This window comes from Rhizobium sp. J15 (assembly GCF_002531825.1).
Classification (GTDB): domain Bacteria; phylum Pseudomonadota; class Alphaproteobacteria; order Rhizobiales; family Rhizobiaceae; genus Rhizobium.
Genome location: NZ_NWSX01000015.1, coordinates 1 through 51,498 on the forward strand (window position 1 = coordinate 1; position 51,498 = coordinate 51,498).

General features: G+C 60.3%; 73 protein-coding genes and 1 pseudogene (1 of these 74 only partly in view). 37 read left to right on the forward strand and 37 right to left on the reverse strand.

From position 1 onward, the window contains the following. From CO670_RS15060 to CO670_RS15080, 5 genes are all read left to right on the forward strand, one after another. Positions 1-428, forward strand: a 428-nt coding sequence (locus CO670_RS15060; protein ID WP_141502286.1) for a TOBE domain-containing protein, incomplete at its 5' end; no start/stop codon positions are given. 14 nt (positions 429-442) lie between these two features. Beyond that, positions 443-1,981: a GMC family oxidoreductase gene (locus tag CO670_RS15065; protein ID WP_097591111.1), complete on the forward strand. Its 1,539-nt coding sequence runs from the start codon at positions 443-445 to the stop codon at positions 1,979-1,981. A 9-nt stretch (positions 1,982-1,990) separates the two neighbouring features. Continuing rightward, positions 1,991-3,646, forward strand: a complete 1,656-nt coding sequence (locus CO670_RS15070; protein WP_097590968.1) for a GMC family oxidoreductase N-terminal domain-containing protein — start codon at positions 1,991-1,993, stop codon at positions 3,644-3,646. 24 nt (positions 3,647-3,670) lie between these two features. Next, positions 3,671-4,840, forward strand: a complete 1,170-nt coding sequence (locus tag CO670_RS15075; RefSeq protein ID WP_097590969.1) for a Gfo/Idh/MocA family oxidoreductase — start codon at positions 3,671-3,673, stop codon at positions 4,838-4,840. A gap of 13 nt (positions 4,841-4,853) precedes the next feature. Beyond that, a complete protein-coding gene (locus CO670_RS15080) occupies positions 4,854-6,938 on the forward strand; it encodes an FAD-binding protein (protein WP_097590970.1) in 2,085 nt (694 codons plus the stop codon). A gap of 10 nt (positions 6,939-6,948) precedes the next feature. Here CO670_RS15080 and CO670_RS15085 read toward each other — a convergent pair whose 3' ends face one another. From CO670_RS15085 to CO670_RS15105, 5 genes are all read right to left on the reverse strand, one after another. After that, positions 6,949-7,131, reverse strand: a complete 183-nt coding sequence (locus CO670_RS15085; RefSeq protein WP_097590971.1) for a hypothetical protein — start codon at positions 7,129-7,131, stop codon at positions 6,949-6,951. A gap of 5 nt (positions 7,132-7,136) precedes the next feature. Further along, positions 7,137-7,367, reverse strand: a complete 231-nt coding sequence (locus CO670_RS15090) for a hypothetical protein (protein ID WP_097590972.1) — start codon at positions 7,365-7,367, stop codon at positions 7,137-7,139. Positions 7,368-7,445: 78 nt separating this feature from the next. Continuing rightward, positions 7,446-8,237 carry an exodeoxyribonuclease III gene (xth, locus tag CO670_RS15095; RefSeq protein ID WP_097590973.1) on the reverse strand — a complete coding sequence of 264 codons (792 nt, stop codon included), beginning with the start codon at positions 8,235-8,237 and terminating at the stop codon, positions 7,446-7,448. Between the two features lie 27 nt (positions 8,238-8,264). Continuing rightward, positions 8,265-8,666, reverse strand: a complete 402-nt coding sequence (locus tag CO670_RS15100) for a GFA family protein (protein ID WP_097590974.1) — start codon at positions 8,664-8,666, stop codon at positions 8,265-8,267. A gap of 8 nt (positions 8,667-8,674) precedes the next feature. Beyond that, a complete protein-coding gene (locus CO670_RS15105; RefSeq protein ID WP_097591112.1) occupies positions 8,675-9,172 on the reverse strand; it encodes a DUF883 family protein in 498 nt (165 codons plus the stop codon). Between the two features lie 295 nt (positions 9,173-9,467). On the opposite strand from CO670_RS15105, the gene CO670_RS32525 reads away from it, so the two are divergent. Beyond that, on the forward strand, positions 9,468-9,959 hold the full coding sequence (locus CO670_RS32525; protein WP_176538940.1) for a hypothetical protein: 492 nt from the start codon (positions 9,468-9,470) through the stop codon (positions 9,957-9,959). A gap of 146 nt (positions 9,960-10,105) precedes the next feature. Here the strand turns inward: CO670_RS32525 and CO670_RS15115 are convergent, their stop codons facing one another. From CO670_RS15115 to CO670_RS32945, 3 genes are all read right to left on the reverse strand, one after another. Beyond that, positions 10,106-10,729 (reverse strand): response regulator transcription factor, encoded by a 624-nt coding sequence (locus tag CO670_RS15115; RefSeq protein ID WP_097590976.1) that lies wholly within the window; start codon positions 10,727-10,729, stop codon positions 10,106-10,108. Positions 10,730-10,731: 2 nt separating this feature from the next. Beyond that, entirely contained in the window at positions 10,732-12,120 is a 1,389-nt protein-coding gene (locus tag CO670_RS15120) for a sensor histidine kinase (RefSeq protein ID WP_097590977.1), read from the reverse strand. 61 nt (positions 12,121-12,181) lie between these two features. Then, a complete protein-coding gene (locus CO670_RS32945) occupies positions 12,182-12,358 on the reverse strand; it encodes a hypothetical protein (protein WP_176538941.1) in 177 nt (58 codons plus the stop codon). A gap of 161 nt (positions 12,359-12,519) precedes the next feature. Between CO670_RS32945 and CO670_RS15130 the strand changes: the two genes are divergently transcribed. The 3 genes from CO670_RS15130 (at position 12,520) to CO670_RS15140 (ending at position 17,189) form a co-directional block, all read left to right on the forward strand. After that, complete coding sequence (locus CO670_RS15130; protein ID WP_097590979.1) at positions 12,520-13,368, forward strand: methyltransferase domain-containing protein; 849 nt, start codon at positions 12,520-12,522, stop codon at positions 13,366-13,368. Positions 13,369-13,476: 108 nt separating this feature from the next. Beyond that, complete coding sequence (locus CO670_RS15135; protein ID WP_097590980.1) at positions 13,477-14,418, forward strand: hypothetical protein; 942 nt, start codon at positions 13,477-13,479, stop codon at positions 14,416-14,418. A 5-nt stretch (positions 14,419-14,423) separates the two neighbouring features. Further along, positions 14,424-17,189, forward strand: coding sequence for an EAL domain-containing protein (locus CO670_RS15140; RefSeq protein WP_245425831.1), 2,766 nt, complete (start codon positions 14,424-14,426; stop codon positions 17,187-17,189). Positions 17,190-17,209: 20 nt separating this feature from the next. Here the strand turns inward: CO670_RS15140 and CO670_RS15145 are convergent, their stop codons facing one another. After that, on the reverse strand, positions 17,210-17,467 hold the full coding sequence (locus tag CO670_RS15145; protein ID WP_097590982.1) for a hypothetical protein: 258 nt from the start codon (positions 17,465-17,467) through the stop codon (positions 17,210-17,212). A 199-nt stretch (positions 17,468-17,666) separates the two neighbouring features. Here CO670_RS15145 and CO670_RS15150 point away from each other — a divergent pair, with 199 nt between their 5' ends. The 8 genes from CO670_RS15150 to CO670_RS15180 all read left to right on the forward strand — a co-directional run bounded on the left by CO670_RS15150 (position 17,667) and on the right by CO670_RS15180 (position 22,044). Then, the gene (locus CO670_RS15150) at positions 17,667-18,065 is read left to right on the forward strand and encodes a DUF1236 domain-containing protein (protein ID WP_097590983.1); all 399 of its coding nucleotides are present in this window, start codon (positions 17,667-17,669) and stop codon (positions 18,063-18,065) included. 116 nt (positions 18,066-18,181) lie between these two features. Further along, positions 18,182-19,048: a DUF1236 domain-containing protein gene (locus CO670_RS15155; protein WP_097590984.1), complete on the forward strand. Its 867-nt coding sequence runs from the start codon at positions 18,182-18,184 to the stop codon at positions 19,046-19,048. 54 nt (positions 19,049-19,102) lie between these two features. Next, positions 19,103-19,267, forward strand: coding sequence for a hypothetical protein (locus CO670_RS32950; protein ID WP_176538942.1), 165 nt, complete (start codon positions 19,103-19,105; stop codon positions 19,265-19,267). Then, positions 19,264-19,857 (forward strand): BA14K family protein, encoded by a 594-nt coding sequence (locus tag CO670_RS15160; protein WP_097590985.1) that lies wholly within the window; start codon positions 19,264-19,266, stop codon positions 19,855-19,857. Before CO670_RS32950 ends, CO670_RS15160 begins: the two co-directional genes overlap by 4 nt. 117 nt (positions 19,858-19,974) lie before the next feature. Next, entirely contained in the window at positions 19,975-20,289 is a 315-nt protein-coding gene (locus CO670_RS15165; RefSeq protein ID WP_097590986.1) for a hypothetical protein, read from the forward strand. 330 nt (positions 20,290-20,619) lie between these two features. After that, on the forward strand, positions 20,620-21,186 hold the full coding sequence (locus CO670_RS15170) for a hypothetical protein (protein ID WP_097590987.1): 567 nt from the start codon (positions 20,620-20,622) through the stop codon (positions 21,184-21,186). A 51-nt stretch (positions 21,187-21,237) separates the two neighbouring features. Further along, positions 21,238-21,591 carry a hypothetical protein gene (locus CO670_RS15175; RefSeq protein WP_097590988.1) on the forward strand — a complete coding sequence of 118 codons (354 nt, stop codon included), beginning with the start codon at positions 21,238-21,240 and terminating at the stop codon, positions 21,589-21,591. A 9-nt stretch (positions 21,592-21,600) separates the two neighbouring features. After that, the gene (locus CO670_RS15180; RefSeq protein ID WP_097590989.1) at positions 21,601-22,044 is read left to right on the forward strand and encodes a hypothetical protein; all 444 of its coding nucleotides are present in this window, start codon (positions 21,601-21,603) and stop codon (positions 22,042-22,044) included. A 90-nt stretch (positions 22,045-22,134) separates the two neighbouring features. On the opposite strand, the gene CO670_RS15185 is transcribed toward CO670_RS15180, so the two are convergent. After that, a complete protein-coding gene (locus CO670_RS15185) occupies positions 22,135-22,926 on the reverse strand; it encodes a phenylalanine 4-monooxygenase (RefSeq protein ID WP_097590990.1) in 792 nt (263 codons plus the stop codon). A 123-nt stretch (positions 22,927-23,049) separates the two neighbouring features. Here CO670_RS15185 and CO670_RS15190 point away from each other — a divergent pair, with 123 nt between their 5' ends. Then, positions 23,050-23,511: an Lrp/AsnC family transcriptional regulator gene (locus tag CO670_RS15190; protein ID WP_097591113.1), complete on the forward strand. Its 462-nt coding sequence runs from the start codon at positions 23,050-23,052 to the stop codon at positions 23,509-23,511. A 21-nt stretch (positions 23,512-23,532) separates the two neighbouring features. On the opposite strand, the gene CO670_RS15195 is transcribed toward CO670_RS15190, so the two are convergent. Next, entirely contained in the window at positions 23,533-24,030 is a 498-nt protein-coding gene (locus CO670_RS15195; protein ID WP_097590991.1) for an Lrp/AsnC family transcriptional regulator, read from the reverse strand. A 129-nt stretch (positions 24,031-24,159) separates the two neighbouring features. On the opposite strand from CO670_RS15195, the gene hppD reads away from it, so the two are divergent. From hppD to maiA, 4 genes are all read left to right on the forward strand, one after another. Continuing rightward, a complete protein-coding gene (gene hppD, locus CO670_RS15200) occupies positions 24,160-25,269 on the forward strand; it encodes a 4-hydroxyphenylpyruvate dioxygenase (RefSeq protein ID WP_097590992.1) in 1,110 nt (369 codons plus the stop codon). A 68-nt stretch (positions 25,270-25,337) separates the two neighbouring features. After that, positions 25,338-26,699, forward strand: coding sequence for a homogentisate 1,2-dioxygenase (hmgA, locus tag CO670_RS15205; RefSeq protein ID WP_097590993.1), 1,362 nt, complete (start codon positions 25,338-25,340; stop codon positions 26,697-26,699). A 16-nt stretch (positions 26,700-26,715) separates the two neighbouring features. After that, the gene (locus tag CO670_RS15210; protein ID WP_097590994.1) at positions 26,716-27,741 is read left to right on the forward strand and encodes a fumarylacetoacetate hydrolase family protein; all 1,026 of its coding nucleotides are present in this window, start codon (positions 26,716-26,718) and stop codon (positions 27,739-27,741) included. After that, entirely contained in the window at positions 27,738-28,400 is a 663-nt protein-coding gene (gene maiA / locus CO670_RS15215; protein ID WP_097590995.1) for a maleylacetoacetate isomerase, read from the forward strand. The genes CO670_RS15210 and maiA overlap by 4 nt, the downstream gene beginning before the upstream one ends. 21 nt (positions 28,401-28,421) lie before the next feature. On the opposite strand, the gene CO670_RS15220 is transcribed toward maiA, so the two are convergent. The 6 genes from CO670_RS15220 to CO670_RS15250 form a co-directional block, all read right to left on the reverse strand. After that, positions 28,422-28,892 (reverse strand): MEKHLA domain-containing protein, encoded by a 471-nt coding sequence (locus tag CO670_RS15220; RefSeq protein WP_097590996.1) that lies wholly within the window; start codon positions 28,890-28,892, stop codon positions 28,422-28,424. Between the two features lie 392 nt (positions 28,893-29,284). Continuing rightward, positions 29,285-33,097, reverse strand: coding sequence for a vitamin B12-dependent ribonucleotide reductase (locus CO670_RS15225; protein WP_097590997.1), 3,813 nt, complete (start codon positions 33,095-33,097; stop codon positions 29,285-29,287). Between the two features lie 590 nt (positions 33,098-33,687). After that, the gene (locus tag CO670_RS15235; RefSeq protein WP_097590999.1) at positions 33,688-34,278 is read right to left on the reverse strand and encodes a hypothetical protein; all 591 of its coding nucleotides are present in this window, start codon (positions 34,276-34,278) and stop codon (positions 33,688-33,690) included. A 191-nt stretch (positions 34,279-34,469) separates the two neighbouring features. Then, positions 34,470-34,964 (reverse strand): xanthine phosphoribosyltransferase, encoded by a 495-nt coding sequence (gene gpt, locus CO670_RS15240; RefSeq protein WP_097591000.1) that lies wholly within the window; start codon positions 34,962-34,964, stop codon positions 34,470-34,472. Between the two features lie 206 nt (positions 34,965-35,170). Then, positions 35,171-35,986, reverse strand: a complete 816-nt coding sequence (locus tag CO670_RS15245; RefSeq protein ID WP_097591114.1) for a universal stress protein — start codon at positions 35,984-35,986, stop codon at positions 35,171-35,173. A gap of 96 nt (positions 35,987-36,082) precedes the next feature. Beyond that, entirely contained in the window at positions 36,083-36,859 is a 777-nt protein-coding gene (locus tag CO670_RS15250; RefSeq protein WP_097591001.1) for a competence/damage-inducible protein A, read from the reverse strand. 89 nt (positions 36,860-36,948) lie between these two features. Here CO670_RS15250 and CO670_RS15255 point away from each other — a divergent pair. Next, positions 36,949-37,134: pseudogene (locus CO670_RS15255) on the forward strand (NAD(P)H:quinone oxidoreductase); the annotation flags it as partial. Positions 37,135-37,215: 81 nt separating this feature from the next. Here the strand turns inward: CO670_RS15255 and CO670_RS32535 are convergent. The 19 genes from CO670_RS32535 to CO670_RS15360 form a co-directional block, all read right to left on the reverse strand. Continuing rightward, the gene (locus CO670_RS32535) at positions 37,216-37,473 is read right to left on the reverse strand and encodes a hypothetical protein (protein ID WP_141502292.1); all 258 of its coding nucleotides are present in this window, start codon (positions 37,471-37,473) and stop codon (positions 37,216-37,218) included. Then, entirely contained in the window at positions 37,463-38,608 is a 1,146-nt protein-coding gene (locus tag CO670_RS15260) for a site-specific integrase (protein ID WP_097591002.1), read from the reverse strand. Before CO670_RS15260 ends, CO670_RS32535 begins: the two co-directional genes overlap by 11 nt. Next, positions 38,577-38,840, reverse strand: coding sequence for a hypothetical protein (locus CO670_RS15265; protein ID WP_245425834.1), 264 nt, complete (start codon positions 38,838-38,840; stop codon positions 38,577-38,579). The genes CO670_RS15260 and CO670_RS15265 overlap by 32 nt, the downstream gene beginning before the upstream one ends. Beyond that, complete coding sequence (locus CO670_RS15270; RefSeq protein WP_097591004.1) at positions 38,837-39,109, reverse strand: hypothetical protein; 273 nt, start codon at positions 39,107-39,109, stop codon at positions 38,837-38,839. The genes CO670_RS15265 and CO670_RS15270 overlap by 4 nt, the downstream gene beginning before the upstream one ends. Beyond that, entirely contained in the window at positions 39,106-39,519 is a 414-nt protein-coding gene (locus tag CO670_RS15275; RefSeq protein WP_097591005.1) for a DUF968 domain-containing protein, read from the reverse strand. The genes CO670_RS15270 and CO670_RS15275 overlap by 4 nt, the downstream gene beginning before the upstream one ends. After that, the gene (locus CO670_RS15280; protein ID WP_097591006.1) at positions 39,516-39,881 is read right to left on the reverse strand and encodes a hypothetical protein; all 366 of its coding nucleotides are present in this window, start codon (positions 39,879-39,881) and stop codon (positions 39,516-39,518) included. Before CO670_RS15280 ends, CO670_RS15275 begins: the two co-directional genes overlap by 4 nt. Positions 39,882-39,974: 93 nt before the next feature. Beyond that, on the reverse strand, positions 39,975-40,463 hold the full coding sequence (locus CO670_RS15285; RefSeq protein WP_097591007.1) for a hypothetical protein: 489 nt from the start codon (positions 40,461-40,463) through the stop codon (positions 39,975-39,977). Continuing rightward, on the reverse strand, positions 40,460-40,855 hold the full coding sequence (locus CO670_RS15290) for a DUF968 domain-containing protein (protein ID WP_097591008.1): 396 nt from the start codon (positions 40,853-40,855) through the stop codon (positions 40,460-40,462). The genes CO670_RS15285 and CO670_RS15290 overlap by 4 nt, the downstream gene beginning before the upstream one ends. After that, on the reverse strand, positions 40,852-41,073 hold the full coding sequence (locus CO670_RS15295; protein WP_097591009.1) for a hypothetical protein: 222 nt from the start codon (positions 41,071-41,073) through the stop codon (positions 40,852-40,854). The genes CO670_RS15290 and CO670_RS15295 overlap by 4 nt, the downstream gene beginning before the upstream one ends. Before the next feature lie 183 nt (positions 41,074-41,256). Beyond that, on the reverse strand, positions 41,257-41,469 hold the full coding sequence (locus tag CO670_RS15305) for a hypothetical protein (RefSeq protein WP_097591011.1): 213 nt from the start codon (positions 41,467-41,469) through the stop codon (positions 41,257-41,259). Next, positions 41,466-41,885: a hypothetical protein gene (locus tag CO670_RS15310; protein ID WP_097591012.1), complete on the reverse strand. Its 420-nt coding sequence runs from the start codon at positions 41,883-41,885 to the stop codon at positions 41,466-41,468. The genes CO670_RS15305 and CO670_RS15310 overlap by 4 nt, the downstream gene beginning before the upstream one ends. Before the next feature lie 5 nt (positions 41,886-41,890). Next, positions 41,891-42,679, reverse strand: a complete 789-nt coding sequence (locus CO670_RS15315; RefSeq protein WP_097591013.1) for a hypothetical protein — start codon at positions 42,677-42,679, stop codon at positions 41,891-41,893. Next, positions 42,669-42,893 (reverse strand): hypothetical protein, encoded by a 225-nt coding sequence (locus CO670_RS15320; RefSeq protein WP_097591014.1) that lies wholly within the window; start codon positions 42,891-42,893, stop codon positions 42,669-42,671. Before CO670_RS15320 ends, CO670_RS15315 begins: the two co-directional genes overlap by 11 nt. Positions 42,894-43,345: 452 nt before the next feature. Continuing rightward, a complete protein-coding gene (locus CO670_RS15335) occupies positions 43,346-43,879 on the reverse strand; it encodes a hypothetical protein (protein ID WP_097591017.1) in 534 nt (177 codons plus the stop codon). An 11-nt stretch (positions 43,880-43,890) separates the two neighbouring features. Continuing rightward, positions 43,891-44,208: a hypothetical protein gene (locus tag CO670_RS15340; protein ID WP_097591018.1), complete on the reverse strand. Its 318-nt coding sequence runs from the start codon at positions 44,206-44,208 to the stop codon at positions 43,891-43,893. Further along, positions 44,205-44,393, reverse strand: coding sequence for a hypothetical protein (locus tag CO670_RS15345; protein WP_141502295.1), 189 nt, complete (start codon positions 44,391-44,393; stop codon positions 44,205-44,207). The genes CO670_RS15340 and CO670_RS15345 overlap by 4 nt, the downstream gene beginning before the upstream one ends. A 66-nt stretch (positions 44,394-44,459) precedes the next feature. Further along, positions 44,460-44,684, reverse strand: a complete 225-nt coding sequence (locus tag CO670_RS15350; RefSeq protein ID WP_097591020.1) for a hypothetical protein — start codon at positions 44,682-44,684, stop codon at positions 44,460-44,462. Then, on the reverse strand, positions 44,684-44,851 hold the full coding sequence (locus CO670_RS32955) for a hypothetical protein (protein WP_176538943.1): 168 nt from the start codon (positions 44,849-44,851) through the stop codon (positions 44,684-44,686). Before CO670_RS32955 ends, CO670_RS15350 begins: the two co-directional genes overlap by 1 nt. Positions 44,852-45,844: 993 nt before the next feature. Further along, positions 45,845-46,180, reverse strand: a complete 336-nt coding sequence (locus CO670_RS15360) for a helix-turn-helix transcriptional regulator (RefSeq protein ID WP_097591022.1) — start codon at positions 46,178-46,180, stop codon at positions 45,845-45,847. Between the two features lie 93 nt (positions 46,181-46,273). On the opposite strand from CO670_RS15360, the gene CO670_RS15365 reads away from it, so the two are divergent. From CO670_RS15365 to CO670_RS32540, 8 genes are read left to right on the forward strand one after another with little or no spacing between them, the layout of a single operon-like run. Further along, on the forward strand, positions 46,274-46,522 hold the full coding sequence (locus tag CO670_RS15365; RefSeq protein WP_097591023.1) for a hypothetical protein: 249 nt from the start codon (positions 46,274-46,276) through the stop codon (positions 46,520-46,522). Further along, positions 46,519-46,896, forward strand: coding sequence for a hypothetical protein (locus tag CO670_RS15370; protein WP_097591024.1), 378 nt, complete (start codon positions 46,519-46,521; stop codon positions 46,894-46,896). Before CO670_RS15365 ends, CO670_RS15370 begins: the two co-directional genes overlap by 4 nt. Continuing rightward, positions 46,893-47,168, forward strand: coding sequence for a hypothetical protein (locus tag CO670_RS15375; RefSeq protein WP_097591025.1), 276 nt, complete (start codon positions 46,893-46,895; stop codon positions 47,166-47,168). Before CO670_RS15370 ends, CO670_RS15375 begins: the two co-directional genes overlap by 4 nt. Then, a complete protein-coding gene (locus CO670_RS15380; RefSeq protein WP_097591026.1) occupies positions 47,165-47,494 on the forward strand; it encodes a hypothetical protein in 330 nt (109 codons plus the stop codon). The genes CO670_RS15375 and CO670_RS15380 overlap by 4 nt, the downstream gene beginning before the upstream one ends. Beyond that, positions 47,491-47,757 (forward strand): hypothetical protein, encoded by a 267-nt coding sequence (locus tag CO670_RS15385; RefSeq protein ID WP_097591027.1) that lies wholly within the window; start codon positions 47,491-47,493, stop codon positions 47,755-47,757. The genes CO670_RS15380 and CO670_RS15385 overlap by 4 nt, the downstream gene beginning before the upstream one ends. Next, a complete protein-coding gene (locus CO670_RS15390; protein WP_097591028.1) occupies positions 47,751-47,942 on the forward strand; it encodes a hypothetical protein in 192 nt (63 codons plus the stop codon). Before CO670_RS15385 ends, CO670_RS15390 begins: the two co-directional genes overlap by 7 nt. Next, entirely contained in the window at positions 47,942-48,103 is a 162-nt protein-coding gene (locus CO670_RS32960; RefSeq protein ID WP_176538944.1) for a hypothetical protein, read from the forward strand. Before CO670_RS15390 ends, CO670_RS32960 begins: the two co-directional genes overlap by 1 nt. After that, entirely contained in the window at positions 48,100-48,345 is a 246-nt protein-coding gene (locus CO670_RS32540; RefSeq protein WP_141502297.1) for a hypothetical protein, read from the forward strand. Before CO670_RS32960 ends, CO670_RS32540 begins: the two co-directional genes overlap by 4 nt. Positions 48,346-48,370: 25 nt before the next feature. Here the strand turns inward: CO670_RS32540 and CO670_RS15395 are convergent, their stop codons facing one another. Further along, on the reverse strand, positions 48,371-48,652 hold the full coding sequence (locus CO670_RS15395; RefSeq protein ID WP_097591029.1) for a hypothetical protein: 282 nt from the start codon (positions 48,650-48,652) through the stop codon (positions 48,371-48,373). An 82-nt stretch (positions 48,653-48,734) separates the two neighbouring features. Here CO670_RS15395 and CO670_RS15400 point away from each other — a divergent pair, with 82 nt between their 5' ends. The 6 genes in view from CO670_RS15400 to CO670_RS15425 are tightly spaced (at most 34 nt apart) and all read left to right on the forward strand, a layout consistent with a single transcriptional unit that may run on beyond the window. Further along, the gene (locus CO670_RS15400) at positions 48,735-49,079 is read left to right on the forward strand and encodes a hypothetical protein (protein WP_245425837.1); all 345 of its coding nucleotides are present in this window, start codon (positions 48,735-48,737) and stop codon (positions 49,077-49,079) included. Positions 49,080-49,084: 5 nt separating this feature from the next. Then, the gene (locus CO670_RS15405; protein WP_097591031.1) at positions 49,085-49,690 is read left to right on the forward strand and encodes a vWA domain-containing protein; all 606 of its coding nucleotides are present in this window, start codon (positions 49,085-49,087) and stop codon (positions 49,688-49,690) included. Positions 49,691-49,724: 34 nt separating this feature from the next. Beyond that, positions 49,725-49,997: an RNA polymerase subunit sigma-70 gene (locus CO670_RS15410; protein WP_097591032.1), complete on the forward strand. Its 273-nt coding sequence runs from the start codon at positions 49,725-49,727 to the stop codon at positions 49,995-49,997. Further along, a complete protein-coding gene (locus CO670_RS15415) occupies positions 49,994-50,398 on the forward strand; it encodes a DUF1064 domain-containing protein (protein ID WP_210202685.1) in 405 nt (134 codons plus the stop codon). Before CO670_RS15410 ends, CO670_RS15415 begins: the two co-directional genes overlap by 4 nt. After that, the gene (locus CO670_RS15420; RefSeq protein ID WP_097591033.1) at positions 50,395-51,216 is read left to right on the forward strand and encodes an HNH endonuclease; all 822 of its coding nucleotides are present in this window, start codon (positions 50,395-50,397) and stop codon (positions 51,214-51,216) included. The genes CO670_RS15415 and CO670_RS15420 overlap by 4 nt, the downstream gene beginning before the upstream one ends. Next, on the forward strand, positions 51,213-51,498 hold the 5' portion of the coding sequence (locus tag CO670_RS15425) for an MT-A70 family methyltransferase (protein ID WP_097591034.1). Its footprint extends 281 nt past the window's final position; only the first 286 of its 567 coding nucleotides appear in the window; its start codon is at positions 51,213-51,215; the stop codon falls past the right edge of the window. Before CO670_RS15420 ends, CO670_RS15425 begins: the two co-directional genes overlap by 4 nt.

A 51,498-nucleotide genomic window follows, 5' to 3' on the forward strand; every position in this document is an offset into this window, starting at 1 on the left:
TCGCAGACTTCATGGGATCGCCCGCGATGAACTTGCTTTCAGGCACGGTCGAGAAAGATTCCAATGGTCTCGCCGTATCGCTGACCCGAGCCGGCGGCGATGCCATCAGGCTGCCTGTGGCGCCGGGGAGGGATGCGCTTGCCTCCCATGCCGGCAAGCAGATCGTCTTCGGCATCCGGCCGGAAGCGCTGACCGATCCGGAGGGCGCCGATCGGAACGCCCGGACCCTCGCGGAAAGCGATTGCCTGATCGAAGTGGTGGAACCTGCCGGTTCCGACACCTTCGCGGTGACGAAGCTCGGTGGCAAGGAGGTCGTGGCGCGTCTGCGGGCTGACGCGCGCATCAGCGCCGGCCAGACGGCGCGGCTCGCTTTCAATCTCGACAAGGCCGTGTTCTTCGATCCTGAGACACAGGCCCGGATCGCGTGACGATCGGTACGAACATGAGCAGTGCACCAGACATCGTCATCATCGGCTCGGGCGTCGGCGGCTCCACGGTCGCCGCTGGCCTTGCCGCCACCGGCGCCCGGATATTGATCCTCGAAGCCGGCGACCACATCGCTGACCTTCCCGTCAATCGCGACCAGCGCGCCATCTTTCAGCGTGGCCATTTCCGGCCGAGGGAGACCTGGTACGAAGCTGACGGCAAGGGCTTCAACCCCGGCAACTACTACAATGTCGGCGGCAATTCGAAGTTCTACGGCGCTGTCCTGTCGCGCTACCGCAAAGAGGATTTCGACGTCATCGAGCACCGGGAAGGCGTCTCGCCGGCCTGGCCCTTTCCCTATGAAGAATTGGAGCCCTGGTACTCGAAGGCCGAACGCCTCTACCATGTCCGCGGCAGCCTCGGCGAAGACCTGACCGAGCCGCATCACTCGGCTCCTTACGAATACCCGCCTGTTCCGGATGAGGCGCCGATCGCCTATGTCAGAGCCCGCCTCAAGGCGAAAGGCCTGCATCCTTCTTCCCTGCCGCTCGGACTGGATCTCGACGCCTGGCTTTCGAAGGCGCGGACACCATGGGACGCGCATCCGAATTCCCGGGATGGGAAGATGGATGCCGAGACCGCAGCACTGGCGGCGGCGCTGGAGCACGAAAACGTGCGGCTCGAAACCAATGCGCGCGTGACGAAGCTCGAGACGGGAGGGGCGAGCCGGATCGACCGCGTGACCTACGTCAGGAACGGCCAGACGCTAACCGTCTCACCTGACATCGTGATCCTCTCGGCCGGCGCGGTCCAGTCGTCCGTGCTTCTCCTGCGCTCGAAAAACGACCGCTTTCCGAGGGGGCTGGCGAACTCCTCCGATCAGGTAGGCCGCAACTTCATGAACCACAATGCATCCGCAGTCATCGCGGTCTCGCCGAAGTTCAGGAACACCGCCGTCTACCAGAAGACCTTTGCCTTCAACGACTTCTATCTCTCCGACGGGGAGGGAGGGCCGCCGCTCGGCAATGTGCAGCTCCTGGGCCGCATCTCCGAAAAGGTTCTCAAGGGATCTCTGCCGCAAGCGCCGGAATGGTTTTTACGCTTCATCACGAACCATGCCATCGACTTCTATGCGATGAGCGAGGACGTGCCCAATCCCGAAAGCCGCGTCATGGTGGACGGAGACCGGATCGTCCTGCAGTGGCAGAGGACCAACTGGGACGCCCATCTCGCCCTTGTTGCCAAGCTGAAGGCGATCCTGAAATCGATCGGATTTCCGATCGTGCTGTCGAGGCCCTTCGACAAGCGCACGCCTTCCCATCAATGCGGAACGATCCGCATCGGCAACGATCCGGCGACCGCGCCGCTCGATCCCTACTGCCGTTCCTACGACCACGAGAACCTCTTCGTCGTCGACGCGGGGTTCCTGCCGACGTCGGCCGCGGTCAATCCTGCGCTCACCGTTGCCAGCCAGGCGCTGAGAGTGGCCGACCATATTGCATCGAAAGACTTGCAGGCGCGAGCCGATCCACTGGCGCGTGCCGGCCTCAAATAGGACAGTAAAATGGCATTCGACTACATCATCACGGGCGCCGGTCCTGCGGGATGCGTGCTTGCGAACCGTCTGAGCGAAGACCCTGATATCAGCGTTCTCCTGCTCGAAGCGGGCGGCGGCGATTGGAACCCCCTTTTTCACATGCCGGCCGGCTTCGCCAAGATGACCAAGGGCGTGGCCAGCTGGGGATGGGAAACCGTTCCCCAGAAGCATATGAAGGGCAGGGTGCTTCGCTATACGCAGGCGAAGGTCATCGGCGGCGGCTCGTCGATCAACGCGCAGCTCTATACCCGCGGAAACGCGGCGGATTACGATCTTTGGGCCCGCGAAGACGGCTGCGAGGGCTGGGATTACCGTTCGATCCTGCCCTATTTCAAACGCGCCGAAGACAACCAGCGTTTCGCCGACGACTACCATGCCTATGGCGGCCCTCTCGGCGTCTCCATGCCTGCCGCGCCGCTGCCGATCTGCGACGCCTATATTCGCGCGGGGCAGGAACTCGGCATTCCCTATAATCACGACTTCAACGGTCGACAGCAGGCCGGCGTCGGATTTTACCAGCTGACGCAGCGCAACCGCCGCCGCTCGTCGGCATCGCTCGCCTATCTCTCGCCGATCAAGGACCGGAAGAACTTGACGGTGCGCACGGGCGCGCGGGTCGCGCGGATCATCGTGGAGGGAAACCGTGCGAGTGGCGTCGAGATCGTAACGTCAAGCGGCTCGGAGATGGTGCGCGCCGAACGCGAGGTCCTGGTCTCCTCGGGCGCGATCGGATCGCCGAAGCTTCTCCTGCAATCCGGCATAGGGCCGGCCGATCATCTGACGTCGGCGGGAGTCAAGGTGCTGCACGATCTGCCTGGTGTCGGCGGCAACCTGCAGGATCACCTGGATCTTTTCGTCATTGCCGAATGCACCGGCGACCACACCTATGACGGCGTCGCAAAGCTTCACCGCACGCTTTGGGCCGGGATTCAATATGTCCTGTTCCGCACCGGTCCGGTCGCCTCGTCGCTCTTCGAGACCGGCGGCTTCTGGTACGCCGATCCGGATGCACGGTCTCCCGACATCCAGTTCCATCTCGGTCTCGGCTCCGGCATCGAAGCGGGCGTCGAGCGGCTGAAGAATGCCGGCGTGACGCTCAACTCCGCCTATCTGCATCCGCGCTCGCGCGGCACGGTGCGCCTGTCGTCGCCCGATCCGAGCGCTGCTCCATTGATCGATCCGAATTACTGGTCCGATCCCCACGACGTGAAGATGTCCCTGGAAGGGCTCAAGGTTGCGCGCGAGATCATGCAGCAGGCGGCCTTGAAACCCTTTGTCCTGGCCGAAAGGCTTCCCGGGCCGAAGGTCATCACCGACGAGCAGCTTTTTGATTACGGCTGCGCCAACGCCAAGACCGACCACCATCCGGTCGGCACCTGCAAGATGGGAACAGGGCCGGACGCGGTCGTCGGGCTCGATCTCAGGGTCCATGGCCTGGAAGGTCTCAGGGTCTGCGACTCCTCGGTCATGCCCCGCGTGCCCTCATGCAACACCAATGCGCCGACGATCATGGTCGGCGAAAAGGGTTCCGATCTCATTCGGGGCCTGCCGCCGCTGCCGTCCGCCATCTTCGCCTACGAACGCAACGATACGAGGCCGCGCGCCCGTGCCGAAATCCAGTAAACCCTTTCGAGAGGAGGTATGACAATGTCTGAAGTGAGGGTTGCAGTGCTTGGCGCCTCGGGCTGGATGGGCAAGGTCCACACCATGGCCTACCAGACCTTTCCACATTTCTTCGGCGTGTCGGATGGAACGGCGCGGATCGTGACGCTTGTCGATGGCAATCCGAGCGTCGCCGAGGATCTTGCCAACAGGGCGCCGGGCGCAAGGATTCTGCAGGATTGGCGTCCGGCCGTCGCCGATCCCGAAGTCGACCTGATCGACATATGCCTGCCGGACCACCTTCACTATCCGGTGGCCAAGGCGGCCTTGCTGGCCGGCAAGCATGTCTATTGCGAGAAGCCCTTGGCAAATACCGCCGACGAGGCGCGGGAGCTTGCGGATATTGCAAGAGAGAAGGGTGTCATCACGCGTGTGGGACATGCCTTTCCTCGCAACCCCGTTCATGATCTGGCGAAAGACATCATTGATTCAGGCGAAATCGGCGAGATCAAGCTGTTTCGCGGCTGCCAGCACGTCGACATGTATGGTGATCCCATGGCACCCTTCATGTGGCGTGCCGATGGAAAGCTTGCGCCGACGGGGATCGTTGGTGATACCGGCTCGCATATCTTCAGCTTCATGGATTTCCTGGTCGGCCGCGTCAGCTCCCTGATTGCCGACAATCTGATCGTCACCCCGCAGAGACCCGTTGTCGAAGGACTTGCCTATGGCGAGCAGGTGAAGCTTACGGGAAGCGAATCCTGGGCCGATATCACCAACCCTGACGCAACGAACCTGCTGTGCCGGTTCGAAAACGGCGCCGGCGGCATCGTCGATTTCAGCCGCGTCGCGACAGGCCGCAAGTTCATGCAGACCTATGAAGTTTACGGTACGAAAGGCAGCATCGCCTATACCTATGACGAGATAAACCGGCTGCGCTTCTATTCGAATGACGATCGGACGGGACGGCGTGGTTTCCGTGAGATCGACGTCGGTCCTGAGAATCCGACGTTCCGCGCTTTCCTTCCTCTGCCGAATTTCGGCATCGGCTATAACGAAAGCAAGATCATCGAGATCGCCGAAGTCATCCGCTCGATCGTCGCCATGAAACCGATGTGGCCGACATTCGAGACGGGCCATCACATCTGCCAGATCGTCGACGCCTGCATGGAATCCTCCCGGCAGAGGCGCTGGGTCGATATTCCGCTCAACTGATCGAGACGAGCCGATGACCATAGACGTTCCGCAGGAAATTCTTGATGCGCTGACCGACGTCGACATGCCGCGGCTTCCCCCCGAGGCTGCGCCTTCGGAGGTAAGCCGGCTCGCCGGCATCGAGGTGCCGGTCTATCGAGCCGGCTGCGTCGTCGTCGGATCGGGCGCGGCGGGCCTGCGCGCGGCAGTGGAAATGAAGCGGCGAGGCGATGATGTCGTCATCGTCAGTCAGAGCGCATGGGGCGGAACCTCCGCCTGTTCGGGATCGGACAAGCAGACCCTCCACACCGCAAACACGGCCGATCAGGGCGACAATTACAAGGCGATGGCCCGCGCCATCCGCAGCGGCGGCGCCATGGACGAGGATACGGCCTATGTCGAGGCGGTGGGCTCGTCCCGCATGATGGCATCGCTGCAATTCCTGGGGCTGCCGCTGCCGCAGGATCCGCTTGGCGGCACGCTGAGATATCAGACCGATCACGACGAGGTCGGCCGCGCCACCAGCTGCGGGCCGCGCACCTCGCGGTTGATGGTCAAGGTGCTGGCCGAGGAAGCGATCCGGCTCGGCGTGCCGTTCTACAATCAGACCACAGCAGTCAAGATCCTCACCGAGGGCGCTGGAGCGGGCTGTCATGTCGTTGGCATGCTCGCCATGCGCGCCGGCGACCGTACCGAGGAAAACCCGCTGGGCATCGCGCTCTTCGTCAGTGATGTGATCGTGCTTGCGGCCGGCGGGCCGGGTGAACTCTATCGTGACAGCGTCTATCCAAACGGCTGTTTCGGCTCGCTGGGGCTCGCCCTGGAGGCGGGCGTCGAGCTCGTGAACCTGACCGAAAGCCAGTTCGGCATCGGAACCCGGAGGGAAGGGTTCCCATGGAATCTCTCCGGCACCTATGTCCAGGCGATGCCGCATATCTATTCGGTCGATGCCGAAGGCGGAGAACACCATTTTCTGGCCGAATACTATCGCAGCACGCAGGAACTGGCGTCGAACGTCTTCCGCAAAGGCTACCAATGGCCTTTTCACGCGACGCGCATGCTCGATTTCGGTTCGAGCCTGGTCGACCTCGCCATTTACCGCGAGAGCGCCGCAGGCCGGCGTGTCTTCATGGACTTCAACCGGAATCCGCTGGCGGTGCCGGGCGACCTGCCGTTCAGCCTGGAAAGACTGGACGAGGATGTCCGAGCCTATCTCGGCAATGCCGGCGCGGACCAGGCCATGCCGATCGACCGGCTGAAGCACATGAACCCGCTCTCGATCGAACTTTATCGCCGTTACAAGATCGATATTGCCGAGGAGCCGCTGGAATTTGCGGTCAACAACCAGCACATGAACGGCGGCATCATGGTCGATACCTGGGGCCGCAGCAATGTCAGGGGCTGTTACGCGATCGGGGAAGCGGCAGGCACGCATGGCGTGACGAGGCCCGGTGGGGCGGCGCTGAATGCCGGGCAGGTGTTCGGCACGCGGGCGGCCGAGCACATCAGCGCGAGCGGCAGGGCGAAGCGGGTCGCTGCGGAGGATATCACCGCGATCGCGCAGGCAGGCATCGGCAGCCTTCTAGCCGCTCTTCGCGCCGAGAGCCCGCTGACCGCCAAATCGCTCCGCACGGAAATCCAGGCGCGCATGAGCGAGAAAGCCGGCATCCTCTGCGATCAGGAAAGCGTCGGCGGCGCCTTGATCGATGCGCGCAAGCTGAATGCTGAAATCCGCGAGAAAGGCGTCGCCTACAGCCGCGGAGCGGAAGCGGTTCGAGGGGTGCAATGGCGGCAGATGGCGCTGGCATCGGAAGCTGTTCTCAGCGCGCTCGACTTCTTCATCCGCAATGGCGGCGGCAGCCGCGGCGCGCGGGCGATATGCGACGGGCAGGGCGAATCCCTCCCGCTGGCACGCTCTGGTCCGCTGCAGGACTACCGCTTCCGGAAGGAACGCCCGGCGCATCGGGAGGAGCAGATCGTCGTTCGGCTGGATGGGGATCAGATCAGGCTTTCAACCCGTGCCAACCGCACCTTCGATGAAAAAGCCAGATCCTTCTTCGAGCGGGACTGGCCGGCCTGGCTGACAGGCCGCATCTATGATCTTGCAAGGGATGAATGAGGTCTGCCGATCAATCGGGATTGGAAACCGGCGGCGGAACCCGGATGCGTTCGGTGTCGTCGGAACCTTCGGCGACGGCTTCCTCGCTTTTACGCACACGCCTCGGCGGATCTTTCCCCTCAACCGGCTTCGGCGACCGCTGGTCGTCGGCCTGGATCTCGTCGGTGTTCAGGTAATTCTTGCTCTCAGCCATGGCAGTCACTTCCGATTGGAGAATTGCGGGGCAGGGATGCGGTCCTTCTGATCGGCACGGCCGGTGCGAGGATCGGTCTCGGTGGGACCGTCGCCCGCCTGGCGGCTGCTGCCCATATTGATCGGCGGCTTGCGTCGGTCATCGATATTGGTTTCAGGCAGCTCGTCGTCCTGGGTGTCCTCATTCAGTGACTTCGGCGGGAGCTTCGCGGAATCTGGGGTGGAATTGATTGGCATCGTGCAATCTCCTTTCATGCGTAACTCCAGCCGCCATCGTGGGTTCCCTGTCTCCCTTGTTGTCGGCGGCAGCGCAGCTCACATGCCTTCAGCTCCGGAAACGTCGAGCTCGATCATGACGGGCGCGTGATCGCTCGTATGGTCCCAACCCCGCGGTTTTCTCCGGACGCTTGCCGACCGGAGCCAGGGTGCGACTGTCGGGCTGAGCAGGAAGTGGTCGATCCGGAGCCCGGCGTCGCGCTCGAAGCTGTTGCGCCAATATTTCCAGAACGTGTAGATGCGCTCGCCCGGATGCAGGTGCCTGACGGCGTCGGTCCAGCCCTGGGCAACGAGATGAGCATAGGCCTTGCGGACTTCCGGCCTGAAAAGGGCATCGTCGAGCCAGCGCTCCGGCTTGTAGACGTCGATCTCCGTCGGCATGACGTTGAAGTCGCCGGCGAGGATCGCGGGCACGCCCAGATCGAGGAGTTCGGCGGCATAGAGGTCGAGGCGGCGGAACCAGCGGAGCTTGTAGTCGAATTTCGCGCTCGGGAACGGGTTGCCGTTGGGAAGATACAGGCAGCCGATCACGACGCCGTCGATGACGGCTTCGATATAGCGGCTGTGGGTGTCGTCGGGATCTCCGGGAAGCCCGCGCCGTGTCAGGATCGGTGCCTGGCCTCTCGAAAGGATGGCGACGCCGTTCCAGGATCGCTGTCCGTGCCAGACGGCGCCGTAGCCGGCCCGCTCGATCTCCTTTCGCGGAAATCTTGCGTCATCGGTCTTCAATTCCTGGAGGCAGACGACGTCGGGCGTATCCTCCTTGAGCCAGCGCAGCAGGATGTTCAGGCGGCCATTGATCCCGTTGACATTGTATGTCGCGATTTTCATGAGGCTCCCGAAAGTCGAGGCGTTGCCCTAGAAACGCTCCTGAGTTTCTTCCTCCGGAAGCCCGCGCCCGCAATCGGCCCAATCCAGGCGGCTTTCCACGCCGTAGTGTCCGGCCGGCCGGATCTTCTCCGGCGTGTCGAGAGAACCGACCGTCACCCGGATCAGTTCGTCGCCATCATACTGGAGATAGAGCGGCGTTCCGCAATTGCCGCAGAAACCGCGGGTGGCGATCGGCGACGATCGATAGGAGGCCGGTATGCCGTGCGTCCAGACAAGATCAGCGATTCTGGCCTGGACGAGCACCGCGAAAGGACCGCCGGTCGCCTTCTTGCACATGTCGCAATGGCAGTATCCCGAGTGCGGCGGCTCGCCTGCGAATTCGTATCGGCAGGCGCCGCACAGACAGCCGCCGGTCCATTGCATCGCCATGGCCGAGATTACCGTGTCGCGCCGAAGACGAAGGCGACGCCGGCGACGATCGCGACCGCCGTCAGCGGCTGCTCGCGGATCCTGTCTTCGATGTCGCGCACGACGCTGCGCGCTTCAGCCTTTGCCACGCGGGCAGTCCCCGAAGCCAGCTCCGAAGCCGACTCGGCTATCCGCCCCGCCTCCTTCCGAAGCGCGCGCATTTCCCGATGGTCTGCGTTGAAGCCATGGGAGGAGCCATCGGTCTCGCCGGTGGAGCGCAGGGCTTGATCCACGAGCGGGAATTCCTCGTCGAGTTTTGTGGGGTCCGGCTCGCGCGCCACGCGGTCAACGGCCTCGGTATCCGTGCGGCCGGCGGGTATGGACGTGTGGGTGGCCGACACCGGGTCGGACGCCGGAAAAGTGGCCTCGATTCCTCTGTCGAGCTCGCCTTTTCGGGCTCGGCTCCGCTGCTCCGCCTGTTCCTTGCGCAGGGATTGGACTGCCGGAGATTCGTTGGGATTTGCCATCGGGGATTCCTCCATTGTTCTTCGACAATGAAAGCGACGACGAGGAAAGAAGTTCCGGAAGAATGCATTCTCGCCTTCGACGACAACTATTATCGGAGGGAGAAGGCGAAGTGCGCGCACGCTGCCATCGTCGCCGGCATAACGGCGATTTTCCCGGCTTAGGGGCTCTCCATCAGGCAAACCGGACCAAAGTCTTGCAAGATTTGGCACTTAGGTCCGGTTGCATTCGATGCTGAAACAGCGAAAATATAGTGGGTTTCAATAGGACCGAAGTACGCATGAGTGAGGCTGTGTGGTGAGTATCTCGAAACGCGATTTTCTGAGATTGAGCGGCGGCGCTGCCGTCGCCCTCGTAGCTGCCGCATCTCCAGCGACATTGAAGTTCAGTGGCTCTCTTCCTGTCGTAGCAATGAAACGCGCCGAGGCCAAAGACGGCAATGGCGGCGGTAACGGCAACGGTGGTGGTGGCGGCAACGGCGGAGGAAACGGCGGCGGTGGCGGCAACAGCGGGGGGAATGGAAACGGGGGAGGGAGCGGAGGCGGCAGTTCCGGCAGCGGCAGCAGCGGAAACTCCGGATCTTCGTCCTCTTCGAAAGGATCGTCAGCAGCCTCGGGAGCGAAAGCAACCGAGGATTCCGATGGCTCGATCGATGTCCGTCATGCGAACGGTATCACCGAAACCCTCCAGAGCGGCCGCTACACCATGAAGGACTCGAAGGGCAGGACGATCATCAGCCGGCAGGCGACCGCCAATGACGCCCGGCGACTCAGCCGCTTCCTGCGCTAAAGAAATTCCCGCTTAAGCTAGAGCATGTCGCGCAAAACTGTGCAGCGGTTTTCCCGGGCAAAGCGCGAAGCGCTTTTGCCGCAACGACATGCGTAAAAACAAAGAGCTAAAGCGCAAGGAGCGAATGTGAAAGATCGCGACGCGCTTTAGCGCCGTTCGCGCCATTGCAGCGCCGCCTCGGTCCTGTTGGTGGCGCCGAGCTTGCTCAGAATTTGCGTCATATGGTGTTTCACCGTCTTTTCCTGCAGGCTGAGACGCAAGCCGATATGCTTGTTCGACAGGCCTTGCGCGACAAGATCCATCACTTCGCGCTCTCTGGGTGTGAGGCTGTTTTTATCGGAGGCTCCGCCCTGCAGGGAATTTTCCATGACTTTGGCAGACATCGTCGGCGAAATATAGCGCGCGCCGCCCATGATGGTCTGGATCGCCTCGGCGAGACCGCGGGAGCCGACGCCCTTGAGAACATAGCCCATCGCGCCGCGCTGCAGAGCTCCAAGCAGCGTGTCCACTTCTTCCGACACCGTCAGCATGAGCACTTTCGTCGAGGGGCTGCGCGTCAGGACGTGGCCGATCGCAGACAGTCCGCCGCCGGGCATCGAGACGTCGAGAAGCATGACATCGGGGCGGTTATTCGCCGCGATCATCGCCGCATCATCGCTGCTGGCGCCTTCACCCACGACGACGAAGTCGCTGATCTCGGACAAGCTGCGCGTTACGCCCTCGCGAAAAAGCGGGTGGTCGTCCACGACGCCGATAGTGATTGATGCCATCTTTAGTCTCCTGCTTCCATCGGCTCGAAGATCATGGTCACGGTCGTCCCTCCTTCGCCTGTATTTACCTCGAAGGAGCCCCCCAGACTGTCGATCCGCTCCCGAAGGCCTACCAGGCCAAGGCTTGACGGCCTTACCTCGTTCGGGTCGAAGCCGTCGCCGCGATCGCTGACCTCGACACGAACGTGACCATTGTGCGAGACCGCTTTGACAGCCTGCTGAATGCCGCCACCGTGACGATAGGCATTGTTCAAGGCTTCCTGGACGAAGCGATAGATACAGATCTTCACGGCGGTAGCAAGTTCGGGTCCATCCTCATCGACATCAGTCTGGACACGGGTTTCCGTCTTGTGCTGATGCGCTTCGACGACCCGGGTGACGATTTCGGTGATCGAGGATTTTTCGATCTGCGGCAGCACCAGCCCGCTGCAGATATTGCGGATCTCCGTCATCGCCTCGGCAAGGCTGGAGCGGATCCAGGCAAGCTCTTTTTCCCGTGCCTCCGGCTGCGTGGAGGCGTTGACCAGCAAGTCGCTGTCCAGGCGCAGCGAGGCATAGGCGATATGCTGGGCCGGACCGTCGTGCAGATCGGCGCCGATGCTGCGCAGATAGGTTTCGTTGAGCGCCGCCGCCCGCTGGGAAGCGCGCTGCAGCCGCCGCTGAAGCCCGCGATTCTCCGCCAGCAGTGCCGACAGTTCATGGACCCGTCCTCTCAAATCCCTGCGCTGCGCCTCGATCGTGCGGCTGCTGCGAAACACCAGAACGGAGAGAACGAGGAAAAAGACTGCCGTGAGCGTGGCGACGGCGGCCCAACTCCGCAGTCTGGCGCGCGCCAGGCTGTCGCCCAGCCCTTCCGCCGTCTCGTAGAATTCGAGTACGGCGACAGCCTGCCCGGACCATGGCTGCAGCACTGGGTTATAGATTTCCATGAGCGGTTTGCCGAGGGCGCGCTCCTTGCTGCTTTCCGGATCGTCGGCGATCTCGTAGCGCGCGACGAGGGATCCCGCGAACGCCCTCTGGAGCTTGTCGTTGACCGGAAACTTCTTGCCCATCAACTCCTTTTCGTTCGAATAGAGGATGGTCCCGTCGCTTCTCCAAAGCTTGAACGAAACGAGGCGCTTGCCGAGCGCGCCTTGGCCGAGCGTCTCGTCGAGCGCCTGAGCGCTGACTTCGTCCAGCATGGATTCCTTCTGCATGTCGGGAAGCAACGGCGCAACCACGCTATCCACGTAGAGCGCCGTCGCCGCGCCGGAATTATGGATGACGGCCTCCTCGATGAGATGAGTCACGAAAATGCCGACCAGCACCATGGCGGCAATCGAGATCAGTCCACCCGTGATGAAGAACTGGGAGGCGAGGGAGCGGGCATTCCAGCGGCGAAGCCAATTCATTTTGATACCGGCAAGGATTTCCCGCTAACCTATAGCGTCTTTAGAGTTTTTCCAAACAGTGTCACGGGATATTTCTGGTGTCGAAGATATCGGCGCCCTTGACGCTCTCGGTCAACCGATCGGTATCGCCCGACATGGCTGCGCCGAAGACGTAAAGAAGGGCGGCAAGCACGATGACGAGGGCGATGACGGACACGCTCCAGGCGTTGTTCACTCTGGATCTGCTGCTCTGAGCCATATCAGGGTCTCCTTCGGTCTCTTCCGAAACGGAGCCGATCGTTGCGCGTTCCACGCGATGGACTTCGGTCGGGCAGCGGTAGGACCATGGTCTGAGCCCCGTGGACATCAGCGGATCTAGGCATATTTCAAGTCGAATGAGCTGAGTTTGGAGGCTTCTGAGTGACGATCTCCGCAGATACCGAATATGACAGCGGCACAGCGGCCGCCACGTCTTCCGCGCCGTTCGTAGAAGGCGTTGCCGACTTCTACGAGAGCCTCCTCGTGCCGATACTTTTCGAGCCCTATGCATTGGAGCTGGCGACGATCGCCGAAAGGTTGAAACCGACCAGCGTTCTTGAGGTCGCCGCCGGGACCGGCGCTCTGACGCGGGCTCTGCGGGCAAGGCTCGATCCGGCAGCGGAGATCGTGGCGACCGACCTCAGCCAGGCCATGATCGACGTCGGCGCGCCGACGCTGACGATGTCGAGAACGCACTGGATGCACGCGGATGCCCAGGATCTGCCCTTCGCACCCCAGATGTTCGATCTCGTCGTCTGCCAGTTCGGCGTGATGTTCTTTCCGGACAAGCCGAAGGCCTATGGCGAGGCCGCAAGAGTGCTGCGCAGCGGAGGCCATTTTCTGTTTGCGACGTGGGATTCAATCGCAGCCAACGATTTCGCAAGATGCGTGGACGAATGTCTCGCAAATCTCTTTCCGTTCGATCCGCCGGATTTTCTAAGGCGCCTGCCATATTCCTATTTCGAACCCCGTTCGATCAAGGCGCAGGTGTCTTCGGCAGGGTTCGACGCGGTGTCCTGCGATCGGGTCGAGCTCACCTCCATTGCAGCCGCCCATGACGTCGCCGCTGCCTTTTGCCTGGGCTCTCCGCTCAGGGCGGAAATCGAAAGACTGGCGCCGGGGCGCATCGGCGAGATCGTCGATACGGTCGCCGAGCAAGTGGAATCGCGCCATGGGGTTCGTCCGTGCGGCGGCATGAGCGCCTTGGTTGTCGCCGGCCGTATTTCATAAGCTTCGTCGGTACGCTCGCGTACCAAATTACCGAAAATCTGCGTCCGTTCTTATAATCATTCTTAATTGGAACATGCTTCACTCAGTCGAAATCTGGGGCGGGCATTCATGTCGACATTATTCCGAATTCTGATCGCAGCATTGATCTTGCTGACGACGGCCGCGTTCGCTGCTGCCGACGACTGGCGGGTCATCAAGGCGACCACACAAGCGAAGTTTACTGTCGACAGAACGAATTGGCTGGATCTGCACGCCGGCGAGGTGGTTCCGAACCGCGCATGGATTTCGACCGGCCCGCGTGGACGGGTTCAGCTTGCCAGAGGCGTCGAGAGCATCACGTTTCAACCGAACACGCTTGCATCCATCACCGGCTACGGAGGATTTCTTTCACCGCAGACGCAGATCGTCCAGCAGATCGGTTCTCTGGATCTTGAGATCGAAAAGCGCGGTCAGCCTCATACGACGGTGCAGACGCCCTACCTCGCGGCCGTCGTAAAAGGAACGGTCTTCCACGTGACGGTCGGCAAGGCGAAGGCGTCCGTATCCGTGGATCGCGGCCTGGTCCAGGTCACGTCCTTCGCAAGCGGCCAGTTATCGAATGTTGGGCCGGGCCAGAGCGCGGCCGTCGACAGCAAGGCCGGCATGACGGTGAAGGGTGAGCTGTCCAAGCCCGAAATCACGTCGGTTGCCCCGTCGGTCGCGAGAGTTCCGGCCGTCGGCGCCACAAAACTTGCCGGTGCAGTCGAAGCGTCCGCGGTCAAGGACAAGTCTTCGGCCGTCGGCAAGGACGCCAGTTCCAGCGCAGGCAAGGCCGACAAAAGCGGGAACGGCAAAGGCGGTGGAAGCAGCAGCAATGACGGCAGTAGCGGAAACGGCCATGGCGGAGGCAATGGTAACGGCGACGGCAATGGTAACAGCGGGAAGGGCGACAATAACAGCGGCGGAAACGGCAACGGCAATTCCGGCGGCAACGGCAACAGCGGGAAGGGCGACAACAATCGCGGTGGCAACGATAACGGCAATTCCGGCGGCAAGGGCAAGGACAAGTGAAAGGCATGGCTAAGGCGGCTGGAGACTATCTCTCCGGTAGCATCAGCACCGTCACGCTTCGTATTCTGCTAATCGCCGCAATGCTGGCGCTGCCCCTGGCTGGGGCCGGCGTCATCCAAGGATTAAACAACAGCCTCTTTGCCAAGCGTTTCGAATGGGCGCCCCGCCAGGCCACCGGCAACATCGTCTTCATTGCCATCGACAAGCACTCCCTCGACGCTGTCGGAACGTGGCCCTGGCCGCGGAGCACTTATGCGAAACTGCTCGACAAGCTGATCGCGTCGGGCGCCCGGGATATCTTCCTCGACATCGATTTCAGTGCGTCTTCCAGTGCGCAGGAGGACGCCCTCCTGGCCGCGGCGTTGGAAAGGTCGGGAGGCGGCGTTCTCTTGCCGGTGTTCCGGCAGCAGGAGGCGGCATCATCGACCGTGACGGCGGTGACAAAGCCGATCCCACAGTTTTTGCAGAATGCCTGGCCGGTATTTGCCAATGTCGCGATGGATGCGGACGGGTTTATTCGTCGTTTCGACCTGGGAGGTCAGTTTGATGGCAATCCCATCCAGTCCGCGGCAGCCGCGCTCGGCAGGGTCGACGGCAGCGCCGGTTCCTTGCTGATCGACTATTCGATCAGGGCCGACAGCGTTCCGACCTTCTCCCTGTCCGCCGTGCTTGATGGAACCGTACCGGCCGACGCGATCAAGGACCGCTCGGTCGTGGTGGGAGCCTCTGCGGCCGAGCTGAAGGACATCTTCGCCGTGCCCGTGCATGGAGCGATTGCCGGTCCGCTCATTCACGTGCTCGCTGCCGAGACGCTGCTCCAGAACCGCTTTCTCAGGACATTTGATCAGGCGCCGCTGGAGCTTCTGTTTGCCGCCCTGCTCATTCTCGGGGTGATCTGCAGCCGTTCGGCCGGAATGATCACGCTCATCGCGGCCGGACTGACCATTGCCGTGATCGGCGAAGTCGGCGCATTCCAGCTCCAATGGCGATACGGGATCCTTGTCGGAACCGGGGTTCCGGGGGCGATGCTGCTGCTTGCCTGGATGCTTGCCCTTAACGAGCGTATCGACCTTGGCCGGATGCTTGTGGCCATGGCCAATACGGAGGCGCGCAATACAAGGCGTCTCATGAAACGAATTATCGCCGACAGTTCGGACGGCGTCGTCGCCTTCGACGGTGATCTGAGGATCGTCGAGGCGAGCCAATCCGCCAAGGCGCTGCTACGCGCCGATATCGGAATGTCTCTTCTCGGTGATACTGGCGCCGCCATCACCGACACCGTGCGCAGGCTGGTTTCCGAATACGATGCCGAGCCGGACAAGGTGCACACGGCCCGGGTGGAGTTCTCCAGCAGCGGAAGCTCGGAGCCCGCTCATTACGAAGCGTCGATCACGGTCTCGCCGCTCGAACAGCCGAATGCGCATCGGACGGCGGCGCGGTCGCGATTTGCCGGTTGGCTGATCATAAGGGATGTCACTGCACGGCATGAATATGAAGAACGGTTGCAGAGACTGTCCGAGCTGGACGAACTCACCGGACTGCTCAATCGTCGGGAATTCGCCTCCCGGCTGGCCGCTCTTCAGGGGGAGATCCTCGTCTGCGTGCTGGACATCGAGCGTTTCTCCTCGCTGTGCGCCACGCTTGGGCGCGATGCCGGGGACGAGCTTATCGAGGCCGTAGCGGCCAGACTGGAAAACGCCTTCGCCGGCCATCTGCTGGCGCGGCTCGATGGCGATCATTTTGGCATTGCCATCCCCGCGACCGGCGCACGTCCGATCGAAGACTTTGCCGATGTTCTTTTGGCGCTGTTCGGGGAGCCCATCCTGATCCGAGACGTCGCCGTACCGATCTCTGTCCACCTCGGAATAGCGCGCTCGGGGGATGCTCCTCCAGGCGCTCTTCCGAGCGCCGCTCAATCGGCGCTGGATGCTGCCAAGGCGACGCCTGGCCGGCGATGGTCGTCCTTCGATCCCTCCACCGCAGTTCGCCAGGCGCGCTCGCGCCGGCTGGAGCGGGACATGCGTGATGCTCTCCAGAACCGGCAATTCTTTCTGCTGTTCCAGCCGCAGGTCGAACTTGCCGACGGCCGCCTTATCGGCGCGGAAGCCTTGATCCGGTGGAACCATCCGGAGTTTGGGCTGATATCTCCGGCGGAATTCATACCGATCGCCGAATCCTCCGGCCTGATCTGCGACATCGGCCGCTGGACGCTGATCGAAGCCTGCACCGAGGCGGCGGTCTGGCCTGACGAACTCAGCGTCTCCGTCAATGTCTCGGCGCTTCAATTCGAGCGCTCCGACCTGGAGGCCGATGTGAGCGCCGCGCTATCCTCCAGCGGGCTTCCTCCTTCGCGGCTGTGCCTCGAGCTGACGGAATCCGCCTTCATCGACCAAGGCGGATCGTCGATTGCAAAAATGCGTGCCCTTCGCGAGCGAGGGGTCGTCATTGCCTTGGACGACTTCGGTACCGGTTACTCCTCGATGAGTTACCTGGCCGATCTTCCCCTCGACAAGCTCAAGATCGATCAGTCCTTCGTAAGGCGGATGAGCGGCAATACCGGCGCCTTCGAGATCGTGCGGGCGATCATTTCCCTGGCACACGGGCTGAACCTGCAGGTTGTCGCCGAAGGCATCGAAAGCGAGCCGGAGGCCGAAGCGCTGCGTCGGCTCGGATGCGGGACAGGGCAGGGCTATTTCTTCGGGAGGCCCGGTGAACCTGTTGCCATGCTTTCGGGATGGGGTGCCCAAAGGCTTTTGTCGGCGAAGGGATGACGGCTCGTGGAGTCTGCATCCTATCCCTTTGAAATTTTAGCATAAGAAAGTTCGCTCAGCGCGCGGACGAGGTGCTGTTCGATCTCGCAGCAGATCTCGTCGTACTCCCGGATCAGCTCCGCATCGGACGATCGTCCTCGAGCTTCCACCGCCTTCTGGTAAGCTTCGAAAAGCTCGAGCTGCCATGGGTCGCGGGCTTCCATGATCAGTTTGCGCATCTGTGGCAGACGCATCGCCAGGCGCCTGCGTCCGGCCTCCCGACGGTTGGATCGCACCATCTCCTTTGGTCTCCTATCGATTTCCCGGACCACAGTCCTTTCAATTCTCAAGTAGCGCCGGCGCCCGGCATTCAAATGGGTTTTAGGACCAAGGGCCGGGTTCGATCAGACTGAGGTCTAAGTCTGGGAACGACCACGCGTCCAGCTAGTTGGGTTGGCAGCGGTCCCCCAGACCGTGTCGAAACAGAAGGAGGAAAATATGCTCTTCAAGCTTATCGTCGGCGCGGCAACAGCCGCGACCTTCATGTCGGGCGTGGCACTTGCCCAGTCCTCGACCGTCAATGGCGCGGCGGGCGGTGCGGTCACCGGTGCGATCGTCGGCGGTCCTGTCGGCGCTGCCGTCGGCGGTGTTGCCGGTGCGGTCGTCGGTACGGCGATCGATCCGCCGCCGGAAAAGGTGGTCACCTATGTCCGCGAGGCTCCGGCGCCTTCGGCCCGCGTGGTCGTGAAGGAAAAGATCGTGGTCGGCCAGCCGCTGCCGGAAACGGTTGTCGTCACGCCTATTCCGGATGATCCGACTTATGCTTATGCGGTGGTCAATGATGAACGTGTCATCGTTGAACCCTCGTCACGCAAGGTGATCCAGGTCATCAAGTGACCTGATCCCGACGCGGCCCTGCCGCGTTTCCCCTCCGGAAACCACCATTCAGAACCTGAGAACAGCCGCATGATGGACGGCAACGTCGTCGTGCGGCCAAAAACAGCGAGATTGTTATGAAGACCAAGACACTCGCCGTCATGATGACGGCAATGTCCATCGGTGTTTCGCCGATCGGTATCATATCCGCCTCGGCGCAGGATGCGCCGATCCTTCCAAAGAAAGGCGCCGCACAAAGCGGCCAGCCCAGCGATGGTACGACCCAGCAGCCCGATGCGGGCGGTGCTTCCTCCTCGGGTGGCGCAGCCACATCGGGCGGCCAGGAAACACAACAGCCTTCCGGCTCAGGCGCAAGCTCGCCGAACACGTCGACCGGAACCTCTACGGACGGTTCCAAAGGCCAGACGGAAGCCCAGCCCGATGCCAAGACACAGTCCGGAACCACCACCGAACCCGGCTCCGGTAACGCGGGCACAGATACGTCGGGCGGAAGTTCGGACAGCTCGAAGTCGTCCGAACCGGCGCAGTCCTCGACGGAAGGCCAGAAGCCTGCCGCCAGCCAGGACACCGGCACATCGACCGGTTCCGGCGAGACCCAGAAGTCCGGGGACACCAAGTCTTCCAGCGGCTCGACCGAGACCCAGACGAACAGCAAGACCAATGTCGAGAACAACAACACGTCGGTCGACAGCAACACGAAGACCGAAACCAGCAATACGACCAATGTGAACATTTCGGTCGAGCAGCAGACGGAAATCCGTCAGGTGGTGAAGGAAGTTCAGATCAAGCCGGTCCGGGAGGTGGACTTCACGGTCTCTGTCGGCACGGCCATCCCGAAGAAGATCCGGCTGGAGCCGTTGCCGCCGCGGATCGTGGAGATCGTACCGCAGTACAAGGCCTACCGCTTCTTCATCCTGGCGGATGGCCGGATCGTCATCGTCGATCCCTCTGCATTCACGATCGTCTACATCATCTCGGCATAACAGCCGGCGCCCCGGCGGCGGCCTCCGCCGCCGGGGCGAGGAGAGGAGAGGACCATGATCTATTCCGAAGAGAAATCCACCGGGCTGGCCATGCCGCTGATCGCGATCCTGCTCGCGATCGCCGGCATTCTCGCCGCGCTCGTCGCCACCGGCGGTCAAAGCAGCACGACCGGCCGGGTATGGGTTCCCCAGGTTCAACAGCAGGGGCCGGGAAAATGAAAGCCATCGCATCCGTCGCCTTCGGCATTGTCAGTTCGGTCGGAGCTTGCATCGCGGCCGCATCCGTCGCCTCCCATGTCGTAGCCGATTCCGAACCTCACACCTTCAATGATCTGGCATCGCCGGATCTGTGGACGACGAAGCCGGTGAAGATCGATCCTCGACGACAGCAATACGAACGTATTGCGCCGCTCTACTCCAGCTATGTCACGGAAGCTCCGGCCGTCGTGGCGTCGAGGAAGGCACCGCAATACGCTCGCCCTCCAGCCGAAGCTCGGACATCGCAGCCGAAGCTTCCGGTCCAGCACCTTGCCTGGTGTCGCGAACGCTACCGCTCCTTCGATCCCGGGACCAACAGTTACCGATCCTACAGCGGTGAGACGCGGGAATGTTTGTCGCCGTTTCAGCAGACCGTCGCCGCGGCTGATGGACGCATAGGCGTCACGGTGGATCCGCAGGCGGCGGCTTGGTGCGCCGCCCGCTACAGGTCGTATCGGCCGGAAGACAATACCTATCAGCCATGGGATGGGCCGCGGCGTGTTTGCACGGCTCCAAATATCGCCGCCGAAATCGTCGCTATCAGGAACTGATTGCCGGTGGATGCGGCAGACGTACCATTGCGAACGAAGCAGGACAGTCAGACTAAGGTCCATGTTGCAAACGTTGCGGTTGTGCTACCGGTTGCATGTGGGGTTGGGAGATCGGGCATGGCCACGACGCTGCTAACGGAAATCCAGCAGGCGCAGGCAAGGCTTCGGTCCCTGAGCAGGGCGGAGCGGGGAGCCCTGATCGTGCGCATCCTTCACGAGCTGAAAACGCATCGGAAGGAGGTTCTCGGAAACGTGCCGGCCGACCGCTGCGTCTGGATCGACACGCTGATTGCGTCCGTTTCCTCGACCATATCCGAAATCGCCGGAATGCAGGATGCCGAGTTCAATCGTGTCCTGAACGAGTTCGAAAAGCTCATGGCGACGCTCCAGGGCATTTCGCATGCGAGGAACGTGCCGAAGACCTTCCATTAGAGGACTACCCCGATCCTGTCGGTGCTTCGGTCGAGCAGTCCTGGCTGAATTCCCTTCAGCGCAGACGGGCCTGTCTCTCATCATCGCCAGCGCGTTTCTGACCGCGACAAACGCCGGCGAAAGAGCAGGAATGCTGCCGTTTGCAACAGCCGCCGGCGATGCGCCGTCCAGACGTCCTTTCCCGACAGATGAGACAGATTCGACCTAAGTCCGGGGCCCCTCCGACTGAGTGCCTATGACAGGAACAGTCAGCAAAAAGCGAAGTTTGCCAAAGAGCTATCCATCCGAAAGGGATGCGACGGCACTCATGACAAACGGAGGAAATACACGATGATGAAGTTAACGCATGTAGCACTTGCAGCAGCACTTCTAGCAGGTACGGCGGTGTCGGGATTCGCACAGTCGTCGAGCACAGTCGGCACCGGCGGTTCGACGGCGGGCGGCGGAACTGCGAGCAGCACGATCGGTACTGGTGGCAGCTCCGCCGGCGGCGACTGCCCGGCAGGCTCCACCAATTGCCCGTCCGGCTCCTCCTCGACGGTCGGCACAGGTGGCTCATCGGCCGGCGGTGGCACTTCAAGCAGCACTGTCGGCACCGGCGGCTCCGCGGCCGGCTCCGGTTCGGGCTCGGCTTCGACGCTTGGAACGGGCGGTTCGTCGGCAGGCGGAGGCACCTCCAGCAGCTCGGTTGGCACGGGCGGCTCCGCAGCCGGCTCCGGTGACGCCAATTCGGCCTCCAGCGTCGGGACCGGCGCCTCGTCTGCGGACGGTGACAAGACCGGCAGCACGGTCGGCACCGGCGCCAGCTCGGCCGGCTCGTCCCATGACAACAAGGGCAAGAAGGGCTGTGCCCCCGGTCAGCTCAAGAAGGACGGCGCAGACACCAAGTCCTGCTGAACCGTCCCGGCCGGCGCCTCGACAGGCGTCGGCCAACCCAGGAGATGAACAATGACACGTTTTTCTAAAGCCGCATGGGCCGCCGCCATACTGGCCGCCGGACAGGCGATGTCCGAAGAGATAAAACTCGATGACGGCACCAGCTGCACGGTCGTTCAGGGCGAGGCTTCCGCAAGCGGCGGCACTTCCACGACGGTGACGGCCGGCAACGGTCACGTCTCGTCCTCGACGACGACAGGCGGAGCAACGACGAGCTCCGGTTCGTCATCGACATCTTCGGCAGGCGCTTCGGCGGGATCGGGAACCGTCGACAGTTTCTCGACGGCCAGCATCACCCGCCCTGACGGCACGGTCATTACCAAGCGTTCCGACGGAACCTGCTCGGTGATGAAACCGAACAAATAGGAGATCGCCATGAAACTCTCGAATATGATCGGTGCCATCTCGATAGCGCTGCTGGCCTCGACGGCAGCGGTGTCCGCGCAAGAGTGCGACGCCGCGGGAACGGTCGGTACCGGTGGGACGGCCGCGGCCGGCGGCACCTCGGCAAGTTCGGTGGGTACGGCTGGAGCATGCCGGACGGACGATGGAACGACTTCGTCGATCGGATCCGGCGGAAGTGCTGCGACTGTCGATGGGAAGGCCAAGAGCCAGACCCATATCAACGATGGCGGCGACAAGCTGAAGGCGCAGACGAAAGCGCAGGCGGTCGATCAGGGCACGTTCAGCAAATCACGCACCAAGACCAGCGTGGACGGCGACACGCTGCAAAGCACGACCCGGACGATGTCCCACGTCCCCGGTGAAAAACCGGTCAAGAACACGACCAATCAGAAGATCATCCTGCCGGAGGAATAGCGCCGAATGGCGCAAGCGCCTGCGCTCACGCCTTGAGGCCGGCATCCATATGCGGTTGCCGGCCTTGTCTCGCCGCCTATCGTCAGCGGCTCACGAAGCCTTGGCTTCGAAAGCCGGCGCGAAGTCACCAAGCGATTTCGCCTTGAGGATCATGCCTTCGATATCCTGCTCCACGATCGCTTCCAGATCGGCGAAGCTGTCGATGACGTAGTAGATCGGCTGCAGAATATCGATCCGATAGGGTGTTCTCAGCACGCTCATGAGATCGAAAGGCCGGAATTCGCATGCCGTGCCTTCCATCGCCGCTTTTGCTTCGCTGGGCGACGAGACGATGCCGGCGCCGAAGCAGCGGCGGCCCTGCGGCGTGTTGATCAGGCCGAATTCGACGGTGAACCAGAAGATGCGGAACAGGTGCCACGAATAGCCCTTGCCAAGGCGCAGGGCGGTTTCGCCGAAATGTCGGACGAAATTGGCGTAGCTCTGGTTGGTCAGCATCGGGCAATGGCCGAAGACCTCGTGGAACAGATCCGGCTCCTCGATATAGTCGATATGTTCGCGACGGCGCAGGAAGGTAGCGAGCGGGAATTTGCCTTGCGACAGAAGCTCATAAAAGCGCGAGGGCGGTATGAGCGCCGGCACGCCTTCGACGCCGAAGCCGGTGGTCTCGTTCAGGCGCCTGTTCACATCGAGAAGCTGGGGAACCTTGTCCGGGCGGAGGCCCAGCATTTTCACGCCGTCCAGATATTCGCGGCAGGCCGTATCGGCGAGGATCTTCATCTGGCGCCGGTAGAGTTCGCCCCAGATCGCATCTTCTTCAGGAGTATAGTCGTAGAGACCGTCCGGTCCGGGCAGTTTGGCGGTGTAGCTGCTTTCCTTGGTCATAGGCTGATCCTTCGAGGCGCGGCACTATTGCTCTCATTATGATCCGGCTTTGGAGGATTTTCTTTTCTTTCGTGCTGGCTATTGCCATAGTGCTGGAAAATCTTCCCCGATATGGCGCAAGAAATGAAAGAACCTGGGAATTTCCGCCGTAAGCTTCTGCAGCTCATCCAGGCCGACGGCAGCCTCTCGCTGGCCGACCTAGCGGAAAAGGCCGGGATGTCGCAGAGTTCGGCCTGGCGGAAGATCCAGGAACTGGAAGCCGACGGCGTCATCCGCAAGCGCGTGACGCTGCTCGATCCAGGCAAACTCGATCTCAAGCTCTGCGTGATCGCCCATGTGACGCTGGAGGATCACCATGAAGAGGCGGTCGCCTCCTTTGCGTCCGTAGTGCTGGAGCGTCCGGAGATCATGGAGTGCTACGCCCTGTCGGGCGCTTTCGACTACATGCTGAAGATCCGGGCCAGCGACGTCGAAAGCTATGAAGCCTTCATGACGCGCTATCTCATGCGCAACCCGCATGTGCGCACCGTCGTCTCGAGCTTCGTGCTGCGCGAGCTGAAATTCTCGACCGAACTGCCGATCTGACGCTTGAAACGAGGCTGGGCGTTACCGCGCATCGCCATGCGCGCTGCCCGGCATATGGATCGGAAAGCCTTCGAATGTCTTCAGTGTATCGAGCACGATCGATGTCTTCACGTGCTGTACGGATTCATGCGGCAGCAAAACATCGTTGACGAATTTGGAGAGGTCGGCGAGCCCGCGGGTCGCGACCTTGAGATGGTAATCCATTTCGCCGGTCAGCGCATAGGCTTCGAGAACCTCCGGCAGACCGTTGATAAGCTGGGAAAAGCGGCGGGCATTGTCTCTGTTGTGGGTCGCAAGCGTCACGGAGATGACCACCAGCATATCCAGGCCCAGTTTCTGCCGGTCGAGGTAAGCGCGATAGCTGCGGATGTAACCTTCAGCCTCCAATCGCGTGCGCCGGCGCGAGCATTGTGAGGGCGAAAGCGCGATCCGTTCGCCCAGCTCGTTGTTCGTCAGCCTTCCGTCTTTTTGGAGTTCCTGAAGCAGGCGAAAATCCAATCTGTCGAGCTGCTCATCCATTGCGCGAAATCTCCGATATGCTCACAAAACGTGCATAATATCTTCCTCACGCATAAAGAATGCAAGAACTTTGCATGCGTTTTGGGCCACACTTTGCACAGTCAAAATTCAGTCCTTGAGGAGGAGAAAATGGGCCCTTTTCCGCATGATGCGCCGCCGTCGGAAATCACCGCCGACAACCCGGCTGGTACCGACGGCTTCGAATTCGTCGAATTCGCCCACCCGGAGCCCGAGAAGCTCAGCGAGCTTTTCACGCGCATGGGCTACGTCGCCGTCGCCAGGCACAAGACGAAAGACATCACCGTCTGGCGCCAGGGTGACATCAATTATGTCCTGAACGCCGAAGCCGGCAGCCATGGCGCCCGCTTCGTCGCACAACATGGCCCCTGTGCCCCTTCGATGGCATGGCGTGTGGTCGATGCCAGGCACGCATTCGACCATGCGGTGTCGAAAGGTGCGGTTCCTTACGAAGGCGATGACAAGGTGCTCGACGTTCCCGCCATCGTCGGCATCGGCGGCTCGCTGCTCTATTTCGTCGAGACCTATGGCGCGAAGGGATCGGCTTACGATGCCGAGTTCGATTGGCTCGGCGAGCCCAACCCGCGCCCCGAAGGGATCGGCTTCTATTATCTCGACCATCTCACCCACAACGTCTTCCGCGGCAACATGGACAAGTGGTGGGATTTCTACCGTAACCTGTTCAATTTCAAGCAGATCCACTTCTTCGATATTGATGGACGCATCACCGGCCTGGTCAGCCGCGCCATCACCTCGCCCTGCGGCAAGATCCGCATTCCCTTGAACGAATCGAAGGACGATACGAGCCAGATCGAGGAATATCTGAAGAAGTACAAGGGCGAGGGCATTCAGCACATCGCCGTTGGAACGGAGGATATTTATCAAGCGACCGACCGGCTGGCCGATAACGGCCTGCGCTTCATGCCGGGTCCGCCGGAGACCTATTACGACATGTCCTATGAGCGTGTGAACGGCCATAGCGAGCCGGTCGACCGCATGAAGAAGCATGGCATCCTCATCGACGGCGAAGGTGTCGTGAATGGCGGCATGACGAAGATCCTGCTCCAGATCTTCTCGAAAACCGTCATCGGCCCGATCTTCTTCGAATTCATCCAGCGCAAGGGCGACGAGGGCTTCGGCGAAGGCAATTTCCGCGCGCTTTTCGAGTCGATCGAGGCCGATCAGATCAAGCGTGGTGTCATCGGCACTGCAGCGGAGTAAACTCCAGGCGATCCCGCGCACCTGAAAAAGGCGCGCGGCGTTCTGGGAATGTCGGGGAGGAGTGAGGAATGGACCAGACATCGATCCAGCCTGCCGAGGCTGAGGCCGCGACGGCAAACAGGCCGAAATACATGCCGGGCTTTGGCAACGACTTCGAAACGGAATCGCTGCCGGGCGCCTTGCCGCAAGGCCAGAACAGCCCGCAGAAATGCAATTACGGCCTTTATGCCGAGCAGCTTTCCGGCTCGCCCTTCACCGCGCCACGCGGGACGAATGAACGGTCCTGGCTTTACCGTATCCGCCCGAGCGTGCGCCACACGGGCCGCTTCTCCAACGCCTCCTATCCGCACTGGAAAACCGCTCCCTGCCTTGACGAGCATTCGCTTCCCCTGGGTCAGCTTCGCTGGAATCCCGTGCCCGCGCCCGCGGAGAAGCTGACGTTCCTTCAGGGCGTGCGGACCATGACGACGGCGGGCGATGTCACCACCCAGGTGGGCATGTCGGCCCATGCCTATGTCTTCAACGAAGACATGGTCGACGACTACTTCTTCAACGCCGACGGCGAACTGCTGATCGTGCCGCAGCTTGGCGCCATCCGGGTGTTCACCGAAATGGGCATCATGGATGTCGAGCCGCTGGAAATATGCCTCATCCCCCGCGGCATGATGATCAAGATCCTGCGCATCGGCGAGCAGCCGGTCTGGCGCGGCTATATATGCGAGAACTATGGCGCGAAATTCACGCTGCCGGATCGTGGCCCCATCGGCGCCAACTGCCTGGCGAATCCGCGCGATTTCAAGACGCCTGTCGCCGCCTTCGAGGACAAGGAGAAGCCCTGCCGCGTCCATGTGAAGTGGTGCGGGAAATTCTATGTCACCGATATCGGCCACTCGCCCCTTGATGTGGTCGCCTGGCACGGCAACTATGCCCCGTACAAATACGACCTCAGGACATTTTCTCCTGTCGGCGCGATCAGCTTCGATCATCCCGATCCGTCGATCTTCTCGGTGCTGACCGCCCCGACCGAAGATGCCGGTACGGCGAATGTCGATTTCGTGATCTTTCCGCCGCGCTGGCTGGTGGCCGAGCACACGTTCCGCCCGCCCTGGTACCACCGCAACATCATGAGCGAATTCATGGGCCTGATCCATGGGCAGTATGACGCCAAAGAGGAGGGCTTCGTGCCCGGCGGCATGAGCCTGCATAACATGATGCTTGCCCACGGGCCGGACGCGCTCGCCTTCGAAAAGGCATCCAATAGCGAGCTCAAGCCGGTGAAGCTGGACAACACCATGGCCTTCATGTTCGAGACCCGATACCCGCAGCAACTGACGAAATATGCCGCCGAGCTCGAAACGCTGCAGGATGATTATCTCAAATGCTGGGACGGCCTGGAACGCAAGTTCGACGGAACCCCCGGTATCAAGTGAAGGTCGGGGACCGGATATGAAGCTCGCAACGCTGAAGGACTCCACCAGGGACGGCCGGCTCGTCGTCGTCTCCCGCGATCTCACCCGCTGCTCCGAGGTCGGTCATATCGCCCGCACCCTGCAGGCGGCGCTCGATGACTGGAAGCATGTGGCGCCACGGCTTGCGGAGGTTGCCGAGGGCATCGAGACCGGCGCCCAGCCGACGATCCGCTTTCACGAACACGACGCCGCATCGCCTTTGCCGCGCGCCTATCAATGGGCCGACGGTTCGGCCTACGTCAATCACGTCGAACTGGTGCGCAAGGCGAGGGGTGCCGAGATGCCGGCGACCTTCTGGACCGATCCGCTGATGTATCAGGGCGGTTCGGACGGTTTCCTCGCGCCGCGCGATCCGATCCCTGCTGCCGACGAGGCCTATGGGATCGACATGGAAGGCGAGGTCGCCGTCATCACCGGCGATGTTGCGATGGGGGCCGGCCCGCAAGCCGCCCGTAGCTCGATCCGCCTGGTGATGCTCGTCAACGACGTCTCGCTGCGCGGCCTGATACCGGATGAACTGGCCAAGGGTTTCGGCTTCTTCCAGTCCAAGCCTGCCTCGGCCTTTTCTCCCGTCGCGGTGACGCCGGACGAGCTGGGAGACGCCTGGGATGGCGCCAAGCTGCATCTGCCGCTGCTTGTCAGCCTGAACGGCAAGCCGTTCGGCAAGGCGAACGCCGGCATCGACATGACCTTCGATTTCGGCCGGCTGATCGCCCATGCCGCCAAAACCCGCAACCTCGTGGCCGGAACGATCATCGGCTCGGGGACGGTGTCCAACAAGCGCGACGGCGGGGCGGGCAGGCCGGTCGAAGACGGCGGCGACGGCTATTCCTGCATCGCCGAGATGCGCATGATCGAGACCATCGAAACCGGTTCGCCGAAGACACCGTTCATGCGGTTCGGCGATCAGGTCCGCATCGAGATGAAGGATCACGCCGGCCATTCGATCTTCGGCGCGATCGAGCAGACCGTGGAACGATATGGAGGAGCCGAGCCGCAATGAGCGAGGTCGTTCTCTACGACTACTGGCGATCGTCGGCGAGCTATCGCGTCCGCATCGCCCTCAACATTCTCGGCATCGAGCATAGAACCGTGCCGGTCAATCTGCTGGAGGGGGCACACAGGAAGCCGGACTATCTGGCCCTCAACCCGCAGGGCCTCGTGCCGACTTTAGTGATCGACGGGCAGGTTCTGACGCAGTCGCTGGCAATCATCGAATATCTCGCCGAGCTTTGGCCGGAATCCGGATTGCTGCCGGCGGATATCGCCGGTCGCCAGAAAGCCCGCGCCCTCGCATATGCCGTCGCCATGGACATCCATCCGATCTGCAACATGCATGTCGTCGCCCATCTCACGACCATGACCGGGAAGGCCGACGCCCGCGAGGAATGGATGAAACACTTCATCGGGGCCGGGCTCGGGAAACTGGAGACCATGATCGGCGAAGACGGCGGAGAATTCAGCTATGGCGACCGGCCGACGATGGCGGACCTCTGCCTGATCCCGCAAGTCTACAACGCCCGCCGCTGGGGCGTCGATCTCACGGATTTCAAGCGCATCGTCGAGATCGACGCCCGATGCGCCGAACTGCCGGCCTTCCAGGCCGCCCATCCCGACCGCGTCGCCGAAGCTTCATCGCCGGCGCGCACCATACCAGGCTGAGGTCGCGGGCCGGCTGCAAGACTAGGCATCCCGCCATGAAGAGAATATCGCAGCCTGACCCAACCGCTGCCCGCTTTCATCGATCAACTGCCAGACGGTCACGTCCTCAATCCAGAAACGCCGCCCCGATTTCGCAATCCTGATACCGCGCCCATTCTCGACAAACCCATCGCGCGTGACGGCATCCAGCAGCCGCTGCCGCTCGGCGCGATCAGGCTGCTCGGCCGAAAACCGCGAAGGCAGCGCGATGAACTCATCCCAACTATATTCGAAGCAGGCCTGCGCGGTCCGGTTTGCATAGATGAAGCGCGGGTCGGGCTCGGTGTTGTGGGCGAGGACCACGAAGGGAGCGTCGTTGTAAAGCCAGTCTGGGCCTTGGCCGTCGCCGACGAGAGGGCGGCGGACGAGGCGGGCGTAGCTTCCGGCGAGGAGGGAGAAGAAATCGGGATCGAGTTTCAGATCGAGGGAGGGAGTGTCATAGGCAAAAGTCACGAAGTGCCTCGTCAGTCAAATGCATCGATGCACGCGACATAGCCGATATCATTGCACAGAATTAGATGGCCGCCGCCGCTGGTGCGTCTCTCGAACGGGCAACAGCGATCGAGCTCCCATTTCCGGAATGGGCCGAAACTGGTCATCGATGGTACTGCTAGATAATCCCAGAATTCCTGATAGTCGGAAGGGGCGTGTGCGACGGACCAAGCAACGCCGCCATCTCTTCCCCATGTTTGAACCGACTGCGCCCTGAATGGTCTACTGACCTCGGCGCTTGTTATTTCCCGGGCACTGGAAAGTGTCCGGGACCGTGACTACATGGCGTTGGCCAGTTTTAGAGGTGTTTGGCCAGAATTAGCTTCGATTTCTCAGTTACCTGCAGGGTCGGCTCAGCTGCACCCGCTCGTAGCACCACACGTGTCGCACTTCTCGCAAGTGCCGTTCCGCACCATCGTGAAGTTCTGGCACTCCGAGCACATGTTGCCCGTATACCCCTGCATGATCGAGCGCTGGCGGCGTTCGGCTTCCATCTTCTTGGCTTCCGTCTTGGCGGAGGCGGCGTCGGCTGCGGCCTTGTCGGAGAAGAGGGCGGTCGCGTCGCTGGTGATTTCTTCGGTCACCTCTTCGGCGATCTCTTCCGCCAATTCCTTGGCGCGCTCCTCGTAATCGCGCTTGAAGGCGACGATTTCGGAGGTGGAGATGGCAACTGTCGGCTCCAGCTTGCGGGCAGCGCTTCCGGCAAAGGCGGTCACGGTGCCGGTGGAGGCGGCGCGGGCAGGGGCCGCGGTGGCCGCACCCTTGGGTTCGCCCGCCTGGCGCTCGCTGCCTGTGCCGGAAACCAGCGTCGGCTTGTAGCCGCGGGTCCAGCCGGTGGAGAGCAGGTTGGTCTTGCCTTCCTGAATGCCCTTGCCGAGTGCCGTGTTCGAGAAATCCGACGTATCGACATGCGCGAGGTCGTGACGGCCAAGATAGGAGACGGCGAGTTCGCGGAAGACATAGTCGAGGATCGAGGTGGCGTTCTTGATGGCATCGTTGCCGATGACCATGCCGGCCGGCTCGAACTTGGTGAAGGTGAAGGCCTCGACATATTCTTCGAGCGGCACGCCATATTGCAGGCCGAGCGAGATGGCGATGGCGAAATTGTTCATCATCGCGCGGAAGGCAGCGCCTTCCTTGTGCATATCGATGAAGATCTCGCCGAGGCGGCCGTCGCCGAATTCGCCGGTGCGGAGATACACCTTGTGCCCGCCGACGGCGGCCTTCTGGGTATAGCCCTGGCGGCGGTTCGGCAGCTTTTCGCGTTCGCGCGAAACGCGTTCGATCACCCGTTCGATGATCTTCTCGGTGATGGTGACGGCCTGGGCGGCGACGGGGGCCTGCAGCAGTTCCTCCAGCGCATCCTCGTCGCTCTCATCCTCGATCAGCGAGGCGTTGAGCGGCTGCGACAGCTTCGAGCCGTCGCGGTAGAGAGCATTGGCCTTCAGGCCGAGCTTCCAGGAGAGCATGTAGGCGTTCTTGCAATCCTCGACGGTCGCCTCGTTCGGCATGTTGATCGTCTTGGAAATCGCGCCCGAGATGAAGGGCTGGGCAGCCGCCATCATGCGGATATGGCTTTCGACCGAGAGGTAGCGCTTGCCGATCTTGCCGCACGGGTTGGCGCAATCGAAGACCGGCAGATGCTCGGCCTTCAGGAAGGGGGCGCCTTCCAGCGTCATCGCACCGCAGACATGGATGTTGGCGGCTTCGATGTCCTTCTTCGAGAAGCCGATATGGTCGAGCAGGCTGAAGCTCATGTCGGAGAGCTGTTCGTCGGAAACCTTCAGCGTCTCCTTCAGGAAGTCGGCGCCGAGCGTCCACTGGTTGAAGACGAACTTGATATCGAAGGCGCTCTTCAGCGCGGCGTTGACGGCTTCCACCTTTTCGTCGGTGAAGCCCTTGGCCTTCAGCGTCGACGGGTTGATCGCCGGCGCCTGGTTCAGGTTGCCATGACCGACGGCATAGGCTTCGATCTCGGCGATCTGGCTTTCCGAATAACCGAGGGTGCGCAGCGCTTCCGGCACGGCGCGGTTGATGATCTTGAAGTAGCCACCGCCGGCGAGCTTCTTGAACTTGACGAGGGCGAAGTCCGGCTCGATGCCGGTCGTATCGCAATCCATGACGAGACCGATCGTGCCGGTCGGCGCGATGACCGAGACCTGAGCATTGCGGTAGCCGTGCTTTTCGCCGAGTTCCAACGCCTTGTCCCAGGCCGACTTGGCATGGGCGGCGAGATCCTGGTCCGGGTTTTCCGAATGGATCAGCGCGACTGGGTCGATCGACAGCGCCTCATAGCCGGAGGTTTCGCCGTAAGCGGCGCGGCGATGGTTGCGGATGACCCGCAGCATGCTTTCGCGGTTCGGCGCGAAGTTCGGGAAGGGGCCGAGTTCGCCGGCGATTTCGGCCGAGGTCGCATAGCAGATGCCGGTCATGATTGCCGTCAGCGAACCGGCAATGGCGCGGGCCTCTGCCGAGTCATAGGGAATGCCCGACGACATCAGCAGGCCGCCGATATTGGCGTAGCCGAGGCCGAGCGTGCGGTATTCGTAGGAGAGTTCGGCAATGCGCTTCGACGGGAACTGCGCCATCATGACCGAGATTTCGAGCACGACGGTCCACAGGCGAACGGCATGTTCGTAGTCGCCGATGTTGATGCGCTTGGTGGCCTTGTCCTTGAACTGCAGGAGGTTCAGCGAGGCAAGGTTGCAGGCCGTGTCGTCGAGGAACATGTATTCCGAGCACGGGTTCGAGCCGCGGATCGGGCCGCCGGCCGGCGACGTGTGCCAGTCGTTCATCGTCGTGTTGAAGTGGATGCCCGGATCGGCCGAGGCCCAGGCGGCATAGGAAATCGTTTCCCAGAGGTCGCGCGCCTTCAGCGTCTTCATGACCTTGCCGTCCTTGCGGGCGGTCAGCTTCCATTCGCCGTCATTTTCGACGGCGCGCAGGAAGTCGTCCTTGATCGAGACGGAGTTGTTGGAGTTCTGGCCGGAGACCGTGAGGTAGGCTTCCGAATCCCAATCCGTATCGTAGGTCTTGAATTCGAGATCCTTGTAGCCCTGGCGGGCGAACTGGATGACGCGCTGGACGTAATTTTCCGGAACCTGGTCCTTCTTGGCAGCGCGGATTTCGCGCTTCAGGGCAGGGTTCTTGGCCGGGTCGAAGCAATCGCCGTTATCGCCTTCGCAATTGAAGCAGGCCTTCATGATTGCCTTCAGGTGCCGGGCGACGATCTTCGAGCCGGTGACGAGGGCGGCAACCTTCTGCTCTTCCTTGACCTTCCAGTTGATGTATTCCTCGATATCGGGATGGTCGATGTCGACGACCACCATCTTGGCGGCGCGGCGCGTCGTGCCGCCGGATTTGATGGCGCCGGCGGCGCGGTCGCCGATCTTCAGGAAGCTCATCAGGCCGGAGGAGCGACCGCCGCCGGAAAGCTTTTCGCCTTCGCCGCGCAGCATGGAGAAGTTGGAGCCGGTGCCGGAGCCGTATTTGAAGAGGCGCGCTTCACGCACCCAGAGATCCATGATGCCGCCTTCGTTGACGAGGTCGTCTTCGACGGACTGGATGAAGCAGGCATGCGGCTGCGGATGTTCGTAGGCCGACTTGGACTTGGTCAGCTTGCCGGTGAAGGGATCGACGTAGAAATGGCCTTGGCCGGGGCCGTCGATGCCATAGGCCCAGTGCAGGCCGGTGTTGAACCACTGCGGCGAGTTCGGGGCGACGCGCTGGGTGGCGAGCATATAGGCAAGCTCGTCCTTGAAGGCGGCAGCATCTTCCTCGGAAGAGAAATAGCCGCCCTTCCAGCCCCAATAGGTCCAGGTGCCGGCGAGACGGTCGAAAACCTGGCGCGCATCGATCTCGGAGCCGGTCTGCTCCTCCTTCGGCAGGTTCTTCAGCGCTGCATCGTCGGGAACGGAGCGCCACAGGAAGGAAGGAACGTCGTTTTCCTCGACCTTCTTCAGCCGGGTGGGAACGCCGGCCTTGCGGAAATACTTCTGCGCCAGAACGTCGGTGGCGACCTGGGAGAACTGCGCGGGAACATCGATATTCTCGAGGCGGAAAACGATCGACCCGTCAGGGTTCTTGATCTCGCTCGTCGCCTTGCGGAATTCTATATCCGCATAGGCGCCTTGGCCGGCCTTCGTGAAACGACGTTCGATGCGCATAGTCTTGACCTCGCGTTGGCGCCCGGTCCCCGCGACCTCAAGCGCAAATTTCCTATCCGGCGGCACATTGTCGTCGTGCAGCCAGCCTCGTTTCCGTATTGTGACAGGGGTGTCATCCGGAGAGATGTCTTCCTGTATCTTGTGGTGATGGTGGCTGCAAACGCTAAATATAGTATTAACAGCTTATTATCGCCAGTCCCGACGCCGCTTTTTTTGGAGGCCGAAAACCGCGCAAAAATCCTGGCGGGTCTGAACCGTTCCCGGTGCACAACCCTGGTTCTGCGTCTTGTTTTTCAAAGGGAACCGGGCTCGTTACCTCCGGTCCTGTCGCCGCCGCAACATCAGTAACAATAAAGTTTGAAACAGGTGATTCCGTCAAGGGCTGGCTCTTAACTGAATGCTAACCACAACATATTGTGGATGCGCCTGTGGAGATTGGGGAAAGCCGGGGAGTGCTGAAATTACAAGGGCTTGCAGGTGTTGCCGGCTAAGAAAAACGGCGCAAGGGCAAAAAAGCGTCTTGCGGCAAATCTTGTGATGGCATTTTCGGTGCAAATGCGCATGGCGATTCGCCCGGCATCAAACCCCGTTCAGAGCGCATCGATGGCGATGGTGACGGTCGCCACGCCGATCGGCCGGTCCTTGTCGTCGAGGACGACGAAGCTCGCCTGAGTTTCGAGCATCTGGGTGCTCTCGTTGCGTTCCGCCCGGTCGATGAAGATCTCGCGGGAGCCCTTGGCGAAGGTTTTTAGATATTTTTCCTCATCGCCCTGCCAATAATCGGCGGTGATGGTGCTCTGCCCGACATTCAGCCCATGATTGTCGGTGACGAAAAATTCGACGATCGCCCCCTGCGAGGCGTCCTGCTTGGATTTCAGATAATGCGAGACCGATTTGTCGAGCAGCAGCTTGACCATATGCAGGTGGGGTTTTCCGATCTCGGACCGGTAAGCCTCGTCGAGCACCCGCATATCCATTTCGCTGACATTGCCGAATTCCGCGTTCTGCTCGGCAATGGCATTCAGCACCAGCGGCGTTTCGACGATCGGCCTTACCCTTCGTTCGACATAGTCGCGCACGAGGGGCACATAGGCAGGCTCGGCGCGAACAGGGGTCAGCGGAAAAAGATATGCCGCCAGCCCGACGACCAAACCCGCTCTCAGATGCCCCCACCGCGCCATCTTGCTTCCTCGTACCATATTTCCGACTGCACCTTTTAGGCGCAACCTGACACGATTCTCACCTCGCCCAAGTCTATGAGCATAAAATAAAATAGATGGGCAAAAGCCGATAGCGGAATCGGGAGATCCCGCTGACAAAATCTGGAACAATTTCAAGTGGTAAATGCAAGGGGCACGCGCCGGCGTGGCGGTCAGCGTGCGCCCTTGGCGATCGGCTCCTGATAGGTAAAGCCCATATCCCAGGGGAAGTAGATCCAGGTATCCTGGCTCACCTCGGTCACGAAGGTGTCGACGGTCGGCACGCCTTTCGGCTTGGCGTAGACGCAGGCGAAATGCGCCTTCGGCAGCATGCCGCGCACCTGTGCCGCGGTCTTGCCGGTATCCGTCAGGTCGTCGATGACGAGCACGCCTTCGCCGTCATTTTCCGTCAGTTCGGGCGCGATGCCCTTGAGCAGCACCATGTCGCCCTGGTTCACATAGTCATGATAGGAGGCGACGCAGACGGTCTCGATCAGCCGGATGTTCAGTTCGCGTGAAATGATCGCCGCCGGAACGAGGCCGCCGCGGGTGATGCAGACGATCGCCTTGAAGGTCTGCCCGAGGCCGGCAAGGCGCCAGGCAAGCGCACGAGCATCGCGGTGGAACTGATCCCAGGAAACGGGAAAGGCTTTATCGGGAAGGGACATCGGGCTGCTCCGCGGCATGATAGAGACGACACGCCGTTTGCCGGCGACCGGACGGGCTTGACGCGGCGATCGGCAGAACGAGAAACGCGCGAACTGCAACTGCGCGAGATCGCGAGCTGCTACTGCGCGAGACGTGGCCGAGGCTCGAAGCCGTCATCGGTCGCTGCAATTAGCGGAATTTGCCGGCAAAAGGCAAGAGCGACAGGCTACCGCGACAACAGGGTCAGCGCCGTCATCGAATGCAGCACGGTCTTCGTCGTGCCGCCGAAGATCGTCTGCCAGAGCCAGGAATGCGTATAGGCGCCCATGACGAGAAGATCGATGCTATCGTCCGAAAGCCGGTTCTCGATAATGTCGGATGTGTGCGTCGCCTTCACGCCGTGGCGGGCAAGCGTGGCGGCGATCTCGGCGCCCGCGGTCAAAGGCGATTGCAGCGCCGTGTCGGCAGGATCGACCGAGAGGATTTCCACTTCGTCCGCCGCCTTGAGGATCGGCAGCGCGTCGAAGGTCGCGCGCGCCGCCTCCTTCGAGCCGTTCCAGGCGATCAGCACGCGCCTGATCGGCTTGGGCTGGCGGATGATATAGGGGATCATCAGCACCGGCCGGCCGGTCTCGAAGAGGAAGCTGTTGACATCGACATGGCTGTCGGAGGGTTTGGCGGGGTCGGCCTGCGACGCGATCAGCAGATCGGCGCTGCGGGCGCTGTCGATCAGCGGCGAGGCGCCATAGCCGATCGATGTGGCGAAGCTGCGCCACTCGGAAGAGCCGCCTGCCGCCGCCGCCTTCTCTCGAAAGATGCGCTCGACCGCGACCGTTTCACTGTGCGCCATGTCCTGCAGCGCCTGCACCGCCACGGGGTCGGGAATTTCCATCGGCGCCACCAGCGGCACGGCGGAGATGGTCTCGGCATGCAGGCCGATCACATGGGCGCCGTTTTCGGCGGCGAGGGCAAAGGCGAAATCGGCAACGGCGCTGCTATTGTCTGTCGTATCGAGAATGGCGAGAATGGTTTTGTAAGACATATCAATTCTCCTTGCGCTGAAATGGCTGGCGCGAGGAAAGGAATGCGCCGGACCCTTCTCCTGTTCCTTGACCGACATCAAGGACGGCCGGCTTTCCTAAGCCTCGGCGGAATGGTTTTCGGCGATGTCCTTTCTCCGGCGGATGGCGTCGATCATTGTATGCACCTCGGCGCCGGCCGCATCGATCATCGCCTGCGAGCGGCCGCGGACGACGATCTCGGTGAAGAATTTCTGACCGACATATCGGGGGTAGGAACCGATGCTGGTTTCCGGATGCGCCTTCTGGATCGCCGTCAGCGGCGTGCCGATCTCACCCTCGCCGTAAGGGCAGGGGATGGCCAGCGAAAGCACCGGCGTGCCGGTCCGCAGCGTCGGCAGCACATTGTCGACCATCGCCTGGAAGACCTGCGGCACGCCGGCCATGACATAGACATTGCCGATGATGAAGCCCGGCGCCGTCGAAACGGGATTGGCGATATGGGCAGCGCCCCGCGGCATGCGCGCCATGCGCTGGCGTGCCTCGGTGAATTCCATCTCGCGGCGCCTGTACATATCGGCAAGCAGGGCCATCGCCGCCTCGTCATATTCGCAGGGCAGGCCGAATGCCTTGGAAATGGCATCGGCCGTGATGTCGTCATGCGTGGGCCCGATGCCGCCCGAGGTGAAAACATAGTCGTATTTGCCGCGAAGCGCGTTCAGCGCCTCGACGATCGCCTCCTCGTCGTCGGCAACGATGCGCACCTCTTTCAGGTCTATGCCGGAGAGCGTGAGCATCTCGGCGAGGTGGCCGATATTCTTGTCCTTGGTGCGGCCGGAGAGAAGTTCGTCGCCGATGGCGAGCATGGCGGCGGTGACGACGTTGTCATGGCTCATGGGATGTTCCGTGATGTGAAGCTTGCAAATAGGTAGCGCCCTTGCGCCGCTTTGCAAACTGCCGCCGGTGCGTTGCTTCGTCTCAGAAGGTCGTCGCCGGCCTTCCCTACGCCTTCCAGGGCCAGATGAGCACCGAAGAAGTCAAGGGCGGCTCGCCCTACGGCGCCTCCACCATCACCAATAGCGACGGCTCCCGCCAGCCTTCCGAAGTCGAGCTGGAAGGCGCGAAATACCAGGGCGCCCATGTCGCAAAGCTTGCCGCCAAGCTCGCCTGATCTTTGATGCGGAATGCTAAAGGCGCGGCGGGTGCGAGCTCGCCGCGCCTTTAGCATGGCCCCGCGCAGAATGCGGGCCGATCATCCGCCGACCCGCGAGCAATCGAAGCGTGATTTTTTCCGACGGCTCTTCCCATCGCCAATAACGCAAGATATTGAAAACGCAGCAAGCGGGCGTGGCGAAACTGGTAGACGCAAGGGACTTAAAATCTGTTGCAGTTTTTGCCAAGTATTTGATTTGTATTGAATTTCATTCGTTGTGTTTTGCAAGCCAAAGGTCGTTTCAACGATGGAAAACGACGGAACAAAATGAGATTTTGCAAAACATTCAGGGGTCATTTTTCTTCACCCGGCTGAACGCCCTGGCGATATTCGCTTCCGTCTCCACATGCCGGGTGTAGTGCGCGCCCATCGCCTCCGACTCGTCCCCGAGAAGGTCGGCGATCTCCCTGTTGTTGGCGCCCGTTGTCCTCTTCCACCATGCCGCATATGTCACCCGCAGGCCATGCAATGTCGTGCCGCTCCCGATGTGGTTTTCGCGCTCCTGATCTCGAAGCCAATGGCTGACGCGCGTCTGCATTTCCTTCTCCGAAGGCCATGCGCTTCCATCATCACGGACGCATATAAGGCCGTCAGCTCGTTGCAGCTTGAGCGAGACGAGGAAATCTTGAAGCTCCTGAAGGACAGGCAGCGTAACGAGCTTGTTGTTCTTGCGGGCCTTATAGCGAACCGCCTGGCCGGTGAGGTGGTGCGACCGAAACTGCTTGCGGTTCACATCGACGAGAGTTTGCCCCCGTAGGCCAGCGTATCGAGCGAGCATGACCGGAATCAGAACTTCCATCGGGGCATTGTCGCGCACATATTGCAACTCGTCCGCTTCCCACTCGCGGTTTGCGTTCGGATCTGCCTTGTGCGTCTTGTCCATCCCCAAGCATGGATTGAACGGCATCTTCCCGCGCCGGACAGCTTGGCGGAATAAAGAGGAGAGGGCCGATATCATCTGGTCTGCGAAGCGCGGCCATTTGACGTTGGCGCATCGGTCGCGAACCTCGTAAAGGTCTGGCTGAGTGATATCTTTTAGATCGGAATCGAACTCGGGGCGGAGATATTCGAAAGCCTCAAGATAATCCTTGCGGGTGGAGGCGGCGAGCTTCTGCCATTTCGGATATCCCTTTTCAAGCGCGCCCGGGCTTTGGAGGCAAGCCTTGAGGTCCTTGTCGATATCGCCGTTGGTGTACCAGTAGACGAAGCCGCCGAGGCATTCGATCGGGAAATTCTTGGCCGCGCGTTTTGCGAGCCGGGGCCGGTTGTATGCGTGGGTGAACTCTGCCGATTTTTCGAGGTGCTTGATCAGCTCCTCTCGCGTGCCCTCGAAGCCCTTGACGTAGGCTTCGCCACCCGATCTCGGGTAGACGTACCACTTGCCGCGGGCCTTGACGATGTTAAGCCCTTCTAGCTTCACCGTAACCACCATAAAGCCGCTCCCCGAACTTCCGCTTCGGAGCGGCATCTTGCTTGTTTGGATCGAGAGACGCCAGCCATTCGTCAAGGCGCTGGCGAAGATATCTTTCTCCCCTTGTGGATTCCGTGAACTGAACCGGCTTGACCGGGCATACCTTCTTGAATGTATCGACGCAGATATCGCAATATGCGGCTGCGGATTTCAGGTTCATGGCGGCGGGCCAGTATGGAATGTGTTCTGTCACCACAAATCCTCCGAAAACAGTTCTGGCAATTTCTTGTCTCGATGCGAAGACTGGCCGGCGGCGTCGGCAATGTTACGGGCTTCCTCGCGGCCAACAAACCTGAAGCCGTCCGTCACGAACCCTTGGATACATTTGTGCGCAGCGTTAGGATCGTCCGGGTAGGCAGCGATGACGAGTCGCAGGATTTGGCCATGTCTGGCTGGAGCGAGAAGGGAATATACGCCGCCATCGGGGTGTTTCGCTGCAACTCCGATAATTCGTTCGGTCATGCCTCACCTCTCGTCTTGGCGTCGAGCCGCCACTGGTTGATGATGGCGGTAGCGAATGGAACGGCGTCGTTGCCCATGTCGCTCCAGAGGCCGAAAATGGTCAGCGCCAGAACATGAGGGTTGATGCCGGCGCACACCCAAAATGCCTCCTCACCGATACGGTGCTGCCTGGCATGCTCGAGTTGACTGAGGGGAAGCGCCCAACGGTCTGGGGCCTTACGGCTTTTACCACGGCCGTAATGCCCATGCCTGGGAGACGCCATGGACAGATGCGCAGCCTCAACACCATAGGCGCCGGTAATCACACACGGCAATTCATGAAGAAACGTGAGATAGTCTCGGCTCTTCGCCGGCTTGCGCTTCGGTACGGGGTCGGGGGAGACGTGCGGGGCGATACGGAAGGCGCTCATCGGGATTTCTCCCTTTCAAGCCATTTCGGAGACACCCAGCAGCCGTCGGTTTCATCCTCATATGCTTCTTGCATTTCGTGAGTATTATCGTATGCAAGGATACTGGGCTCGAATCCGTTCGGTACCCTTGCGCCAGACTCGTTGATCTGAAGAGTTAGAAAGCCTGCGCAGATGAGTGATTTTTCTCCAATGCAGGTTTCTCCTTCCTCGTCGTCATGATCAAGCGTTTTATGGCAAAAGAACTCATTGTATTTGTTCTGCGCCAGGAACGCTAACTCGTACCCCCGCTCAATGCGCAGGAAAGGCCGGACATCCCGGCGATATGGGCAATGAGCGCATGGCTCCTTCATGAAGGGCGTCATTCCTGCTCCTCCATCTCAACCCGCTCAATCTCTCTCTTGAGCTTTTCCACCCATATTGCGAGAGTGAAGAAATCGTTGCGGCGGGATACGGGGCTATGCATCGGCATTCCCCTTCCGCTCTGAAGGAATGAGGGCGGCGCGGGTGCGTAAAACCAAAACCGGCACCTCGCGGTTCGGACCTCGCGATGCAATCCGGGCAGCGGTTAACGTGGCTTCTTCGACGGTCTTTGCCTTTTCAACCGTGACGCCTTCTGCCATCAGTCGGCCGTTGATGTATCGATCGAATTCATAGACGCTCATGACGATGTCCCCTCCCTTGTCTTCCAAACCCGGTGCATTCTGAGACTCAACTGGGGTTGAGGTGCATGGGTGGGAGGCAAGGGCGGAGATCAGCGCTTCGGTGTTGTCGAAGATCCACTTGAGGCAATTCGCGGTTTCGCCGTAGATGGTCATCTCCTCGGCGCCCTGCCAGTTGCGGAGTTGCCAATTGATGCCGCGATCGAACTTCGGCATCTTCGCCAGACGCTCGCGCAATTCATGAAGGATTGCAGCCTCTACGCCGCGTTCGTGTTCGTTGCTCATGGCTTCCCGTCCCTAACGTGCTGGTTGATGATGGCGGTAGCAAATGGCGCGGCGTCGTCGCCCATGTCAGAGAAGAGGCCCCAGATCACCAAGCATAGGGTGTGCGGGTCGCGACCTTTCCAGAAGCGCTCTTCACCGATATCATGCTGTCGAGCATGGAGTTCAGGGCTCAAAGGCAGCGCCCACCGATCCGGGGCTTTCCTGCCTTTGCCGCGGCCGTAATGACCATGTCGTGGCGATGCCATCGATAGATGCGCCGCCTGGATGCCGTAAGCTCCGGTGATTACGCAAGGAAGTTCGTGCAGAAAAGCGAGGTAATCCTTGCTCTTCGCCGGCTTCCTCTTCGGGAACTGATCTGGCGCGACATGCGAGGCGATACGGAAAGCGGTCACTGCTGCACCTCACCACGAATGGCGCGGGTCAATTTCTCGGTCAGAACTACCCAAAAGAGATCGCGGCCCTCATATTCTCGCTGCATGTCCATACCGCACTGAGAAGCTTGTTCAGGCTCTTGAACGAAACACTCATCGTCTGGCTTGATACCCTTCTCAGCGTATGGGCCTGCCGGGGCGGCATAAACCCTAAAATAATGTCTCTTGAGGACAGACATCTTAGGCTCCTCCCCCGCCACGAATGGCGGAAAGCACGCGCCTCCACCAAGGCAAAGGCGTCCGGCGCAGTTGCTCTTGAAGGATTCCCTGGCGCAATAGCTCCGTCATCTCGTCTTTCTTCTGGAGGTAGACGACGGTGGAGGTTCTGGCGTGGGGGAAACGGGCCAAATGATCGCGGGCGTTCATGCTAACATCCCTTCGATTTCATCGAAAAGAGCGCCTCTGCTTTTGAAGAGCAGTTCTCTGCCGATGCTCAGCGGGACACGAGCAAGCATTTCGGTATTCGGGTCTTCCATCCATTCGCGGAAAACATCGAAGCTGCCCTCAACGGCAAGGCCTTCGACGCATCCGTTTCTGACGCATACGACAACAGTGATATCTTGATCTTCGCTCATGCTGCTCTCTCCACATCCTCGGGGGTCACGCCATAGCTCTCGGCGATGAATCGCTCGGCGCGCTGCAGGAAGCCAACGAACTCCTCTTCGGTCATGGAGGAGAACGAAATGCTGCGAGGCACGACAAACGGCATACCGCGGACCATCATCGGAGTGACGTACCCGGTATTCAGCTTGACGAGTGAATGAAGGCTCTCGGCATCGGGAACAGCATCCGTGGCATTGACGACCGCATGGAGGAACTGCCAATACCAGCGTAGCCTTGAGGGGCTGCGGCCGGTGCTCAATTCCACCTTGATGCGCTCGCCGGCCGGCATGGCGGCAATGCGGTCACGGTCGTACTGCAACTCGCCGATCAGAGCATCGCCACGCCTGACGCAATAGATAGGTGCGTTTTCGGAAGACTTCTTGCCCATGTTGGTCACCCTGCGGCCAGATTGGATTGACGGGCGAGGAAGGCGTTCTTCATCTCGTCCTTCTTCTTGGTGAAGTCGGCGACGGCTTTGGAACCAATGGCCTTGATGCTGGGCAAATTCTCTTCCCAGAAGCTTTGCAGGCCGCCGAGCGTCGTGATGTTGGTCATCTCTTCCCAGAGATTGTTGCGGCGGATATCGGCCTCGCAGCCCTCTAGGCGGTCAACGAGGGCCGCGCGCCATGCCTGGGTCCAGCCGTCGCGTTCAGCCTGATCGAGATATTGTTTGCGAAGGTGGTCAAGTCCCGCCATGGACTGGACATCGACCAGATCGCTTTCGAGTCCGGCCATGATCTTTTCCCACTCGCCATTGCGCTTGAGCTGGGCGGAAGACTTGGGGGCTGACTGGTCGTGCCGATGCTCCTTGAAATCCTCGGATTCGTCTTCCGAATAAACGAGGCCGTGAATGCCGACGAGTTTGAGAACAAGCCTATCTTTGGCCCTTTTCTCGGCCATTGCCCACGGATAGCCATTTTTGCAGTTCTTGGGGCTGGCCTCGCCGGTTGCCCAATCGCTGCGGTTGCCCATAGTCCCCGACACTGACAAGACGGCGATGCCGTTGGCTGTGTCGGCTTCGATGATCGTCGGGGACGCAAAGACGACGTTTGCCTTTGTGGCGACAACCTCAAGAGCCGCATGCTTCGCAACCCATTGCTTATTCTGCGGGATCTGCCAGAAGTCGTCCTTATCCAGACCATATTCCTTGCGGATGGCCTCAATGCGAGGGTCAAGCGACATGACGATTATCCTCTTGTTTTCGTGGGTGTCTTCTGACAAAATCTTCATCGATCTCCGCGCGGCCCAAATAGAACCATGCGTGCTCTTCGCGCTGATCGGCCCATTGCAGCAGCCGCGCCGCGCGTTCTGGGCTCGATGTTTTGGCGTCGGCCCGGTATTCGTCGGCCATCTCGAAAGCCCTAACAGCGAGAGCGCGATATTCAGCGGGCGACATAGCAAGCCTCCTGGCAATCGGCCTTCGCCACCCGCAACTGCTCATTCCATGCAGACATTGCGAAGAAGACGCAGGCGTAGACGGCAAGACCAGTAGCAACGAGGATCAACTGGTCCCGAGCTGTAAACCGGTGCTGCGGAGGCTCCTTGGCATCGACCGGCAGCACGCCGCATTGTGTGGCGCAGGGAACAGGGCACTCGCCAAGGGATTTGAGATCACAGCGCATCAGTAATCCGCCCCCTCTACCCACCATTGCCGATCGCAACCATTGCAGCGGTAATGGAGGTCGTCGTGGGCGCCATCAGAGCTTTCCCAATCGCGATACTCGACCTCATCAGAACCGCACTGACGGCATTTGAAGTTTGGGTTCTCAGCCTTCGTCGGCTTCCAATCGGACGTGTAACCCATCGTCGTCTTCCTCTTTGGCCTACCGGCCGGTTGGGGTGGGGGTGTCAGTGAAATCTTACGGCGCCATCGTCCGAAGCCATTTCGAAAGCCTTGCGGAATTCGCTGTATACTTCGTAGAAACGGGGCTCTGGAACGGTCTTGGCGGCGGCATCGAAGGCCGCGAAGTCGTCGGCAAGCTTCTTGCTCGTCTCGGGACCGATCACGCCTTCGCAATCCGAGAAGTTGATCATCTCCCAGAACGGGCCTGATGTTGCCTTCCATGCAGAGGCAGCGTAGCTTTCCCAATCTTTGCCGCACTGGTGGTAGGAGCCGAGCGGCCATCCAGAGATGCGGGCAAGCTCGTCGCGCCAGCGGTTGTACGAGCTGTAAGCGCCGGCTCGGAAGCCAAAGCGTTCCTCTGCACGATAGGCTTGACCGTCTTCGACGTTATCGTTACGGCCAGGGAAGTCTGAATTGACGAATGCCATTAAGTCGCAATCGGCATATTCGCCGGTTTCCTCGTCAAGGACTTCTCCGTCCTCATAGCGAACGCCCGTCATCTTCGAGATCTTGCGGTAAGCTGTGATATCCAATCCCATTGCCTTCTCTCCTATTCTGCCGCCTGAAGGTTCGCGCCCTTGACGAGAACCGAGCCCAATCCTCGGCGAGGACGGAACATGCGAGTTACGACAGGCTCACGAGCGCTCTGGAACGAACGGTCTATGTCATCGGCAATACCGTCGATCCAAGGCTCAAGGTAATCAGGATCGCCGCCCGCATCGTAGACGAGGCCGGAAAGGGCCTTCATCATCTCGACTGCCAGTTCCTTGACGATTTCCTCGTTGTCGGTCTGGCTTCCGTGGATAACGGAAAACTGGGCTTGAGCCTTTTGGGCGGCGGTGATGATGGTTTCGATGGAGGACATCATGCACCTGCCTTTTCGGTGGCGTTCGCCAGTTCGGCGCGATTGACAACATCGATCAGGACGCGAAGGAGAGCCGTTTGCTCACGCGAGGCAACGCCGGTCAGCGTCTTCGCCAGAGCCCCGTTGATCACGGCGAGCTTTTTCAGAGCCATGACATCGATCGGCGAAATCTCGATTGTCTGCGCCATCTCTCTCATCCTCATTTTCGTTGCGCAGAAGAGTCGGTAGGGACCGACTGTCTGCGGGGTGGGTGGTTAGGCCGAAGCCGGATCGCTATTTTCCCAGATGACGCAGCCGCGCAGGCGACCCGCAATCATCTCGGCAGCACATTTGAGGCAGACCGCACCTCGACCAGGTCCGCCCATGCCGTCGATCGTGTCGCCACAAAGGCTGCATGAGATGATGGCGGCAGAAGCAAACCCGCCGGGCTCCACGCGATATGCTGGTGAAAGTTCGTAAAAGTCTGCGGCCTTGCTCATCAGAATACGATCCAGTCGGGACCGAAGTTCTGGCTGTAGTCGGACGCATCGCCCCAGTCCTCGAACTGGGCTGCGTCTTCCTCGCGGTCCGTGACAAGGCCATCGTGTTCGCCGATGCTGTCCTTGTGCGCGAACTTGCGAGTTTTCTCATTCAGCAAAACGTACATTCCCGTCTTCCTCGTTGTGCAGAAGAGCGGCCGGGGCGGTTCTCTGCTTTGGATGGAGCAGTGAGGCCGTGGCTTCTTCGTGCTCTGATGTCTTTCTTGTACCACCCCATGTGACAGCGCGTCAAGGAAAATGTTGCGCCGGGTGTGACAAAATATTGACGGGCGGGAATCGCTATGGCAAAAACGAGAAAGCCCCCGAAGCGGCTCAATGCTTCGAGGGCTGATTGGTAGCGGTTTGAACCGGGAAGTTTTTCCGCCGCCAAGAGAACGTCAACGTTATACCATAACGGCATGTGGCGTTCAAACGAAAAACCTCCCCCCAGGTTCCGAAGCCTTCTAAATTTCGGGGCTTACGCGTTCCAAGGCCGTCGAGCTGGAGGATCGTATGGACATCATGGAGCACGACACGCGGGCTTAAGACGGCCCTGAACGCCTCGCAAGGGTGGATAAACGACGAAAGTGGTGAGGTTCCGGCGCGAATGCCGACCAGCCGGGAGTGCAGGCCCCCAAGATACCCCGATGGCTTTCGGGATTCAGCCTGGTCGATAATGCGTGTTTGGCTTGATAGCTCTGGTTAGGAATACGACGGGACAGAAGTGATAACCTCACCCTCCGTCTATTGATACTTATTGTCTAACTGTCTTGAAAAGCAACGGTCCAAAATGGGTCATATTGCGCCGCAAAATTCTAAACTGCTCATGAACCATAGCGATCAAACAAAAAAACAGGCGTATCGAAAATCCCTGCGCCAGATGTAATATCCCCTAGAAAATAAGGGGTGTGAAACATGAAAAGAAGGGCTCTTCTTCAGGGCATGGCAGCAGGGTCGGTCGTCGCTATTGTGCCAACACGCGCCGCGCCTCGTGACGAGTGCGAGACACACGCGAAAGCCTTGGCGGACGCGTTGTGCAAAAAGCATGGCTATAGGTGGAAGATTCAGTTCGACCAGATGAACGAGTTCGTGCTGCTATACCGTGAGGTCAAACCGAAGGCTTAGCCATCGGTTCCGGTGAGGGATTTCAGCAGCCGCACCGCCAGATCTCGATTATTGTTCTCATTGATCAACCGGACCAGATCGACGACCTCGCCTTCTTTGGTGGGATCGACAGAGAGCAGATCCGTGACGCTGGCGTTAAGGGCATGCGCCAAGGCTTCGAGGATGGGCTGTGAATAAGGTTGCTGGCCATTCTCGATCCGGCCTATGCTGGAATGAGACAGCGTCTCGTCTGGGCCGTCAAGCTCCAGACGGTCAGCCAAACGCCTTAGCGAAAGGCCGCGGTATTCGCGCCATTCCTTGATGTACGTCTTGGTATATGTCCGTTCAGCCATGCTAAAAATATATCATGCTCTTTGTAACGCGTGGTCACGCCCCCTGTGACAGATTTCATTTGATTTCTGTTTCACCCGGTGTTACAAGGAGGCATGGAAACAGATCAGCACCCCCTCATGAAGTATCTGCAGAAGAAGGGCGAAAGCCTTTCTACCTTCGCCAAGTCCGCGAAGACGAGCCGTATGCAGCTCTATCGCATCATGGCCGGCGAGGGCACGACGACTAGCCGCCTCAAGCAAATCAGCGAGGCGACTGGCGGTGAGCTTTCCTTGGCTGATCTTGTTTCTCATAAGCCGCCCAGCAGTGGGTCCGACGAGCAGGAGCGGGAGAGCGCAGCATGAGCGAGTTCACCGCAGGCCAAGAGTTCAAGAACGCCTATCCGTTCGTTCGGGGAACCTACAGCACGTTCGACGAGGAAGGCGAGCACGAGGTGCAGACGTGGAACCCCGGTGTTCGCTACGAAGCTGCTGGGTATTGGGGCGACGAGACAGAAGTTATCGCCGATGGCAATGGATTCCAGATCCTCACCGTCGTCGATGTTCACAAGCCGGGGAAATACCCGACGCGCGTCTTCTACACGGTGTCGTGGGTGAGGCCTGACGGGCGCCCATTCGGGAAGAAAAAGCTTCACATCGCCACCGTTGACAAATTCCGTCGCCTCTCTCGCGGGTTCCATCTCGCATACGCGATCGAAATAGACGAGGTGGCGGCATGAGCGAGAAACTGACGCGCATCCGCCTCCCAGGTCAAAATGATTACCGTGGCTTCATGGATTGGGGCGAAGTCGAGCCGGCAAAAATCATCCATTCCGTTCGCGATCGCGCCGCACAATTGCGCCGTGAGGCCGAGGCTATAGAAGCCGCGACCGACGACGAGTTCCAGATTGATGTCATCCGTGGACCTTACGTCCAGCATCATGTTCGCGAACTCCAGAAATCGTCGCGCACCCCCTCCCATCACCCAAACCTCAATAGGGAGAGAACATGAACACCGTTGAAATCCTCAAGGCTGCGAGAGAGCTGATCAGCGATGAGAAGCGGTGGACGCAGACCGTTTATGCAAGGGACGAGAACGGTAATTCCGTTAACGCCACAGACCCGATGGCTGTGTGCTTTTGCTCGCGTGGGGCTATTGACAAAATCACAGCTGGTAACCGCGCGTGGGGCGGAGCATACGATGTCCTCCTTGACCTCCTCGTATCCGAGGACGACAACTGCCTCGGCGTAGCCGACTTCAACGACAAGCACACTCACGCCGAAGTCCTCTCTCTTTTCGACCGCGCCATAGCCCGCGCTGAGAGCGAGGCAGCATGACCACCCACGACCAGCAAGAAGACCTGTACGAGGCGAAGAAGGAATACGGACTGACCCGCATTGTTGGATGGACATACGAAGATGAGCTTCCGGAGAACTATCCGTATGACGCCATGTTCAAATTTTCCGTGGTTGACGCTGTCAGGATGTTTCCGGTCTTCGCTCCAGAGGAGCCTGCCACCATGAGCACCGAAGCCCTCGCTGATCATATCAAATCCCTCCAGGCAGAACTCAAATCACGGCAAGAGGTGAAATCATGGTGACTTTCTTCGGCCCCCTATTGCTCGCCATCATCATCGGCGCCCTGTTTTTCTTCGCCGTGAAGGCCCTCGTCATCTTCATCCAGCAGTGCGACCGAGAGCCCGAGCTTGACGTTCTCGACTACGACAACAGCTCCCAAGACGGCTTCCTCCGTCACTTCGCAGCCAACAAGAACGAGGCGCAGTGATGCTCTACTTCCTGTTCCAAGCCTCTCTCCTGGCTATCAGCATTCTGAACTACGCCTATTGGGGCGTAGATCCGGCTCTCGGCATGTTCTTCATCGGCTGGTGCTCCGCCTTAACGTCCGGCGCCGTCGTGTGCGCCATTGCGAAGGAGGTGCAGCAATGAGCGAGTGGATCGAACACAAAGGCGGATGCCGACCTGTAGACCCAGACGCGCTCGTTCATGTTCGCTTTCAGAGAACGGATAACGACTCAGTTCAAGAAGAAAGCGTGCGCCCCATGAAAGCTAAGTATTACTGGTGGGATCACAAGTTCTACGAAGGCTCCCCGAGCGGCGGCAACATCGTCTCCTATCGCATCGTCACCCCTTCCGAACCCCATGAGCCTTCCTCCTCCCAAGCACCATAGGCTCATGAGCAGTCTGTCCCGGGGATCACCCCTCGTTGCCCCGGGACAGCACCCTTACCCTCGGCCTTCCGTAGCGCAGTTTCATAACCACCGCGGCAACGGCAGTACCCAAGGCAATGAAGGCAGCCGGCTCCTGCTCATCAGGTTCACCGGCTGCAGCAGATGCCGATACGAGGCGGCGGGTCGGCTCTGCGAATGGATTTTCTAGCTCCCGGCGGCGGGTGCTGAGCGAGACGACGAGGGAGTTTTCTCCCGCAACAGAGATAGTGCCCTCGTCGTCTACTGTTTGAGTGTTCCTGTTGGACATCTCTCGGCTCCTTCGAACGAGTTGAGATAACCACAGGAACGAACGCAACATGTGCAGAGAAACTGAGCATTTGGAGCACGAAATGAGTAGCGCGGTAGCGGCCCAAAGTTACGTCAAACGAATGATCGAGCGCGAAAGCGCCGGCTGGGGCGACATGACTCCTGCAATCGAAAGGCTCGAACGGAAGTACGGCATACCGTTCTGGACCATCAATAACATCCGTACAGGCAGGGCGAAAACCATCGAGGCGGGCATCTTCGCTCGGATCAAGGCGGCGTACATCGACATGTGCGAGCGCCAGATCGCCCGTCTTCAGCACGAACTCGAAATTGAAAGGGAGCTCGACGGGGATGCTCTGGATTCAGATTTGCTGGCTCAGGTTCAAGGCCTGGCTGCGAAAGTTCAAAAAGCGAAACGAAAAGGATAACTGACATGAAAGCTTACATCTTGCTCGACCGTTCTGGTTCGATGGCCGCCCGATGGGTGGAAACCATCGGTTCTCTCAATGCCTATGTTGACGGCCTGAAAACCGAGAAGGCCACCAAGAAGACCGAAGTCACCGTCGCCGCCTTCGATGACCGCGATCCCTTCAAGGTTCTGCGCAAGGGCGCAAAGGCTTCCGACTGGATGGACATCAACAACGACGAAGTGCAGCCGCGCGGCATGACGCCTCTTTACGACGCGATCGGCAAACTGATCGAATCCATCCGCACCGACGCTCCGAAGAAGGCCACGATCGTCATCATCACGGACGGCGCCGAGAACTGCAGCCGCGAGATCAAGAAGGACGCGGCCAAGGCCATGCTCGACGAGATGCGCGCGAAGAGCTTCGATGTCGTCTTCATCGGCGCAGATTTCGATGCATTCGGCCAAGGCGCTGATCTCGGCAGCATGGCCGGCTCGACGCTCAACATGACGACCGGCAACTACACGGCGGCAATGCGCGGCCTGGCAAACCGAACCTCTTCGTATGCATCCACAGGTGTTGTTGGCAGCTTCAGCGACGATGACCGCAAGAAGGCGTCCGGCAAGTCCTAACCCAACCCCTTCACCAACCATCGAGGCGGCGTGAATGACGAACAAGAGCGCACTGGAGCTTTTCAGGGAGGGTCTGGATTACATTCAGATCTCCCAAGCCCTCAAGATCCCCGTTCCCGATGTGGAGCGCAAGATCCACGCCCTGCGCTCAGCCGAGAAGGGTGACACGTCTCAGGAAGAATACCGCGATCGACTGCATGCAGAGCAGGAACACCGGTTCGAGCTGAAGCGCAGGCACGTTGCCAGGATGGCCGGTCGTCGTGAGCCACTCGCTTATGTCGGCAAAGAGTGGGGGAAGCAGTTTTGACTGTCAATCTCACCAGGCAAGAAGCCAAGGCCCTACTGTCGAAGCCGAAGCGGTCGAAGTTCCGCAACGAACCGGTCGTGATCGACGGCATCCGGTTTGACTCCAAGAAAGAGGGGAACCGGTGGCTCGAACTGAAGGCTTTGGAACGCGCCGGCGAGATCAGCCACCTCGTGCGCCAGCCAAAGTTCTATCTTTTCGGCTCCAAAGGCCCTGTCCTGATGAAGTCCGCGCGATACCCGAACGGGCGCCGTGCAACGTGGCGCGGGGACTTCGCATATTTCTGCTCCCGCCGCAACAAGCGGATCTGCGAGGACGTGAAGGGCATGCGCACCGACATGTACCTGCTCAAGAAGGCGAGCGTTCTCGCCTGTTACCCAGGATTGGAGATCGTCGAGATATGAAGATCTGCACGATGTGCGGGCTAGAGAAACCCGTTACCGAATATCATTCGAAGAAGCGTCAGCCTTCTGGACTTAGCCCAGCATGCAAGGCGTGCGTATCTGCCAAAGGCAGAGAATATTACGCGAAAAATGCAGACGCCGTGAAGGGCCGCGCGAAGGCATGGCGTGAAGCAAATCTAGAACTCGATCGCGAGCGAGCCAAACAGAAGTACGAAGCCAATCCACTCGTTGCCAAAGAGCGTGCCATTCGGTGGGCATCAGAAAACCAGGAACGCCGTAAGGAAATCGCCGCCAGTTCCGCAGAGCGTCATCGGGAGGCAAGGAATGAAAGGCAGCGGGTCGCCGGCAGAGAGTTCCGTAGGTTGAACCCTGCCGCAGCCCGCGAGGAAGGCCGAATGCGGGCAGCTTTACGCCGCTCGCGTGAACAGGATGCAGGCGTCAACATCGATCGGTCGGATTGGAAGGCGCTCATAGATCTGTTTGAGGTCGGGACTTGCATTTATTGCGGGACCGAGGGCCACAAACTCACAATGGATCACTGGATGCCAGTGTCATTGGGCGGCAAGACCGAAGTCGGCAACCTAATCCCATGCTGTAAGCCGTGCAATTCTCGCAAGAGCAATATGCATCCGATCGACTGGATGAAGAAAGCTGGGATCCACGATAATCGCGGGTCGGGCTCCATTACAATTCTGGAGTTCCTAGAACTCACCAGAGACGCCGTGATCGACGTCAAGGGCATGGATACCCCGCTCAGCAAGTTCAAGCGCAAGTGCGTCAAGGCTCAATATGGCTTTGAGGTCGAGGTGGTGAAATGACGTGGTTCTTCGACCCTCTCGTTCCTCTTCACTACGAGATGATCGTCATCGACCCGCCGTGGGGCTTTGACCTCTACAGCAAGGAAGGCGCCAAGAAGTCAGCGCTGGCGAAATACGACCTGATGACCGATTCCGATATCCTCGCCATGCCGGTCGGCAAGCTGGCGAGCATGGATTGCCTGCTCTATTGCTGGGCGACGGCTCCGCAACTGCCATTGGCGATCGACTGCGCGAAGGCATGGGGCTTCGAATACAAGTCAGTCATGATGTGGCGCAAGACTA

Bases quoted from the DNA above. Each gene is read 5' to 3' on its own strand.
- CO670_RS15120 (WP_097590977.1), bottom strand. From the start codon at position 12,120: ATGAATTGGCTTCGCCGCTGGAATGCCCGCTCCCTCGCCTCCCAGTTC.
- CO670_RS15175 (WP_097590988.1), top strand. From the start codon at position 21,238: ATGACACGTTTTTCTAAAGCCGCATGGGCCGCCGCCATACTGGCCGCC.
- CO670_RS15275 (WP_097591005.1), bottom strand. From the start codon at position 39,519: ATGAGCGCCTTCCGTATCGCCCCGCACGTCTCCCCCGACCCCGTACCG.
- CO670_RS15105 (WP_097591112.1), bottom strand. From the start codon at position 9,172: ATGGCAAATCCCAACGAATCTCCGGCAGTCCAATCCCTGCGCAAGGAA.
- CO670_RS15315 (WP_097591013.1), bottom strand. From the start codon at position 42,679: ATGTCGCTTGACCCTCGCATTGAGGCCATCCGCAAGGAATATGGTCTG.
- CO670_RS15390 (WP_097591028.1), top strand. From the start codon at position 47,751: ATGGTGACTTTCTTCGGCCCCCTATTGCTCGCCATCATCATCGGCGCC.
- CO670_RS15065 (WP_097591111.1), top strand. From the start codon at position 443: ATGAGCAGTGCACCAGACATCGTCATCATCGGCTCGGGCGTCGGCGGC.
- gpt (WP_097591000.1), bottom strand. From the start codon at position 34,964: ATGTCCCTTCCCGATAAAGCCTTTCCCGTTTCCTGGGATCAGTTCCAC.
- CO670_RS15245 (WP_097591114.1), bottom strand. From the start codon at position 35,986: ATGTCTTACAAAACCATTCTCGCCATTCTCGATACGACAGACAATAGC.
- CO670_RS15085 (WP_097590971.1), bottom strand. From the start codon at position 7,131: ATGGCTGAGAGCAAGAATTACCTGAACACCGACGAGATCCAGGCCGAC.
- CO670_RS15225 (WP_097590997.1), bottom strand. From the start codon at position 33,097: ATGCGCATCGAACGTCGTTTCACGAAGGCCGGCCAAGGCGCCTATGCG.
- CO670_RS15165 (WP_097590986.1), top strand. From the start codon at position 19,975: ATGGCCACGACGCTGCTAACGGAAATCCAGCAGGCGCAGGCAAGGCTT.
- CO670_RS15270 (WP_097591004.1), bottom strand. From the start codon at position 39,109: ATGACCGAACGAATTATCGGAGTTGCAGCGAAACACCCCGATGGCGGC.
- CO670_RS15310 (WP_097591012.1), bottom strand. From the start codon at position 41,885: ATGGGCAAGAAGTCTTCCGAAAACGCACCTATCTATTGCGTCAGGCGT.
- CO670_RS32955 (WP_176538943.1), bottom strand. From the start codon at position 44,851: ATGTACGTTTTGCTGAATGAGAAAACTCGCAAGTTCGCGCACAAGGAC.
- CO670_RS32950 (WP_176538942.1), top strand. From the start codon at position 19,103: ATGATCTATTCCGAAGAGAAATCCACCGGGCTGGCCATGCCGCTGATC.
- CO670_RS15250 (WP_097591001.1), bottom strand. From the start codon at position 36,859: ATGAGCCATGACAACGTCGTCACCGCCGCCATGCTCGCCATCGGCGAC.
- CO670_RS15140 (WP_245425831.1), top strand. From the start codon at position 14,424: ATGGCTAAGGCGGCTGGAGACTATCTCTCCGGTAGCATCAGCACCGTC.
- CO670_RS15400 (WP_245425837.1), top strand. From the start codon at position 48,735: ATGAGTAGCGCGGTAGCGGCCCAAAGTTACGTCAAACGAATGATCGAG.
- CO670_RS15320 (WP_097591014.1), bottom strand. From the start codon at position 42,893: ATGTCGCCCGCTGAATATCGCGCTCTCGCTGTTAGGGCTTTCGAGATG.
- CO670_RS32535 (WP_141502292.1), bottom strand. From the start codon at position 37,473: ATGACCCCTGAATGTTTTGCAAAATCTCATTTTGTTCCGTCGTTTTCC.
- CO670_RS15160 (WP_097590985.1), top strand. From the start codon at position 19,264: ATGAAAGCCATCGCATCCGTCGCCTTCGGCATTGTCAGTTCGGTCGGA.
- hmgA (WP_097590993.1), top strand. From the start codon at position 25,338: ATGGACCAGACATCGATCCAGCCTGCCGAGGCTGAGGCCGCGACGGCA.
- CO670_RS32945 (WP_176538941.1), bottom strand. From the start codon at position 12,358: ATGGCTCAGAGCAGCAGATCCAGAGTGAACAACGCCTGGAGCGTGTCC.
- CO670_RS15155 (WP_097590984.1), top strand. From the start codon at position 18,182: ATGAAGACCAAGACACTCGCCGTCATGATGACGGCAATGTCCATCGGT.
- CO670_RS15420 (WP_097591033.1), top strand. From the start codon at position 50,395: ATGAAGATCTGCACGATGTGCGGGCTAGAGAAACCCGTTACCGAATAT.
- CO670_RS15150 (WP_097590983.1), top strand. From the start codon at position 17,667: ATGCTCTTCAAGCTTATCGTCGGCGCGGCAACAGCCGCGACCTTCATG.
- CO670_RS32540 (WP_141502297.1), top strand. From the start codon at position 48,100: ATGAGCGAGTGGATCGAACACAAAGGCGGATGCCGACCTGTAGACCCA.
- CO670_RS15350 (WP_097591020.1), bottom strand. From the start codon at position 44,684: ATGAGCAAGGCCGCAGACTTTTACGAACTTTCACCAGCATATCGCGTG.
- CO670_RS15100 (WP_097590974.1), bottom strand. From the start codon at position 8,666: ATGGCGATGCAATGGACCGGCGGCTGTCTGTGCGGCGCCTGCCGATAC.
- CO670_RS15115 (WP_097590976.1), bottom strand. From the start codon at position 10,729: ATGGCATCAATCACTATCGGCGTCGTGGACGACCACCCGCTTTTTCGC.
- CO670_RS15235 (WP_097590999.1), bottom strand. From the start codon at position 34,278: ATGGCGCGGTGGGGGCATCTGAGAGCGGGTTTGGTCGTCGGGCTGGCG.
- CO670_RS15180 (WP_097590989.1), top strand. From the start codon at position 21,601: ATGAAACTCTCGAATATGATCGGTGCCATCTCGATAGCGCTGCTGGCC.
- CO670_RS15405 (WP_097591031.1), top strand. From the start codon at position 49,085: ATGAAAGCTTACATCTTGCTCGACCGTTCTGGTTCGATGGCCGCCCGA.
- CO670_RS15375 (WP_097591025.1), top strand. From the start codon at position 46,893: ATGAGCGAGAAACTGACGCGCATCCGCCTCCCAGGTCAAAATGATTAC.
- CO670_RS15190 (WP_097591113.1), top strand. From the start codon at position 23,050: ATGAAAGAACCTGGGAATTTCCGCCGTAAGCTTCTGCAGCTCATCCAG.
- CO670_RS15410 (WP_097591032.1), top strand. From the start codon at position 49,725: ATGACGAACAAGAGCGCACTGGAGCTTTTCAGGGAGGGTCTGGATTAC.
- CO670_RS15370 (WP_097591024.1), top strand. From the start codon at position 46,519: ATGAGCGAGTTCACCGCAGGCCAAGAGTTCAAGAACGCCTATCCGTTC.
- CO670_RS15295 (WP_097591009.1), bottom strand. From the start codon at position 41,073: ATGTCTGTCCTCAAGAGACATTATTTTAGGGTTTATGCCGCCCCGGCA.
- CO670_RS15395 (WP_097591029.1), bottom strand. From the start codon at position 48,652: ATGTCCAACAGGAACACTCAAACAGTAGACGACGAGGGCACTATCTCT.
- CO670_RS15380 (WP_097591026.1), top strand. From the start codon at position 47,165: ATGAACACCGTTGAAATCCTCAAGGCTGCGAGAGAGCTGATCAGCGAT.
- CO670_RS15210 (WP_097590994.1), top strand. From the start codon at position 26,716: ATGAAGCTCGCAACGCTGAAGGACTCCACCAGGGACGGCCGGCTCGTC.
- CO670_RS15185 (WP_097590990.1), bottom strand. From the start codon at position 22,926: ATGACCAAGGAAAGCAGCTACACCGCCAAACTGCCCGGACCGGACGGT.
- CO670_RS15340 (WP_097591018.1), bottom strand. From the start codon at position 44,208: ATGATGTCCTCCATCGAAACCATCATCACCGCCGCCCAAAAGGCTCAA.
- CO670_RS15260 (WP_097591002.1), bottom strand. From the start codon at position 38,608: ATGGTGGTTACGGTGAAGCTAGAAGGGCTTAACATCGTCAAGGCCCGC.
- CO670_RS15280 (WP_097591006.1), bottom strand. From the start codon at position 39,881: ATGACGCCCTTCATGAAGGAGCCATGCGCTCATTGCCCATATCGCCGG.
- CO670_RS15345 (WP_141502295.1), bottom strand. From the start codon at position 44,393: ATGGCGCAGACAATCGAGATTTCGCCGATCGATGTCATGGCTCTGAAA.
- maiA (WP_097590995.1), top strand. From the start codon at position 27,738: ATGAGCGAGGTCGTTCTCTACGACTACTGGCGATCGTCGGCGAGCTAT.
- xth (WP_097590973.1), bottom strand. From the start codon at position 8,237: ATGAAAATCGCGACATACAATGTCAACGGGATCAATGGCCGCCTGAAC.
- CO670_RS15075 (WP_097590969.1), top strand. From the start codon at position 3,671: ATGTCTGAAGTGAGGGTTGCAGTGCTTGGCGCCTCGGGCTGGATGGGC.
- CO670_RS15335 (WP_097591017.1), bottom strand. From the start codon at position 43,879: ATGGGATTGGATATCACAGCTTACCGCAAGATCTCGAAGATGACGGGC.
- CO670_RS15145 (WP_097590982.1), bottom strand. From the start codon at position 17,467: ATGGTGCGATCCAACCGTCGGGAGGCCGGACGCAGGCGCCTGGCGATG.
- CO670_RS15360 (WP_097591022.1), bottom strand. From the start codon at position 46,180: ATGGCTGAACGGACATATACCAAGACGTACATCAAGGAATGGCGCGAA.
- hppD (WP_097590992.1), top strand. From the start codon at position 24,160: ATGGGCCCTTTTCCGCATGATGCGCCGCCGTCGGAAATCACCGCCGAC.
- CO670_RS15195 (WP_097590991.1), bottom strand. From the start codon at position 24,030: ATGGATGAGCAGCTCGACAGATTGGATTTTCGCCTGCTTCAGGAACTC.
- CO670_RS15170 (WP_097590987.1), top strand. From the start codon at position 20,620: ATGATGAAGTTAACGCATGTAGCACTTGCAGCAGCACTTCTAGCAGGT.
- CO670_RS15385 (WP_097591027.1), top strand. From the start codon at position 47,491: ATGACCACCCACGACCAGCAAGAAGACCTGTACGAGGCGAAGAAGGAA.
- CO670_RS15080 (WP_097590970.1), top strand. From the start codon at position 4,854: ATGACCATAGACGTTCCGCAGGAAATTCTTGATGCGCTGACCGACGTC.
- CO670_RS32960 (WP_176538944.1), top strand. From the start codon at position 47,942: ATGCTCTACTTCCTGTTCCAAGCCTCTCTCCTGGCTATCAGCATTCTG.
- CO670_RS15135 (WP_097590980.1), top strand. From the start codon at position 13,477: ATGTCGACATTATTCCGAATTCTGATCGCAGCATTGATCTTGCTGACG.
- CO670_RS15305 (WP_097591011.1), bottom strand. From the start codon at position 41,469: ATGAGCGAAGATCAAGATATCACTGTTGTCGTATGCGTCAGAAACGGA.
- CO670_RS15285 (WP_097591007.1), bottom strand. From the start codon at position 40,463: ATGAGCAACGAACACGAACGCGGCGTAGAGGCTGCAATCCTTCATGAA.
- CO670_RS15070 (WP_097590968.1), top strand. From the start codon at position 1,991: ATGGCATTCGACTACATCATCACGGGCGCCGGTCCTGCGGGATGCGTG.
- CO670_RS15365 (WP_097591023.1), top strand. From the start codon at position 46,274: ATGGAAACAGATCAGCACCCCCTCATGAAGTATCTGCAGAAGAAGGGC.
- CO670_RS15090 (WP_097590972.1), bottom strand. From the start codon at position 7,367: ATGCCAATCAATTCCACCCCAGATTCCGCGAAGCTCCCGCCGAAGTCA.